A 55650-nucleotide genomic window follows, 5' to 3' on the forward strand; every position below is an offset into this window, starting at 1 on the left:
ATCGTTGTCCAGCACGTAGTCGCCGCCGACGCGGTACACCAGCACATGATGGGCGTCGGCCTGCAGCAAATCGGCGTCGCTCCGCTCCGCGCGCCGGTACCACTTGCTCTTCTCGGCCTTCGCGAGGTGCCGCCGGGCGGTAATCGGATACTGAACGACCGTTCGACCGACTCGAGTCGCGACAGCAAGATTTGCACCGGTATTAGCCGGCCCACCCATCGACAGGTCAAGCAGTCCGAGGTCGGATTGTTGATTGACGGTCGCGTAGTCTCGAGTCAGCTCTTTCAGCTCGTCTCCCGACAACGCCCGTGCCAACGCTGCGCGGACCAGCCGGGCGTCGCCGCCGCCGTGCCGATTGCTGAGCTCATTGAGGGAAAGTTGGCTGCTGTGCAGCGCACGGATAGCGTCCCGCCGGTGCGGGCGGTGACGAAGTAATCCGGCCCATAAGCGCATGACCAGATTCAACCGGTCTGGTTCGTCAAGCGAATAGCGGACCACGTAGTGGATGACCGCGGGGTGGTCGGTTCGGAAGCTCCGGACTTGGAACACCGCCAGCACTGCAGACATGACAATGTTCCGGACGCGGATTGACTCGCCGATCCCAGATGAACATTCTCGCATCTTTTCGTCAAGCAGGGAGAGTAGGAGGAGGGCCTCGCCGTCCTGGCCGTCGGTCAGTCGGGCGAACAATTGTGCGAGCTCGTCGCGCGTCGAGGCCTGCTGTTTCTCTGTCCCGGTGGTCAGTCGGCGCCACAAATCGTTGACGGCGTCCACCGTCACAGGTCGTGTCTCCGCGGGGCGAGGGTTCATAGACTCATTGGGCGATCGACCGGCCGGCGGGTCTCCGCCCGGGTCGCTCCCGACCGACTCCTCGGACGGGTCCGACACAGGACTTGCGTCGTCCATCTTCGGGTCCTAACCGGCGACCTTGAGCACGTACCTGGAGCTGGCAGATTCCTGCATGTGAACCCCAACTTCCGCCTTTGAGCCGCAAGAATCGAACGACCCTCACCGTTCCAGAGTTCACGACAAGAAGCATTACGGCAAGACCGGCGCACGTCAGGCCTCGGCCGGGTGAAGGTTTGTCAATCTCCTGGACCGTGACTACCGATGACGGCGAGAGTGGCCATCCACCCGGACACGTGCGTCCTCGCCAAGCGCACGCTCATGCGCTTGGCGAAGACGGCCAGCACGTCGTCGGGATACAAGTCGCGGCGCTCCGACAGCGTCAAATTGGACGCAGTGTGTGACTGGTTCCGCCACCGCCGATGAACACGCTTCAGCCTCATCGGCTGCTCTCCGAGGGCACGGGCACCTTCAGTCAGCCACCGCCCGGCATCGTGAGGAAAGCGTGGCTCATCAACGTCGGTGAACCGAGCCGAGCCGATGTCGGATTCTGGTCGCCGGAGTTGACCGCGGGGCCGCCGCTCCCGCCGGTGCCTCTATCAGTGGCCGCTGATGGCGGCTACCTCGGCCGGGGTCAAGGTCAGGTCGGCGGCGGCCACGTTTTCGTCGAGGTGGCCGGTTGAACCTGTGCCGGGGATGGGCAGGATGTTGGGGGAGCGGGCCAGCAGCCAGGCCAGGACGATCTGGTGGGGCGTGGCGCCGTACTTTGTGGCCGCCTGCTGGACGGCGGTGTTGCTGTCCAGGTTTTGGATGGGGGCCCACGGCAGGAAGACCAGCTGCTCCTGCTCGCACAGGTCGACCAGGGATTCCGACTTGCGGTCGTCGACGTTGTAGCGGTTCTGCAGCGAGACGATCGGGGTCAACCGTTGCGCTGTGCGTAGCTGGTCCTCGGTGAAGTTGGAGACGCCGATGTGCCGGATCTTGCCTTCGGCCTGCAGCTCGACCAGGGCGCCGATCGAGTCCTCTAGCGGCACCTTCGGGTCGGGGCGGTGGAACTGGTACAGCGGGATCTGATCGAGCCGCAGGCGGCGCAGGCTGCCCTCCAGGGCCTCGCGCAGGTGTTCCGGGCGGCCGTTGGGCTGCCAGTTGCCGGGGCCGGGGCGCACCAGGCCGCCCTTGGTGGCGATCACCAGGTCGTCGGCGTAGGGATACAGGGCCTCGGCGATCAGCGTCTCGCTGACGTCGGGGCCGTACGAGTCGGCGGTGTCGATGAAGTTGACGCCCAGCTCGACGGCCCGGCGCAGCACCGCCTTGGCCTCGTCGCGGCTCTTCGGCTCGCCCCAGATGCCGTCGCCGGTGATGCGCATGGCGCCGTAGCCGAGACGGTTGACCGTCAGGTCGCCGCCGACGTCGATGGTGCCCGCGGAACCGGCTTGTGGTGTGCTCACGGTGACTCCTCTGCCGTAGCTTCGAAGTCCGACGTTAGCCCCAGGTCACGGGAGGACGCGCTCGCTCCTCCCGTGACCTGGGGCACTGCCTAGCGGTACGTGATGTCGCTCTGGCTGACCTTGCAGTTGGCGTCGTTCCAGCCGGCGCCCAGGTACTTGGGCTCGCTGCCCTTGGCCACGCCCTGGTACTTGCCGCAGACGGTGGCGCTGGAGGCGTTGCTCAGGGTGACCCGGGTGATGGTGGCCGTGTCGCCCCAGTTGGAGTTGATGCCGGCGACCATGTCGATGTCGTTCAGCAGCACGTTGTCGATGCGGACGTGGCGGGTGTACGAGTTGGTGCAGTTGCCGCAGCCGCGGTACAGCTTGCCCGAACCGCTCAGGTAGAAGCCCGAGATGTTGACCGTGCCGTTGCCGTTGTGCTGGAACGTCTTGTCGCTGCCGTTCCGCGCGCCGCCGCCGATCACGTAGCTGGTGCCGCCGCCGGTGCCCTTGAAGGTCGCGGCGTCCTCGCCGATGTCGTTCCACCACACGTTGCGGATCGTGCAGGTGCCCTCGCAGTGCACGCCGTCGCCGGCCGGGGAGCCGAGGATGACGTTCTGCAGCGTGCCGCCGTTGGCGATCTTGAACATCGGGTCCTGGGACTCGCTCTGCGAGCCGTCACCGATGCAGCAGTACGTCTTCATGCCGCCGTCGAAGGTGCCGGAGACGTTGACCGTGCCGGAGATGCTGACCGTGCCCGCCGAGGACGGCCAGGCGCCGGTCGGCGTACCCCCGGAACCGCCGGTCGGCGGCGGGGAGGTCGGCGTCGTCGGGGGCGGGGTGGTCGGGGTCGTGCCGCCGCCACCGTTGTACGTCTCGAACTCGGCGATGCGCGGTGCGGCGGATGCGCTCGTGATGTCGAGGGTGAGCTTCTTCAGCGAGGTGGAGGCGAACGAGATGGTGCTCGGGCTGCCGCTTCCGCTGCTCAGCACGGCGCCGCTGTCGGCGTTGAGCAGGCGCCAGGCGCTGATCGTGCCGCCGCCCGAGGCCTGCCGGATGACCGCCGACGAGACGGTGGTGGCGCTGCTCCACTTGACCGAGACGTAGCCGGTCGAGCTGGCCGGCGACCAGTACGTGCTTGTGTTGCCGTCCTTGATGTTGCCGTAGCTGGTGCCGCTGGCCTTGCTGGAGCCGTCGGCCCCGCCGTTGAGGCTCAGGTTGTCGGCCGCGAGGGCCTGGGTGGCCGGCAGCGTCAACATGATCGCGGCGGTGGTGAGCGCGGTGGCGGCTCCGGCCGACCACCGCAGGGCGACTGATCGTTTCATCCTCGTCTCGCTTCCAATCGGGGGTGCGTCGCGCCGCCCTCCCCACGACAGGAAAGCGCTTACCTCGGGACGATAGGCACCCGTCGATATCAAGACAAGGAGTTGCAGGATTTGCAGTGGGCCGGTGCTTTCGCGAGCGTCCACACTGGCGCGGTGAACATCATCAAGCGGTGGGTGCGGATCGCGGCCGGGATCACCGGGCGCGGTCCCCGGGAGCGGCGGCTGCGAGCGGTCGTGGACGGCCGGATCGTGCTGGTCACCGGCGCGTCGGAGGGCATCGGCGCCGCCACGGCTCGCCGTCTGGCTGCGGCCGGCGCGACCGTGCTGCTTGTTGCGCGTACGAGGGAAAGGTTGAAACAAGTAAGCGGAGAAATCGCCGCCGCGGGCGGCCGGGCCTTCGTGCACCCGGCCGACCTTTCCTCGCCGGAGGCGGCCGCCGAGCTGGCCGCGGACCTGGTGGCGCGCTACCGCCGGATCGACGTCGTGGTGAACAACGCCGGGCGGTCCATCCGGCGCCCGGTGGCCGAGACCGCCGACCGGTTCCACGACATCCAGCGCACCGCGAGCCTGAACTACCTCGGGCCGGTCCAGTTGATGCTGGTGCTGCTGCCGGCGATGCGGGCGACCGGCGGCGGGCACGTCGTCAACGTGTCGACGGCCGGGCTGTCCCTGCACACTCCGAATTGGTCGGCCTACCACGCCTCCAAGGCGGCGTTCGACACGTGGCTGCGCAGCGCGGCCGTGGAGATGCGGCGCGACGGCATCACGGTCAGCACGGTCTACTGCAATCTGGTCCGCACCCGGATGAGCGCGCCGACGCCGCACTTCCGGCGGGCCCCGGCCATGTCGGCGGACGAGGCGGCCGGGATCGTGTGCCGGGCGGTGGCCCACCACCGGTCGTGGTGGCCGTGGTGGGCTCGGATCGGTTCGGTGGTGTCGGCGGCGATGCCGCGCACCGTCGAGCGGGCGCTGGCCGCGGGGGTGCGGGCGCTTGACGCCCTCGAGCCGCTACGGGTGCTGGCGGCGAGCGGTCTTTTGCGTCCCCAGCGGCTCGTACGGGTTCTGCGTGCCGGGCGGCGCGGGCGCAACTTGGACACGGCGCTGGCCGCCGGGCCGCCCAACGGGCTTGCTCTGGTCGACCCGGACGGGCCGGTCACCTACCCGGAGCTGGACGCGATGGCCGAGGCCTGCGTGGCGAACGCGGCGGCCACGCTCGGCCTGCGGACCGGCGACCGGGTCGGGCTGGCCTGCGACGGCCACCGGGGCTTCGTGGCGGTGGCGATCGGGCTGGCCCGGCTCGGCGTCGACGTCGTGCTGCTGCCACCCGATCTGCCCCGCGACCGCCTGACCGAGGTGCTGCGCCGGGAAAGGGCCACCGGGCTGGTCGGCGAGCCGGGCGGGGCAACCGGCGACGTGACCTGGATGGCCTGGCCGGACCTGCTGGCCGGGCCGGTTGGCGGGCCGAGGTCCCGTACGCGAAAGGGGCGCATGTCCGTGCTGACCTCCGGCACCACCGGCGTGCCGCGCAGCGTGTCCCGCCCGCTGCCGCTGGGCATGCTGCTCGGCCCGGTCACCACGCACCTGCGGCTGACGCCGGTGCGTCCGGGCGAGCCCATCGTCGTGGCCACCCCGCCGCATCACGGGTACGGCCTGACCTACCTCGCCGCCGGTCTCACCTTGGGCGCCCCGGTGGTTCTGGTGCCCGGCGGTGATCCGGAGCGGATTTTGAGCGCGGTCGCCGAGCACGGCGCCGGCCTGATGTTCGTACTGCCGATCCAGCTGCGCCGCATGGCTGAGCTGCCCGCCGCGCGATGGCCGGCCCTCGACTCGTTGCGCGGTGTGGTCAGCGGCGCTGCGGCGCTGCCGCCCGACCTGTGCGAGCTGTTCCCCGGCCGGTTGTTCAACATGTACGCCACCACGGAAGCCGGCTGGGCGTCGATGGCCACCCCGGCCGATCTGCGGGCCGCCCCCGGCACGGTCGGGCGGGCGCCGCGCGGGGTCCGGATCCGGGTCGTCGAACCCGGCGGCACGCCGTTGCCGCCGAACCGGATCGGCGAGATCCAGGTCCGGGGCTGGCACCCGGACGGGCAGTGGCTGGCGACCGGGGATCTCGGCCACCTCGATCCGGCCGGCCGCCTGTTCGTCGACGGCCGGCTCGACGACATGATCGTCTCCGGCGGCGAAAACGTCTACGCCGGCCCGGTGGCCGCGATCCTGACCAGCCACCCGGACGTGGCCGACGCGTTGCTCGAGCCGGTCGCCGACCCGGAGTTCGGTCAGCGGCTGCGCGCGACCGTCGAGGTCCTTCCGGGCCGTACGCTGACCGCCGCCGAGCTGCGGAAGTGGCTCGACCCGAGGCTGTCCCGGGCCGAGCGCCCCCGCGACATCACCGTCGTCGCGGCGCTGCCCCGCACGGCCACCGGCAAGCTGGTGCGCTCGGTCAACCAGCCGAAGGCCCCGACGCCTGGTCGGTGAAGTAGTGCACGGTGTGGCCGGCGAGCGGGCTGGTCCCGGCGGCCACCTCGGCGATGTGCACGCCCACGTCGGTGGCCGGGATCCAGTTGGGGTCGTCGACGCCGGCCAGTTGCCGGGGGCGGGTGCGGACGAAGCCGAGGATCAGCTCGTAGATGCGGGGTCCCTGCCCGTCCAGCTCGACCGCGAGGGTGCGGGTCAGCGACTTGGTGGCCGCGCTGCCGGCGGCGACCGCGGCCGCCATCGGGAAGGGCAGGTCCGCCGACAAGCCGTTGAGTTGCAGGATCATGCCGTCGGAGCCCAGCAGCGGGACGAAGGCCCGGTAGGCGCGGAACACGGTGGTCTGGTTCTGCCGCAGCTGGTCCTCCCATTCCGGGTCGCTGAGCTCGAGCAGCGGTTTGCGGCCCTGGCGGCCCCAGTCGGCGACGCTGATCACGACTCCGTGCAGGCCGCCGAACTCGGTGGCCAGGGTGGACGCCTCCTCGGTCAAGGCGGGGTCGAGCAGGTCGAGTTCGCGGACGTGCAGCTGCGGGTCGTCGATCCGGCGGGCAAACTCGTCGAGGCGCCCGGCCGAGCGCGAGGTGGCCACCACCGTGGCCCCGGCGGCGAGCAGGGCCCGGACGACGCCTTCGCCGACCCCGCCGGCCCCGCCGACGACGACAACGGTGGACCCGGTGAGGTCGGTGTGTGGTTGCGCCCATGCGGGCGAGGTGAGCGTGTCAGTCATGCCCTTACGTTCGCCCCTGCGAAGCGAGCGGACATACGTGTAACGACTGGCGCCGGCCCGGCTCGTCCTGACACAACTCGTACATCGCGCTGATCGTCGCCGATCAATGGGCGGGCAGGGTGCGGACGATGAGGACTTCACTGATTCGCGCCGGGTCTGCGCTGGCGGCGGCGCTGTTGCTGTTCGGGATGACGGCCGGGGCCTGCGCCGGGCCTCCGGCCGGTGATGAGCGGAGCCCGGTCAACGTCGTCTTCGTGCTCACCGACGACCTGTCCGCCAATCTGGTGCAGTACATGCCCAACGTGCGGGCCCTGGCTCAGGACGGCACCACGTTCTCGCAGTACACGGTGACCGACTCGCTGTGCTGCCCGTCGCGCTCGTCGATTCTCACCGGGCGCTACCCGCACAACACCGGCGTCTTCACCAACAGCGGCGACGACGGCGGCTTCCACGTCTTCCAGCGGGAACAGGAGCGGGACACCTTCGCCACCAGCCTGCGGTCGCGCGGATACCGGACCGCGATGATGGGCAAGTACCTGAACGGCTATCAGCCCGGCGAGCACGGGGTGCGGCCCGGTTGGACCGAGTGGGACGTGGCCGGCGGCGGCTACGGCGAATACAACTACAACCTCAACGAGAACGGCGCCGTCCGGCACTACGGCCAGGCGCCCGAGGACTACCTGACCACGGTCGTCGAGGGCAAGGCCGAGTCGTTCATCACCGCCTCGGCCGAGGCGGGGGAGCCGTTCCTGCTCGAGGTGGCCACGTTCACCCCGCACGGGCCGTACGTTCCGGCGCCGGAGGACAAGCAGGCGTTCCCGGGGCTGAAGGCGCCGCGGGGGCCGTCGTTCGACAAGCTCCCCTCGGACGCGCCGGACTGGCTGGCCGGGCGGGCGCCGCTCACCGCCGCCCAGACGGCCCAGCTCGACACGGCGTACCGCAAGCGGGCGCAGTCGGTGCTGTCGATCGACCGCATGATCGGCAACCTGCGGCAGACCCTGGAAAAGGCCGGGGTCGCCGACCGTACGGTCGTGGTCTTCAGTTCCGACAACGGCTTCCACCTGGGCGAGCACCGGCTGACCGCGGGCAAGCAGACCGCCTTCGACCACGACGTGCACGTGCCGCTGGTGGTGGCCGGTCCCGGCGTACGCGGGGGAGCCACCGTGGAGGCGCCGGTGCTGAACATCGACCTGCGCCCGACGTTCGAGCAGTTCGGGGGCGTGACACCCGGCCCGGCGGTGGACGGGCGGAGTCTGCTCCCGTGGTTGCGGGACGGCCAGGCGCCCGGCTGGCGGACGACCGGTCTGGTCGAGCACCACGGCCCCGGCCAGGCCGCCGATGACCCGGACCGGCAGGCGCCGGCCGGTGGGACTCCGCCGACCTATGCCGCGTTGCGCGGGCCGGACTTCACCTACGTCGAGTACGAGGGCGGCGCCCGGGAGTACTACGACCGCACCACCGACCCGGAAGAGCTGTTGAACACGGCCGCCAAGCTCCCCGCCGCCCGCGCCACCGAGTTGCACGAGAAGCTGGAGAGCCTGCGCGGGTGCCGGGGAGCCGAGGGGTGCGGCTGAGCACCGGCCGCGCAGCTCGACACTGGCCCCCCCCGAGCCGCTAGTCCATCTCGCAGAACGGGGGGTCGCCCTCGGTGATGCCCAGGTCCTGACACCGGTAGCTGCTGCCTTGGCTGTGGTAGCGCCAGCCCGGGCCGGGCTCGTAGCGGAACAGGTAGATGCCGTCGCCGGGGGTCGGGCCCTGCGGGGCGGCCGTCGCCCAGGTCTGCCAGCACTTCACGCTGGAGGGCACGAAAGACCAGTCCTCGGGCAGGTCGACCAGCTTCTCCAGGGTCTTCGCGGAGGGGCAATCCGGATATCGGGGCGGGTTGCTGGTCGTCGTGGACGACTGTGGCGGACTCGAAGTCGTAGTGGACGACCGCGGCGGTCTCGAGGTCGGGGTGTGGCTGGGCGCCGTCGACGTCGACGTGAGGCTGGGAGAAGGGGTGTGCGTCGGAGTCGGAGGCGGGGTCGGTGTCGGAGTTGGGCTGGAGGTCGGGGAGTAGGTCGCGATCGGCGGGGTGGGGGCGGACCGGTCGGCTGTGGCGTAGGCGACGGCGCCGGCGATGGTGAAGACCGCGGCCGCGGCTGTCGCGGTTGCGGCGATGCGGGTACGGCGTTGGGACTGACGCGACTTGCGCAGGGTCCGCGCGTACATGTCCGCGTTGCCGCCGTGTTCGGCCAGGTCGGCCATGGCCCGGCGCAGCCGCCCGTGGTCGTCGGTCATCAGCCTTCCTCCGTCACGGCCGAGAGCAGGTCGGGGGCCAGGTGGCGGACGCGGGCCAGGGCCTTGCTGGTCTGCGACTTGATCGTGCCGACCGAGCAGTTGAGCAGTTCCGCCGCCTCGGCCTCGCTGCGGTCCTCGAAGAACCGCAGCACCAGCACGGCCCGTTGCCGCCGGGTGAGCCGGGCCAGCACCTCGTGCAGGGCGAGCTTGAGATCCGTGCGGTGGGCGTGGTCGCTGCCGGGCGCGGCCACATCGGCCATCTCGCCCGGCATCGACTCGACTATCCGGCGGCGGCGCCACCGGCTCACGTGCAGGTGGTACATGGCCGTACGGGTGTAGGCCTCGAAATGCCCGGGGTCGGTCAGCCGGCGCCGGCCGCGGTGCGTGCGGGCCAGCGCGTCCTGCACCAGATCCTCGGCGAGATGCCTGTCCCCGGTCAGCAGGAAGCCCGTCCTCAGAAGGGCCGCCGACCGGGTGCGGACGAAATCGCAGAAGAGGTCGTCAGTGGACTCCGGCATGCTCCGCTCGTCTTCCCCGTGCGCCGAGCTGTGCGCTACACCGTACTTCGTACGGGCCATCACGCGGCCCCGTCGGCCGGGATCACGGGTATTGGCAGAACGGCGCGGGCTCGTGGATGCCGAGGTCCTTGCAGAAGTACCCGCTGCCCTGGCTGTGATAGCGCCAGCCCGCATCGGACGCGTACCGGAACAGGTAGATGCCGTCGCCCTTGTTCGGGCCCTCCGGCTCGGTCGTCGCCCAGCTCTTCCAGCACTTCACCCGCGCGAAGTGCCAGCCCTCCGGCAGGTCGACCAGCTTCTCGAACTCCTTGGCCGGAGGACAGACGCCGGAACCGTGCTCGGGTCCCAGCGAGTCCCGGGTCGCCGAGGGCGACGGCGCCTTCGTCGTTGGAGCAGGAGCGGGCGAAACGGGAGCGGATGAGATAGGAGTGGGTGACGGCGCAGAGGCGGAGGCGGGTGCGGATGACGCCGTGGAACCGCAGGCGGTGAGCCCGAGCAGGACGGCGACGGCGGGCAGGGCGAGCCGGTGAGGTGCGGACATTTCAAGATCCCCCGAATGATGGCAGTGGCGCTACACCCGGGTACATGCGATTCCGGCCGCCCAGGTTGCCGCCCGAGGCAAGAAAAACTTGGGCGTACGGGAAACTCATCAGTTCCTGACAACTCGTCACCACACTTCGAAACTCCGCGACCGCGCGGAGCCGGAGGTGACGAACCAGATGACAGGACAACAGTGGACCGGCCGCAGGCGGGTGCTTCTCGCCCTCGGTGGTCTGTCGCTGCTCAGCGGCTGCGCCCAGCAAAGGCCGCAGTCGCAGCCACAATCTGAGCCGGCGTCGCCCGATCTGCCCCGGCCCACGGTGGGCTCCCCGCCGCCACCACCGTCACCCTCCCCGACGGGCCTGCCCCGCATCCCCGTCCAGAAGGAGCCGCGCTACGTCGTGCCGCCCGGCCGGGGCCCGAAGGTCGTGGCGCTCACCTTCGACGACGGCCCGCATCCGGCGTACACCCCGCAGGTTCTCAAGCTCCTGCGGAAACACCACATCAAAGCCACCTTCTTCGTGATCGGGCAGCAAGCGGCCGCTCACCCCGACCTGGTGCGCGCGATCATCGATGATGGACACATGGTCGGCACCCACACCTGGTCCCACGCGGATCTGCACCGGCTGCCGGCCGGCCGTGTCCGGTCGGAGGTGGGTCGTACGGTGGAGAACGTCGCCAGGACGACCGGCCGCATTCCTAACCTTTTCCGGGCCCCGTACGGAAGTTGGTCGCGCACGGTTTTCGAGGTGTGCGCGGCGCTCGGGCAGACGTCGATCGCGTGGGACGTCGATCCCCGCGACTGGGACGACCCCGGTGCGAGCAGGATCCGGTCGAGGATCCTGGCTCAGGTCGGCCACCGGTCGATCGTGCTCACCCACGACGGCGGCGGCGACCGGTCACCGACCGTCCAGGCTCTGCGAAGTGTTCTTCCGGTCCTGCTCGATTCCGGCTACCGGTTCGTGGGGGTGTGAGCGATGAGACGACGCTGGCGGTTGGTGCTCACCATAGTTCTCGCGCTGCTCGTCACCGGGTCGCTGGCCGCCTTCGCCGGGATGCGGCTGCTCTCGCGCCGCTACGAGGGTGCGGTCGCGCGGGCCGACCTGCTGCCGGCCGCCCCGAGCCGGTCCGCGGGCGCCCCGGCCGAGCCGACCGAGCCGCCGAAGGTCAAGGGCCCGATGAACCTGCTGCTCGTCGGCTCGGACAGCCGCACGAAGGGCGAACCGGGCGACGGCCGCAGCGACGTCGTCATCCTGGTGCACATCCCCGAGTCGACCGGCCGGGCGTACGTGATCTCGATCCCGCGCGACACGTACCTGCCGATCGCCACGGCCGGCGGCGAGCGCGGCCCCCGGAACAAGGTCAACGCGGCCTACGCGTGGGGCGGCGTGCCCCGGCTCGTGCAGACCCTCAACCAGTTCGGCGGCATCACCGTCGACTGGCCGGTCCTCATCGACTTCGCCGGGATCCGCAAGCTCACCGATCTGGTCGGCGGCGTCGACGTGGTCATCGACAAGAGGAGCGTGGACTCCTACCGGTTCCTGCCGGAGAACAGCCCGTACCCGTCGGCGCCGTGCACCGACCCGCAGGGCCGGTCCCGCCGCTGCGTCGCCTTCCCGGCCGGGAAGGTGCACCTCGACGGGCAGCTGGCCGAGTACTACGTCCGTCAGCGCCGGGGCCTGCCCAACGACGACTTCGACCGGTCCAAGCGGCACCAGCAATACCTGCGGGCGCTGGCCGAGAAGATCGCCGAGCAGAACCTGCTGACCGACCCGCGGGGCCTGGACCGGCTGGTCCGGACCGCGGCCGGCATGCTCACGGTCGACCGGCGCATGCCGGTGCAGCGCCTGGCCTTCACGCTGCGCCACCTGCGGGCGAAGGACATGACGTTCCTGACCCTGCCCATCGCCGAGAACCGGGACGTGCCGGGGGTCGGTGCGGTGATGGTGCCCGACGCGGAGCAGTGCCGGGAGTTGTTCGCCGCCCTGCGCGCCGACCGGCTGGACGAGTACACGCGCGTGCACCCACCCAACGACGTACGGCACGGGCGTTGATGCCTTTGGTCGGGGTCGAGTGTTCACTTTCGGCAGTTACCGGGGCCGCCGCCCGTTCCTAGCGTGAGGCGCATGAGAATCCGCGCCTTGGCCGCCCTGTTCCTGCTGGTGGTGACGCTGCCGATCGGCGCCGCCGCGACCGCCGCTCCCGCCCTCAGCCTGCCCCGCCCGACCGGGCCGTACGCCGTCGGCACCACCTGGCTGCACCTGACCGACACCGCCCGGGCCGACCCGTGGCGGCCGGACGTGCGGCGCGAGCTGATGGTGTCGCTGTGGTACCCCGCCCGGCCCGGCCGCGGCGCCCCAGCTCCGTACACCACGGCCGCGGTCTCGTCGCGGATCGTCGCCGCCGAGGGCCTGCCCCTGCCGCCGGACGTGCTGACCACCGTGTCCACCAACGCCCGGCGCGACCTGCCGGTGCGCCCGCCGGCCGGTAAGGGCTGGCCGCTGGTGGTGCTGTCGCCCGGGTTCAGCCCGAGCCGCGAATCGCTGACCGGGCTGGCCGAGGACCTGGCCTCCCGGGGCTATGTGGTGGCCGGGGTGGACCACCCGTACGAGGCCCGCGGCGTCGAGTTCCCCGACGGCCGGGTCGCCGAGTGCCTGGCCTGCGAGCTGGACGACGTAATGCCGCAGGTGGTGCGGGGCCGGGCGGCCGACGTGTCGTTCCTGCTGGACCGGTTGACCGGCGCCCGGCCGGCGTGGCGCGGCGCCCGCTACCTCGACCGTCACCGGATCGCCGTGGTGGGCCACTCGATCGGCGGGGCGAGCGCCGCGCACCTGCTGACCACCGACCGGCGGGTGGACGCGGCCGCCGACCTGGACGGCACCCTGTTCGTCCCCGTTGTCACGAACCGGCCGCTGCTGCTGGTGGGCGCGGACCGGCCGGCCGACGCCAGCTGGGTGCGGGACTGGCCCGGCCTGAGCGAGTGGAAGCGGTGGCTGACCGTCGCCGGCACCGGGCACATGTCGTTCACCGACCGGCCCGTGCTCGGCGCCCAGCTCGGCCTGGACCCCGGCGCCGTCCCGGCCGAGCGGCAACTGCTGATCACCCGCACGTACGTGGCCGCCTTCCTCGACGTACACCTGGGAAAGCGCGACCAGCCGCAGCTGGACGGACCCTCGCCGGCCTTCCCCGAGGTCACCCGGACGAGATGAGCGGAGCGCCAGCATTAAGATGACCGGACCGATCGACGGACGTGGAGACGATGATGAGCATCGGCGAGGGCACGGACAGGCGCGGCGGGCCGGACCTCGATCCCACCCGGCCGCATCCGGCGCGGCGCTACAACTACTGGCTCGGCGGCAAGGACAACTTCCAGGCCGACCGCGATGCCGGTGACGCCATCGCCAAAGTGTTCCCGCACATCCGCACCGCGGCACGCGAGAACCGGGCGTTCATGCAGCGGGCGGTGCGGCACCTGACCCGCGAGGCCGGCGTGCGGCAGTTCCTCGACATCGGCACGGGGCTGCCGACCGCCGACAACGTGCACGACGTGGCGCAGGGCATCGCCCCGGAATCGCGGATCGTCTACGTGGACAACGACCCGCTGGTGCTCAGCCACGCCCGGGCCCTGCTGACCAGTTCGGACGAGGGCGCCACGGCCTACATCGACGCCGACGTGCGTGATCCCCAGAAGATCCTCGACGATCCCGCCGTACGCGAAACGTTGGACTGGACCCGGCCGATCGCGCTCCAGCTGGTGGCGATCATGCACTTCGTCGAGGACCACGAGGACCCATGGGGCATCGTGAATCGGCTGGTCGGCGCCCTGCCGACCGGCAGCTACCTGATGTTGTCGCACGCGACCTTCGACCCGCTCGACGCCGAGACGATCGCCAAGATGAACGCCATCAACGAGGGCATCAAGCCGCGGTTCTCGCCCCGGTCGCTGGCCGAGGTCTCCCGCTTCTTCACCGGGCTCGAGCTGCTGGAACCGGGCATCGTCTCGGTTCAGGACTGGCGTGGCGAGCCGGGGCCCCGGCCGACCGCGGCCGAGGCCACCGGCTACGCGGCGGTCGCCCGGGTCGGCTGAGAAAAGCCCGAGGCCGGCTGAGAAAAGCCCGAGGCCGGCTGAGAAAAGCCCGAGGCCGGCTGAGGAAAGCCAAAGGCCGGCTGAGGAAGCCCAAGGCCGGCTGAGAAACGGTCGGGGTCGGTCGGATTACGCCGTACGCCTGTCCCGCACCGCCATGATCGGCGAGGACGAGCGGAATCGGCAGCCGAACGGGGGAACGATGGCCCACGCTCACGGCGTCGTCGTTCGGTTGCCGTTTCGGTCGGCCAGCAGACGGCGTACGCCGTCCGCCTCGTACATGCCGTGTTCGACGTAGAGGTGCAGGGCCCGCTCGAAGAACGCCCGGGCCGACGCCGGATCGCCCTGCCGCTCGAAGGTGTGTCCGAGTCCCGTGTACGCCCGGCCCCGCTGCTCGGCCATCTCGGTGTCGCCCGCGATGGCCAGCGCCGCCTCGAACCAGGTGACCGAGGCCGCGAGCCGGCCCGCCGCGCGGGTCGCCTCGCCGAGCCCGTTGAGGATGTCGGCCTCCGAGACCCGGTCGCCGACCTCCCGTTTGATCGCCAGCGCCTGCTCGTGCAGCTCGATGGCCCGCTCGGGTTCGCCCCGGCGGGTGTGCACCAGGGCGAGGGCGTCCAGGGCCTCCGCCTCGATGCTGCGGTTGCCCAGCCGCCGGCACAGGGTCAGGGCTTCCTCGCAGTGCTGCTCGGCCTCGTCGAGCCGCCCGCTTCGCACCTCGATGGTCGCCAGGTTGCTCAGGCCCTTGGCGACGCCGTGCCGGTCGCCGGCCTCCACGTGGACGGCGAGCCCGCGGTTCAGGAACTCGAGCGCCTCGTCGAAGTTGCCGAGCGTCCCCTCGTTGTAGCCGAGGTTGTCCAGGGCCCGGGCCTCGCCGATCCGGTCGTCGGCCTCCCGGTACAGGGCCAGCGCCTTCTCGTAGTGGACCTTCGCCGCCGCCGGACCACGGTGGTAGAACTCGAGGTTGGCCCGGTTGATCACCGCGTGGGCCTGACCGCGGACGTCGTGGATGCTGCGGAACAGCTGGGCCGACCTCTGCAGACGATCGGCCGCCGGTTCGGTCCGGCCCAGATTGGTGTACGCGACACCCAGGGCCGACAGCGCGGTGGCTTCGGCCCGGGAGTCGCCGACCGCCTGGGCGGCTCGCGTCGCGTGCTCGTTCACGGTCAGCAGGTCGCGATAGCTGGTGTTCAACAGGTGGCGGAACAGCACCTCGGCCAGGCGGCTGGTGTGCGTCGGCCAGCCCCGGTCGGCGGCGTACGCGGCAATGGCCAGCAGCGTCGAATACTCGCTGTTCAGCCAGGCCGAAGCGTCCTCCGGGCCGGACAGGACCGGCGCCGCCGTGGTCGTTTCCGGGGCCTGGGGCCGGCGGTCGGCGCCCGTAGGATACAGGATCCGCATCGCCGTCGCGGCGGTGGCCAGGTAGTGGTCGAGCAGACGGGTCAGGGCCGCCCGGCGTTCGACCGGCCGCTCCTGCTCGTGCGCGCGCTCGGCCGCGTGGATGCGGATCAGGTCGTGCTGGGTGTAGCGGTCGTCGCCGGCCAGCTGGATCAGGTGGTCGTCGCACAACCGGCGCAGCCCGGCCCGCGCCGCGTCCAGGTCGCCGCCGGTCAGCGCGGCCGCCGCGTAGTCGTCGAAGTCCTCGGCCGGGTGCAGCGCCACCAGCCGGAGCAGCCGCTGCCGCTCGGCGTCCAGGTTCCGGTAGGACCGGTCCAGGGCAAGGGCCACCCCGTCGTCCAGCCGCCCGGCCCGGCGGCGCTCGTCGAGCCATTCCGCGTGGTCGGCCAGGGACCAGTCCGGCCTCGCCCGCACCTGCGCCGCGACCAGGCCGAGCGCGAGCGGCAGCCGTCCGCAGAGCTCCGTGATGCGGGCAGCGGCTTCCGGCTCTTCCCGTACGACGGCCGGGCCGACCTCGTCCGTCAGGAACCGCAGTGCCTCCGGGCGGCCGAACACCTCGAGCTTCAGCGAGACGGCCGGGCTCAGCTCGGCGAGGCTCCGGCGGCTGGTCACCAGCACCGAGCAGCCCGGCGTGGCCGGCAGCAGGGGCCGGACCTGGCCGGCGCCGGCCGCGTTGTCCAGCACGACCAGCGTGCGGGTGCCGGCCAGCCGCTCGTGGAAGAGCCGACGGCAGGCCTCCAGGTCGCGCGGGACGGTCGAACCGGGCACGCCGAGCAGCCGCAGGAAGCCGTCCAGCACCGCGACCGGGTCGGCCGGCGGGTGGCCGGGATCGGGGTCGAAGCCGCGCAGGCCGGCGAAGAGAACCCTGTCGTGGGGGAGCAGGTGCGCCGCCCGTACGGCCAACTGGGTCTTGCCGACCCCGGCCATCCCCTCGATCGTGGCGATTGCGACCGGGCCGCCGGCGGTGAGCGCGTCCCGCAGCCGGCGCAGCTCGTCCGCGCGGCCCGTGAACACCGGCAGATCCGGTGGCAGAGAGTCGTACACCCGGACCTGGGACGACGCCCGCCGCTGGCCGGCGACGGCCTGCAGCGCCTGCTGCCATTGCGCCAGGTAGTTGTGGTCGGGATGCAGCGCGTGGACGATCGCCGTCACCAGTTCCGCGCTGAGCCGGCGCCGCCCGGGCCGGAAACAGTCGACCACAGTGGTCCGGCCGACCAGCTCGCTGTCCGGCCGCCCGGCCCGGCGCCACGCCGCGTTGACCAGCGTGGTGATCCGCGCGTAGGACGGATCGCCGGCCCAGACCTTGAGCGTGCCCAGCCGTTCGGCCAGCTCGTCCACTGTCATCGCCACACCCGGATCGGGCGGTTCCAAGGTTTCGTCGCGGGGCGCCGGCGCGTTCGCGGCCAGAGCCTTGGTCACTGCCCGGTGCAGGGTGGCCAGGCTGGGCACGCGGCCGCCGCCGGCCTCGGCCACCAGCTCGCGGTGCAGCGCGGACACGTTGCCACCACAAAGGGCCAACCGATCGAGCAGCGCGGCCTCGGCGACGAACTCAACGCGATCCACCAGCAGCATTCCCATGATCGACCGGTCCCGGCGGCTCGGACCACCTCGACCTACCACTATGCGGCAGAACGGGTCCACATGGCATCTCGTGAATGGGTAAAGTGCCGGAAATCGGTTCTCGGACGTCGACGGGGGACAATGTGACCGGGTCTGATCCGGCCGCGCCGGTGATCGACACGTCGGTGCCGCACCCGGCCCGGCGCTACGATTACTGGCTGGGCGGCAAGGACAATTTCGCGGCCGATCGGGAATCGGCCGACGCCATCGAGGCCAAGTTCCCCGGCATGCGCGCCGGCATCCGCGCCAACCGCGCCGTGCTGCGCCGGATGACCGAGTTCCTGGCCGGCGAGGCCGGTGTCCGGCAGTTCCTGGACATCGGCACCGGCCTGCCGACGGCCGACAACACGCACGAGGTGGCGCAGCGGTCGGCGCCCGCGGCGCGGGTGCTCTACGTCGACAACGATCCGCTGGTCATGTCGCACGCGCGGGCCCTGCTGGCCGGCAGTCCCGAGGGGGCCACCGACTACATCGAGGCCGACCTGCGCGATCCGGAAAGCATTCTGGACGCCGCCCGGGACAGGCAGGCGCTGGACTTCACCCGGCCGGTGGCGCTGATGCTGATCGCCGTGCTGCATTTCCTGCGGCCGGGTCGAGGGCAGGCCCACAGCGTCGTACGCACATTGGTCGACGCCTTGCCGTCGGGCAGCTACCTGGCGGCGACCCACTTCACCGTGGACTTCATGCCCGCCGAGGAAAAGGCCCGCTATCAGCACCTGCTCGACGCGGGGATCAGCGACATCTGGCCGCGCGACCGGGCCGCGTTCGCCGCCCTGTTCGACGGCCTGGAGCTGGTCGACCCCGGCATCGAGCTGATCAGCCGGTGGCGGCCCGGCCCGCAGCCCGACAGCACCGACCCCAGCCGGATCAGCATCTGGGGCGCCGTCGCCCGCAAGCCCTGATCCGGCCGCGCGTCCTGATCCGGCCGCGCGGTTCAGGAATCGCGGTGCCGGGCCAGCTCGAGCTCGGTGAACGCGGTGATCATCGAACGCCAGACCGACTCGGCCACGTCGGCGTCCAGCCCGGCCGCCGTGGCCTTGGCGCGGACGGCGGCGACGACTCGTTCGACCCGGTCCGGCGCGCGTACGGCCTGCTCGTCGGTCTTGAAGCCGGCTGCGGCCTCGACCAGGGTCTGCCGGCGGGCCAGCAGGGCGACGATCTGGGTGTCGAGGTCGTCGATCCGGGCGCGGACGTCGCCCAGGGACTCGACATCTTGCTTCCCCGCGTCTTTCCCGGTGGGATGGGCGTCCTTCCTGGCGAAGATGACGTCGCCGGCGCGGGCCAGCACCTCGGCCCGGGTGCGGCCGCCGTGGTCGGCGGCCAAGAAGTGCTCGCCGATGAGCAGGCAGAAGGCCAGGACGCTGCGGGCCTCGACCTCGTCCGGGTCGGAGCAGAAGGTGCCGATCGACTCGCGTAGCAGGGTCATGCGCCGGTTGTCGACGCGGCGCAGGCGCTCGGCCACCGCCTCGTCGCGGCGGGCCCAGTCACGGACAGCGAGGTCGATCGGAAGCAGCCGATCGGTGGAGAAGGTGAGCACTCCCGCTCGCTTGGTCCGGGTGACCAGGTCGCCGCCTTTCTCGGCCACCCGGGCGGCCACGTCGTCGGTGCTTTCCCGTTCCCACGTCTCCAGCATCGCGGTCAGCAGAGCGTCGCGGTCGGCGAAGGAACCGTAGAAGCCGCCCTTGGTCACCCCGAGCTGTTTGGCCAGCGCTTCCACGCGTACGGCATCGGGGCCTCCCGTGGCGAGAGCCTTCAGCCCCTGCTCAATCCAGCTTTCCCGCGGTGTGCGGGTGACGAATCCACTATGCCGCACGTCACTCTCCTCGTGTACGCACCCGTATATACGCCGCCGTATGTGGTCGCTAGGCTGAGCGTATACGGTACCGTACACGTCGAAGGGGTTCCGTCATGGCCGTCGCCAGTCCACTCTTCACCATCCACTACACCGACCGTTTCGTCGTGGGCACCGACCGGCGACGGACACCGGAGGAGTGGGCCCGGGCCATCTTCGGTGACGTCCCGAACGCCGGCGAAGTGTTCATCTGGCGGGTCATCCTGGGCCTGCGACTGAGCCGCAGCCGATCCGCCGGCACCGTCGCCGGGTGGCGCATCGCCGGCCGCAGCCCCCAGGCAATCCGGCTCGAGGCGGCCTCCTCGTTCATGACGGCCAACCTGGTCGTCCGGGCCGCCGACGGTGAGGTTTCGCTGTCGACCTACGTGCGCTACGACCGGGCGAGGGCCCGGCTGATCTGGGGGCCGCTGTCCGTCGTACACAAATGGCTGGCGCCGAGGGCCCTGGTTTCCGCGGCGTCAGGCCGGGCAGTGCAGAGTGGGAGCCAGTAGGCGCCGATCATTTTGAAGCAGGAGAGAAGACCATGGCCGCAGGAGAGCTGACCCAGGACGGGCGGGCGCGTGTGCTCGCCGACGGCAACGAAATTCCGCTGCTCGCGCTCGGTGTGTGGCAGGTGCCGGACGGGCCCGAGTGCGAGGACTCGGTGCGCTGGGCGCTCGAGGCCGGCTACCGCCACATCGACACGGCCCAGGCGTACGGCAACGAGGCCAGCGTCGGGCGGGCCCTGCGCGACAGCGGCGTCGCCCGGGAGGACGTCTTCATCACGACGAAGTTCTACCCCGGTTCGAAAGACCCGGAAGCCGAGGCGCAGCGCAGCCTCGAACGCCTCGGCGTGGACGCCGTCGACCTCTACATCGTGCACTGGCCGCAGGGCGGCCCGACCTGGGCCTGGGAGGGCATGCAGCGCGCCCAGCGGAGCGGCTACGCCCGCTCCATCGGCATCTCGAACTTCAGCGCGTCCGAGGTCGACGAACTGCTCAAGGTGGCCGAGGTCGCGCCGGTCGTCAACCAGGTGCAGTTCAGCCCGTTCGAGTTCCGCCGCGACCTGCTGACGGCCTGCGAGGCCCGCGGCCTGGCCCTGGAGGCCTACAGCCCGCTGGGCACCGGCCGCCACCTGCGCGACCCCCAGGTGGCCGAGATCGCCGACCGCCTGAACCGCACCCCCGCCCAGGTCCTGATCCGCTGGGCCCTGCAACGCGGCCTGATCGTGCTCCCCAAGTCCACCCACCGCGAGCGCATCGAACAGAACGCCCAGGTCTTCGACTTCGAGCTGACATCGGCCGACGTGGAAGCCTTGGACGGCCTCGACGCCACCGGCGGCACGGACCGCGCCCTGGAACAGCCCTGGTGGTGAGCCCCGCCTGACCTGGCCCGGCGCGTTACCGCCTCCTTCAGGCTTACGCCCGGGCCATGTCGCGGACTCCGTGGGCCGCTTGGTCGGCTCACGGGGCGGGTTGCCTGCTAGAAGCCCATGTCTTCGAGGCTGAAACCGGCGAACTTCGTCGGCTTGGCGTAGGCGTTGGCCGAGGCTCCGCCGTCTTTGATGTTGCGGGCCGCTTCGATCAGTCCGGGGACGTCGGTCTCGTCGTTGATGGCCACGTTCTGGCCGTCTTTCGGGGCCTTGGTGGTCCGAATGTGGTTGTCGTAGTAGTGGGAGACGTTCTTACCGCGATCGCGGGCGTTCTGGTCACTCCAGCCGCATTCCTTGGTCAAGACGTCATAGACGTGTACTCGCACCATGCTCCTCACGTCGAAGTCGAGAGCTCCTGGCCGGCGACACGAGCCTCTCCTGTTCCGCCGATCTTCGGTGACCAGCACCGCCATTTTGTGGGATATGGCCGTTCTGCACCCTGGGCCGTGAAGCTGGGCCGGAGGGGGCTCAGCGGAACCGATGTTGCTCATTCACCGGGCCGGACGGACGGATCGGCTGGCCGGCGTGCTGGCCGATCTGGTGGCTGAACCGCTCGGCGATCCCTTTGCGGCCGAGGTTGTCAGCGTGCTGTCCAAGGGTGTGGAGCGGTGGCTGGCGGAGCAGCTCTCGTTGCGGCTCGGGGTGTGCGCCAACGTGCGGTTTCCGTCCATGGCCGATCTGCTCGAGCAGGTCGGGATGCCGGGCGCGGTCGAGGACCCGTGGCGGCCGGATCGGCGTGTCTGGCCGTTGCTCGACGCCATCGACTCGTCTCTCGGGGAACCGTGGTGTGCGACCCTCGCCGCCTACCTCGAGACTCCGGGGCGCCGGTATGCCACGGCTCGGCGGCTGGCTGAGCTTTTCGACTCGTACGGGCAGCACCGGCCCGCGATGCTGCGGGCGTGGGCGGCCGGCGACGACTCGGACGGCGTCAGGGGCGGGCTCACCGACGACTTGTGCTGGCAGGCCGAGCTGTGGCGGCGGGTGCGCGCGCGGATGGTTGTTCCGAGCGCAGCCGAGCGGCTGCCCGGGATCTGCGAGGGCCCTGCGTCAGGAGCCCGGCCGGGTGCCTTTGCCGGCTAGGCTGTCCCTGTTCGGCCCGCGTCATGACCGTCACCGCGGAACAGGCCGTGCGCGCCACGGGCCTGCTCGCCACCTTCAACGACGCCGGGGTGCTCGCGCTGGCCGACGTGCACATCGCCCGTCGCCTGGCCATGCTGGGGGGCACAGAGTCCGATGAGGACGTCGAGCTGGCGATCGCTTTGACCGTACGGGCGTTGCGTCTCGGATCGGTCTGTGTCGACCTGGCCACCGCCCGCAGCACCACCTCGGCCGACGAGGACGTCGACGTGAGCACGCTGCCGTGGCCGGATCCGGCCGGCTGGACGCGGGCCTGCACCCGCAGCCCGGTCGTATCCACTGACGGCTCGGCCGGGCGGCCCCTGCGACTCGTGCGCGGCCTGCTCTACCTCGACCGCTACTGGCGCGAGGAGGAATCGGTGCGCCGGCAGCGGGGGGAGAACGGCCGGCCGCGCCCCCGCCGCCGGTCGACCTCACCCGACTGCGTACGGATATCGACCGGCTCTTCGACGCCGACGCCTCAAAGCAACGGCTCGCCGCTGCGGTCAGCGCCCTGCGCTGGGTCTCGGTGCTGGCCGGGGGCCGGGAACGGGCAAGACCACCACCATCGCCCGGCTGCTGGCGGTGTTGTGCGCCCAGCCCGGCGAGCCGTCCCGGATCGCGCTGGCCGCGCCCACCGGCAAGGCGGCCGCCCGCCTGTCCGAGGCCGTCCGGCCGGCCGCCGCCTCGCTGTCGCTTCCGCCGCTGGAGACGTCCACAGTGCACCGTCTGCTGGGCCGCCGCCCCGGCTCACGGACCCGGTTCCGGCACAACCGCAGCCACCGCCTGCCGTACGACGTGGTGGTGGTCGACGAGACGTCGATGGTGTCGCTGACGTTGATGGCCCGGCTGATCGAGGCCGTACGACCGGACGCCCGCCTGATCCTCGTCGGTGATCCCGATCAGCTGGCCTCGGTGGAGGCGGGCGCTGTTCTCGGCGACATCGTGGCCGCGGCCGGCCGGCCGGCCCGAGCCCGGACTTGACGCAAGCCTGCAGGCCCTCGGGTTCGGATCGCCCGGGGTGACCAACGGGGTCGTCACCCAAAACCGGATCTGGCGCTTCGGCGGCGACCTGGCCCGGCTGGCCGCGGCCGTCCGCGCCGGTGACGACGACGCCGTGGTCGCCCTGCTCCGGTCGGGCGGCGAGCAACTGCAGTTCGTCGAGACGCCCGCCCTGTCCTGCGCCGATCTGCGGCACGAAGTGACGGCCACCCTGTCCGAGGCCGAGGCGGCCGCGCGGGGTGACGCCGGTACGGCCCTGGAACGGCTGGAGTCGCATCGGCTGCTCTGCGCCCATCGCCGGGGACCGTACGGCGTAGCCCGCTGGGCGAGCGAGATCGAGAGCTGGCTGCCGTCGGCGGCCGGCGCCGAATGGGCGCCCGGCCGTCCGCTGCTGATCACGGCCAACGACTACGACGCCGGGCTCTACAACGGCGACACTGGCGTGGTAATCCAGACCCCGGACGGCCCGCGGGCCGCCTTCGCCCGCGGCGACCAGACCGTTCTGATTCCGCCGTCGCGCCTGTCCGAGGCCCAGCCGCTGTACGCGATGACCGTGCACCGCAGCCAGGGCAGCCAGTTCGACCGGGTCTCGCTGGTCCTGCCCCCGGAAACCTCACCGCTGCTGACCCGGGAGCTGTTCTACATAGCCGTGACCCGGCCAAGAGCGGGCTGCGCATCCTGGGTAGCGAGGAAGCCGTCCGGGCGGCGGTGACCCGGCCGATCGCCCGGGCCAGCGGTCTGCGCGCCGGGCTCAGCCCGTAGATTCGGAGGATGGACATGAGCACGCGACCGCGGTTGAGCGCCGTGCAAAGTGATCGGGCCGCCGGCGTCCTGCTGAGCGCCACCTGCGGAGACGCGCTCGGAGTCCCGTACGAGTTCGCCTCGCCGCCGGCGGGTCAGGCGCCGGTGATGAGCGGTGGCGGGCTGGGCGACTACGCGCCGGGGGAGTACAGCGACGACACCCAGATGGCGGTCTGCATCGCCGAGGTCGCGGCCACCGGGGCGGATCTGCGGACGCCCGAAGCGCTCGACCGGATCGCCGCCAACTTCCTGCGGTGGCGCACCGAGGGCGCGACCGACATCGGCATCCAGACCCGGCGCGTGCTCGACGGCCTCAAGGGGCACGGCCAGGCCGGGCTGGGCGATGCGATGACGCAGGCTGCGCGCGCCCTGCACGAAGAAACGGGGAAGAGCGCCGGGAACGGTTCTCTCATGCGTACGGGAATAGTGGCCCTGGCCTATCTCGGTGATCCGGAGGCGATGGCCGAGGCGGCGCGGGCCGTCAGCGAGCTGACCCATCACGATCCGCTGGCCGGGGACGGCTGCGTGCTGTGGTGTGCCGCGGTGCGCCGGGCGGTGCTGGACGGCACGTTCGACGGGCTGCGGGAGGGCCTGGAGCTGATCCCGCACGAACGCCGGGCGCAATGGACGACGTGGATCGACGAGGCCGAACAGCATCCGCCCGCTCAGTTCCCGAACAACGGCTTCGTCGCGACGGCCCTGCAGGCGGCGTGGTCGGCCATTTCCCGTACGCCCGTCCCGCGCAACGACCTGCCGGCCGGCGTCTTCGCCTGCGACCACCTTCGCGACGCCCTGTACGCGGCGGTCGGCGCCGGCAACGACACGGACACGGTGGCCGCCATCGCCGGTGCGCTGCTGGGCGCGCGGTGGGGCACCTCCGGCGTGCCGCTGGACTGGCAACGCGCCGTGCGCGGCTGGCCCGACCAGCGGACCCCCGACCTGATCGCGCTGTGCCTGCTGACCGCCGGGGCCGGCCGCCCCGACCGGGTCGGCTGGCCCGGCCTCGACCGGATGGAAGCCCCCATCCCGCACGCGCTGCTGGTCACCCACCCCGAGGACGACGGCGTCATCCTCGGCAACCTGGTCACCGACGCGGTCGAGGCCGGAGCGACCGCCGTGGTCTCGCTGTGCCGAGTCGGCCGGGCCCAGTTCGCCGGCGTACCCGCCGAGAACCAGGTGCAGGTGTGGCTGGTCGACCAGCCCGGCGCCAACGCCAACACGGCCTACGCCCTCGACCAGGCGGCCCGCATGGTCGCCACCCTGCGCGACGAGGGCCACCGAGTCCTCCTGCACTGCGCCGCAGGCCAGAGCCGAACCCCCGCCGCCGGCGCCCGCTACGCCATGCTTCGCAGCGGCCGGGGCGGCCAGGAGGCCCTGGACGAGATGCGAACCCTGCTCGACAACCACGGCTTCTACGTCAACTCCGAACTACGCCGCATCGTCACCGACTTTGGCTGACGACGCATGCCGGCCGAGCGGCTTCTATCGGTTCTGGGGCGTCCTGCGGGACGAGGAACCGGTCGCCGTCCTCGACACCGACGGTTTCGTGTACGTCGGCCGTCAGGTGCTGCATCTGCCGACCTTGTACCAGGCCCACGACCGCCGGATCGGACCGGCCGCGGCGGCGGCACTGGGCACAGTTCTGCCGTGACTTCGCCCTTCAGCCCGCTTTCTCCGGTGGCTTGACCCTGTGGCAGGGACAGGGTTTTAGCTGACCGGATGAAGGAGCTCGCACTGCGCGAAGAAGCCGGCACAGCATGACCGGGACTGCGCCCTTGGCCGTTCGTGTCCGGGCGTCGGAGAGTGTCGCCGCTGATGTGGTTGACGGGCGGCGGGCGCGAAAGCGGGCGCCGCGTCGGGGTGCGGCGGTCTGGGATTCCGGGGTGCGGCAGGTGATGGCCCTGGATCGGCTGCGGGGGCAGGAAGCCGTACGCGATTCGGTGCTGTTGCCGCTGCGGTATGCGCGCATGGCGTCGTCGCCGTGGGCCTATCTGCGGGGTGCGGCTGCGGTGATGGCGGCTGACCTCGCTGCGGCGCCGCACTCGGGGTTGACGGTGCAGATGTGCGGGGACGCGCACATCCTCAACTTCGGGCTGTGGGCGTCGCCCGAGCGGCAGTTGCTGTTCGACGCCCGGGACTTCGACGAGACGTTGCCGGGGCCGTTCGAATGGGATCTCAAGCGGCTGGCGACGAGCATCTACGTGCTCGCGGGGTCTGAGCGGCTGGGGGAGTCGTGTGCCGGCGAGGCCGCCGTGGCCGCGGTGAGAACGTATGGCAAGGCGATGCGCGCGTACGCCGGAATGGGCGAGCTGGACGTCTGGTACGACCGGATCCCGGCCGACGTGCCGTGGCGCGGCTTGACCTCCGAGTTCACTCAGGCCGCGACCGACAACATCAGGAAGCAGTCGCGGAAGCGGACTCATCACGGAACAGCCCGCCAACTCGTCACCGAAGAGGGCGGGCAGCGGCGGATCTCGCTGGATCCGATGAAGCGCCTTGACGACGGCTTGACCCACGAGCAGCGGGTCCGGGCGTCCGAGCAGGTCTACGACACGTACCTGGCCTCGATCTCGCCGCATCTGCGCCGGCTCGTCGACCGGTTCCGGCGGGTCGACGCCGTCCGGCAGATCGTGGGTGTGGGCAGCGTCGGCGTGCGGGTCTGGCTGCACCTGCTCGAGGGGGACAGCGGCCGGCAGCCGGTGTTCGCCCAGGCCAAGCAGGCGACGGCGTCGGTCTACGAGGAGTTCCTGGGCCCCAGCGACTTCGCCAACCACGGCGAACGGGTCGTCGTCGGCCAGCGCCTGATGCAGTCGGCCAGCGACATCTTCCTGGGGCACATGCGCGTCGACGGCTTCGACTACTACGTACGGCAGTTCCGCGACATGAAGATCATTCCCAGCGGCCCGGAGATCGCGGGGTATCTGCCGCAGTTCGCGGCGGCCTGCGGCCATGCGCTGGCCAAGTCGCACGCCCGCAGCGGCGATCCGGCGGCCATCGCCGGTTACATCGGCAAGGGGAACGCTTTCCGGGACGGCATTGTCCGCTTCGCCCGCGACTACGCCGGGCAGACCCACGCGGACCACGCCGATCTGCGTACGGCGATCGCGACCGGTGAGACCAGGGCGGCAGAACGAGGGTGGTAGCAAAATGACCGAGGCGTTGCGCACTCGCGAGTGGACTCCGGCCGAACTGGCGGCGTTGGACCGTACGCCGCTGATTCGCCTCGCCGGGGCAAGACCCGACGGAACCCTGCGGCCCTTCGTGATGATCGGCCACGTCCGGGTCGGCGCCGACGAGATCATCCGCTCGCTGAACGGGACCGGCGGCAGCTGGTATCAAGGCGTTTCCCGTACGGGCCAAGGCGTGATCGACGTCGACGGTCTGCAGGTACGAGTCGCTTTCGTCGCCGATTCCGGCCGCGAGGACGAGGTCGACGACGCGCTGCGCGCCCGCTACGGCAACGACTCCGGCGTCCGCCGGATGACGAGCGCGCTGGCCCAGGCGGCCACCCTCCGGATGATCCCCCTCGCTTGAGGGAAAGTGCCCGAACACGCCTCTTCTGTAGGGCTGGGCTCCGGGGTCATGGCGGCGGGCGTGAATGCGTACCGTCAATTCGTTGGTCTTTGAATTGCGCTCCGGGTGCCTGATGGCGTCGACGCGAGCACGGCGGCCGGCGCGGTCGCCGCCCAGTTCCCCTGCGACGGCGGGACGAACCAGGGCTGGCAGAAGATCTTCATCGTGTGATGCGGGTCCCGGCGGAGGCGAAGGACCGGCGGCGGCGCTGAACGAGCGTGTGCGTGATGCCCACGACCATGCCGAGCGCCATGCCGAACGCGGCGCCCAGCAGCGGCGAGTCGACGAAAGTCTCCCCGCCGAGGCGGCCCAGACCGATGGCGTACGCCGCCCAGGCCACACTGGCGAGGCCGGTGTGCAGGGTGAAACGCGCGACCGGCTGGGCCGCCGAGCCCGACGTCATGGCGGTGGCGGTGCGCCCGTACGGCAGAAATCGCCCGACGATGATCGCGCCGCCGCCGTACCGTCGCAGCGCCTGCCCGGCCTTGTATTTGGCCTGCACGAGTTTGGCGTTGCGCACCCGGTGACCGGCGCCCCGGCCCAGCAGGTAGGCGACCCGGTCACCGGCCATCCCGCCCGCGATCACGACGGCCGCCAGCACCGCCACGTCGGGCGGCCCGCCGGCCGACAGAGCGGCCAGCCCGATCACCACCGGGTCGGACGGCATGGCCGGGATGAAGCCGTCGACCGCGACGATCGCGAACACCACGACGTACAGCCACGGCGAGGAGATCAGCGGCGTCAGGCGGTCCAGCATCGTGGTGTCCTCCCTCGGTCGCCTGCCTTCGACCGTACGGATCGTGGAGGCTCCGTTCGATGGTGCGAGCCAGCCGATCGTGAGGGGTGCCAGCACCACCCCCTAGCCCCAGGCTGCTGCCGCACGGTGAGGATCCGGCGGCGCTCGGTACACGGCAGGCCGAACACGCGGCTAATCCGAGAGGGCTCAGTCCACCGGCTTGAACCAGGTCCGCGACGAGGGCAGGGCCAGCAGGACGACGATCCCTCCGCCAATCAGCACCCGGGCGACCCGCTGGACACGCCGGGCTGGCGGCCGGGTACGTAAACCGACCGCAACCCGGCCCGGTCCGCTACATCCCCATCGCCTCGCTGTTCGAGTTCAACGAGTACGAGGAGCTGGCCCCCCGACCACCGCGACGTCGTTCGTCGTGCCGCCGCGCCGGACCCCGGTCGACGTCGGCCTGCGCACCGCGCCCAACGGCTGGTACGGCTACACGGGGGTCAGCGCGCCGGTCGCGGGCACCCGGCTGACCGTGACGATCCCGCGGCAGGCCACCATCGGCGGCACGGTGACCGCGACCGGCCGGGTGGTCAGGACGGGCCGGCTGTGCGACCGGGGCCCGTGCCCGACCGTGGAGGAGGACGACGCCGGCCGCGAGGTGCGGCTGCAGGAGCGCGCCGGGGCGACGGCCGGGTGGCGCACGGTCGCCACGGCGAAGGCCGGCCGGGACGGCACGTACACGCTCGGCGCCCCGTTCGCCGGCACCCGCGACTACCGCGTGGTCGCACCGGTCGTCGCGCTGGCCCCCGGTCAGGTCGTCCCGGGCCGGGCCGCCCGGACGTACGCCGAGACGGCAGCAACCACCACGACCGGCGTGACCGGCGCGGCCGACGGCGACAGCGGACCGGGCGGCGGCCTTAGCGGACCGGGCGGCGGCGGTTCCGGCGGGGGACTGCCGATCACCGGCGTCCCGGCGCTGCCGTTCTCGCTGGCCGGCGGCCTGCTGGTGGCGCTCGGCGCGGCGCTGCTGCTGACCGGCCGGCGCCGGCGGCGCCCCGCACCGGCCGTGAAGTAGGCCCCGCCCACGCGGGGGACCGTGCCGTTCGAAGCGAAGTTCGGACGGCCGGTCCGCTTCGCGGGTATCGTGCACCGTTGTGGCCTCCCGTGACTGACTGTCGCAGCTGCTGAGACATTCGAGGTGAGCGCCATCCCTACGCTGCGGCCGACCGACGTGAGCCTCGACGACTTGTTGCGTGACGGTAGCCTGCACTGCGTCTACCAGCCCTTCGTCGACGTGGACACCGGCGCGGTGCTGGCCTTCGAGGCGTTGCTGCGCGGACCGGCGGATTCTGGCTGGGAGTCCCCGATGACGCTGCTGGACGCCGCCCGAGCGGCCGGCCGGCTGGCCGACCTGGAACGGGCGTCGTTGCAGGCGTCGTTGTCCGATGCCGCTCTGTTCTCGCAGGGCCGGCCGGTGACGTTGTTCGTCAACGTCGAGCCGAGCACGGCGACGCAGCGGTTGGACGTCGTCCTCGACGCCTTGTCAGCCCGAGCGCCCCATGTTCAGGTCGTCGTCGAGATCACCGAGCGGGCCTTGGCGGCCGACCTGGCCGGGGTGCTGGCGGCTGCGGAACGGCTGCGCGCTGCCGGGTGTGCCATCGCGCTGGACGACGTGGGCGTCGAACCGGCTTCGCTGGCTTTCATACCGTTGCTGCGGCCCGAGGTGGTCAAACTCGATCTGAGGCTGCTCCGTACGGTCAAGGACCCCGCCACTGTCACCGTGGCCGGAGCTGTCCGGGCCTACGCCGAGCAGGCCGGTGCGGAAGTTGTCGCCGAAGGTATCGAGACCCAGGGCGACCTGACGCGCGCCCTCGTGCTCGGCGCGACCCTGGGGCAGGGGTGGCTGTGGGCCCGTGGGGAAAGGCAGTTCACGCCGTCGGCGTTCCGTCCCGAGCGGTTCGCCGCGCGCCCGATCGGCATGGCTCTGCGGGCGACGCCCTACGAGCTGGTCGGCGCGGGCCGGCGGATCCGGCACGCGCCCAAAGACCTGCTCGTTCCTGTGTCGAAGACCCTGGAACTGATGGCGTTGGAGGCCACGGTTCCGCCGGTGCTGCTCGCCGCCTTCGAGCACGCCCGGTTCTTCCGGCCGTCGACCGCCCGCCGGTTCACCGAGCTCGGCGCCCGGCTACCGTTCGTCGCCGTGCTCGGCGTCGACATGCCCGCCACGCCGGTCCCCGGCGTACAAGGCGCCACCCTGTCCGTCCAGGACCCACTGGCCAGCGAGTGGACCGTCGTGGTGCTCGGCGCTCACCTCTCGGCCGCCCTGATGGCTCGCGACCTCGGTGACACCGGCCCCGACGGCGACCGGCAGTTCGAGTTCGTCGTCAGCTACGACCGCACCCTGGTCACCGCCGCCGCGCATTCTATGGTCGGCCGACTCACCCTCGGGTGATTCCTCTCCGTGGCCGCCGGCTGCTGTCCGGCACTGCCGTCGGCCTTCAGCAAACGGGATGAAACTTCTCAGCGGGAACGTGAATCGGCCGAACGGCAGAAGGAAGGCGCCGGCCTCGGGCTGACGTGACGTTCAGGAGTTCCAGATGGCGAACACGTCCCGGATCGGTGACCGCCTCAACGACATGGGAGTCGGCACCAAGGTCATCGTGGCGGTGGCGGTCGTGGCCCTGGGCACGACCGGGGTGGCCTGGGCCCGGCTCGGCTCGCTCGACGACCGGATCCAGGAACTGAGGCACGACAACATCACGCGGCTGGACGCTCTGGTCGGCGTCCAGAACGGCATGGCCGACATGTACCGGGGGGCTCTTCCTCTTCCAAGGGGCTCAGACTGCCGCGCAGCGGACTCAGTACGAGAACGAGACCAAGGCCGGCCAGGCTGCCGTGGACGCGGCCGGCGACCGGTACATGTCGGCCCCGGACGACTCGGACGCTTGGAAGACGCAAGCCGCGGCCTTCGGCGGCGCCTGGGGGCAGTACAAGGCGTTGGTCAACCTGTTGCTGTTCAAGGACGCCCCACCGGCCGGGAACGACCTGCCGGCCACGCTGGCCGACCAGTACACGCTGTGGGGCAACGCCGAGAAGATCATGAACACGGCCGTCGACCAGCTCATAGCCCTCGAGCGCTCGCAGGCCCGGCAGAACAGCACCGAGGCCCACGACGACGCCACCGGCACCCGGCGCACCATTGTCGTGCTGGTCCTAGCCGGCGTGCCGCTGTCGGTCGCGCTGGCCGTCCTGGTCGGTCGCAGCATCGCCCGCCGCCTGTCCGAGGTCCGCGATGTGCTCGCTGCGGTCGCCGACGGCGACCTGACCCGTCAGGCTGGCGCCACCGGCGGCGACGAGGTCGGCATGATGTCCAGCGCCGTCAACCGTGCCACCGCGGCGATCCGGCAGACTGTCGCCGCGCTGGGCGACTCCTCCCGCCTGCTCGCCGAGTCCTCGAGCCGGCTGTCGGCATCGGCGGAGGCCATCGCCGGCAACGCCCGGGAAACCTCGACGCAGACCGGTCTGCTGGCCGCTGCCTCGGAGGAGGTCTCGCGCAGCGTGCAAACGGTGGCGGCCGGCACCGAGGAGATGGGTTCGGCGATCCGGGAGATCCCCCAGTCGGCCAACGACGCGGCCAGAGTGGCGTCGGAGGCGGTCACCGAGGCGGCTGCCACCAACGCGACGGTCGCCAAGCTGGGCGCGTCGTCGGCCGAGATCGGCAACGTGGTCCGGGTCATTACCGCGATCGCCGAGCAGACCAACCTGCTGGCGCTGAACGCCACCATCGAGTCGGCCCGGGCGGGGGAGGCCGGCAAGGGCTTCGCCGTGGTCGCCAACGAGGTCAAGGAGCTCGCGCAGGAGACGGCCAAGGCCACCGGGGACATCTCCCGGCGGGTGGAGACGATTCAAGCCGACACCGACGGCGCCGTGGACGCGATCGGGCGGATCTCGTCGATCATAGGCCAGATCAACGACTACCAGACGACCATCGCTTCGGCGGTCGAGGAACAGACCGCCGCCACCAATGAGATGAGCCGGTCGATCGGTGAGGCGTCGAGCGGCTCGGACGGCATCGCCGGCAACATCGCCGGGGTGGCCGAGGCGGCCCGGACCACGACCGCCACGGTGGCCGACACGCAGCGTTCAGCGCAGGAGCTGGCCCGCATGTCGTCGGAGCTCGAGTCGGTGGTCGCCCGCTTCCAGGTGTGAGGCCGACCGGTGATCGAGGCCTAGCCCCGGTCTCCTTGGGCGGACGCACGCTGGAGCGTGTTGCAGATCATCCCGGCGAGAAGGTCGGGGTTGGCGGGCTTCTGCACGTACGGCGCATCCGGCCGCACCAGGCCTGAGCCAACGGCGATGTACCGCGGCACGCCGGTCACGAAGATGGTCTTGACCTGCGGAGACTCGGCTGCGACGCGATGCGCGAGACCGCCGCTCAGATCATCGGGCAGCGACAGGCCGGCCAGCAGCACGTCGATGTCGCCCGGCTGCTGCCGGCACACCTGCAGGGCGTCGTCGGCGTTCGCGGCCGTCCACGTCCGGAAGCCGCGCAGCTCGAGGGTGCGGGACAGCAGATCCAGGATGTCGGCGTCGTCGTCGACGATCAGGACGCCCGGCTTCGACGGCCCGGCCGATGCCTGCATGAGATCTCCGTTCGCCGCCCCCAGAATAGCGGACAAATCCGGCGCGGAGGCGCGTTCGCGATTCACCTGTCGCCGATCGTGGTGACCTTCGCCCCGTCGGCTTGCACGGCGAGCATCAGACAGGAACGGATCTCGTCGCCGTCCAGCGTCACGGCACAGGCGCCGCAGGTCCCGTCGGGGCAGGCGACGCGGTAACCGGCTATGCCGCACTCCGTCCCGAGCACGTCGGCGAGGGTGCGGCCGGTGTCGGCGTCCAGGTTATGACGTTCCCCGTCCACGATCAGCATCACCCGCACCGGCCGGTTCCCTCCCGGGCGCCACCGAGGGCGCGCCTGGCCAGCACGCGGAAGGCCTGTCGCGGCCGGGGCCGCCCGGCGTCCTCGTCGAGCCGGTCGGTGTCCTTCTCCGCCGCGATCTGCGCGGCCGTGGCGATGGCAGTGTCCGAGAACGTGGTGCCGAGCAGAGCCTCCTCGGCCGCGCCGGCCCGGACCGGGTACGGGCCGGAGTTGACCAGGCAGATCCGGGCCGAGGTGACCACGCCGTCGGTCACGGTGACCGCCGCCATCGCCGCCGCATGCGGAAAGATCGAGGTGCGCCGGTCCTCCGCGTAACCGACGCCGGTTCCGTCCGGCAGCGTGGGCAGCTGGGCCTCGACCAGCAGTTCCTCGGGCTTGCGGGTGGTGGTGAACGGCGCCTGGAAGAAGTCCTCGGCCGGCACCGTCCGGCGCCCCTCGGGCCCGTCCAGCACGAGCCGCGCCTGCAGGGCCACCGCCACCGCCGGCCACTCGGCCGCGGGGTGGGCGTAGGCGAGGCTGCCGAGCATGGTCCCGCGGGCCCGGATGGGCGGATGTCCGATGTGGCGGACCACGACGCGGAGCAGGTCGCCGAGCGGCCCGGTGACCTGGTCGGATTCGAAGGCCCGGTGCCGGACGAGTGCTCCGACGCGGAGGTAGCCGTTCGTCTCGGCCAGCGTGTCAAGTCCCTCGATCCGGTTGATGTCCACCAGCCGGCACGGCGTCGCGCCGCGGTTGATCACCATCGGGATCAGGCTCTGGCCGCCGGCCAGAACCGAGGTCTGCCCGTCGGACAGCGCGCTGATCACCTCGTCGACAGACTTCGCGGCGATGTACTCGACGGACCCGTTCTTCATCGAATCGTTCCCTCCCCGGACGAGAGGCCTGTATCGACCAGTTCCGGCGACTTAAACGTCGAAACTCCAACGAGGTCGGGTCTCGCCGGCAAGGTCACTCCACGATGGGCGGCGATTCGCTTTGCGTCACTCGGTGCCGCGGAGCTCGGCGTAGGCGACGATGTTGTCGACATAGTGGCCGGATCGGCGGTCGAAATAGCCGCCGCACGTGATCAGGCGCAGGCCGGCGTGGTCGATGGCGCCGTAGACCGCGCCGGCCGGGAACTGGTTCTTGGCGTAGCGGTCGACGCGGGTGACGGCGAAGACGGCGGTGATGCCGTCCTGCCGCGTGATTTCCACCCGGTCGCCGTTGTGCAGTGCGGACAGACGGGCGAACGTGCCGTCGGCGCCGTGGAAGTTGACATGGCCGGCGAGCACGGCCGGTCCGAGCGAGCCCGGGGTGGGCGCTTTGGTGTACCAGCCGACGGTGCGCGCATCGGTGGGCACCTGCATGGAGCCGTCCGGCTCCTGGCCGAGGCCGGTGATCGCCTCGTCGACGTCCAGGGCCGGAATCCGTACCCGGGTGGGGACGGACGCGGGCAGCAGCTTGCCGCGGGTGAGGACGTCGTGGCCGACCTTCGTGGCCGGAGCCGAGGACGGCGCGGCGGGTGGCGCGGTCAGCGGTGGCTCGGCGGCCGGCTCGTCGTGGTGGCCGATGGCGATCGCGGCCGCACCGGCGATCGCCAGAACGGCCGCGATGATCAAGGCGTGGGTTCGGTGCCGGGTCATCGCTGGGCGCGGCTCAGCACGTACGAGCGGCGGCGGGTGACCACGACGATGCCCAGCGCTGCCAGCAGAGCCAGCCCACCGGCGCCGTACCAGGCGGCGGCCCGGTCGCGGGTGCTGCCGTCGCCGGTGGCCACGCCGCCGACCGGTACCGAACCCACGGCGGCGCCGGAGACCATGCCGCATGTGGCCGGGTCGGTGGCCTCCTCCGGGATGCCGCTGAGTCCGGCCGACTTGGCGAGGGTGGATTCGCCGAGACCGTCGAGGTCGTATTTGTCGTTGCTGTTGGCGTCGACGCCGTGCTCGACGATGTGCAGGTCCTTGAGGTGTTCGACCGTGCCCTTCGGCAGGTCGGCGGAGGCGATGGTCCGGTCGTACGACAGATTGCCTTTGGCGTCGGCGATGGGCATGCGGTCGACGGCGAGGCCGCTGGCCTTGGAAGTGTCGCCCTTGGTGGTCAGCGAGACGAAGATGTCGCCGTAGACGGGCATACCCTCCTCGGTGCTGACGTAGCCGTTGCCGTTGGTGTCGGCCGACATGTCGGGGCAGTGGAAGTCCATTCCGGTGGCCGAGCCGTGCAGGTGCTGGGCGTGCGAGGAGTTCGGCACGAGGCCGGTGGAACGAATGCTGATCTTGAGATCGCCGTTGTCCAGGGCGGTGAGCGTGGCGTTGCCGCTCGCGCCGGAGTTGTTGAGCTCGAGCAGCTTGACGTGCACGCTTTCGTCGGCCAGGGCCGCGGTCGGCGTGGCGAGCAGCAGAGCGGCTGCGACCGGGACGGTCAGCAGGGTCCGGGGGAATCTCATGCGGTGTGCCTTTCAGCGAGCGGAGGCGAACAAATTCACAAGCTGCTTCTGTACGGGCAGGGCCCGTACCCAGTCCGGGGCGGCGGTCGTCCAGCGCAGCAAATAGGACCTCTCGTCCGAGGTCGCGATCAGGACGCGGCGTTCGTGCAGGGTGGTGCCGGAGTCGGGCTGCCAGGTGTACTCCCAGTCGGCGCCGCCGCGTTTAAGCATCAGGACGCCCATGCTGATGCGCCGGTAACCGGGCAGGTCACCGTCCTTCTCGCGGGCCTGCCAGTAGGCGAGCGGCTGCTGCGTCCGCACCGGCGACTGATTCACCTTGAAGGCACGGCGCCCGGCGGGGTCGCCGAAGCAGACTTCGTTGCCGCTGGTGGAACGCAGCCACCCGGCGGGCAGGGCGAGAGCGAACCCGGCCGGGTCACGCGACCAGATCCATCCCGCCGGCAGCCCGGCCGGCACGTGGCCGGTCGTCACGACGACGGGCTGACGGTCGGCGCCGAGGCCGCACAGGTCACCCGCCGGGCCAGCCGGCGCGACCGGGGGAGCGGCTGATTCGACAGCGGCCGGGCGGACCGGCCCGGTCTGGTGGGACCGGGCGGCATAGGCGGCGCCTCCGGTGGCCAGCAGCGCCAGCGAGATGCCGGCGATCACTGCTGTCCGCGGCCGGCGTCGCGGCGCGGTGACCTTGGCGATCCCCCGGGCGACCGGAGCGAAGGCCGTGCCGCCGGCCGGGACGGCGACCGTTTCCAGCCACGCGGCTGTCCGCTCGCCGTCCGGCCGGCTCTGCGGGTTCTTGTCGAGCAGAGCCAGCAGCAGGGCGGCCAGCGGCCCGGCCCGGCGCGGCGGGTCGGGGTCGTCGTTCAGCAGGGCCTGGACGGACGCCTCGACGTCGTCCCGGGCGAACGGCGGTCGTCCTTCGACCGCGGTGTAGAGGGTTGCTCCCAGCGACCACAAGTCGGCCGGAGTGCCGGTCTGCTGTGTGCGCAGCTGCTCGGGCGCCACATAGTGCGGCGAGCCCAGAAGCGGGTCGGGCCCGCCCGGCTCCCGGTCGCCGATCACGGCCAGGCCGAAATCGGTCAGCACGACTCGGCCGTCCGCGGCGAGCAGGACGTTGCCGGGTTTGACGTCGCGGTGCAGTACCCCGCCGGAGTGCGCGCTGCGCAGGGCGGACAGCACGCGCAGGCCGAGCCGGGCGACCTCCCGGGGCGGCAGCGGCCCGTCGGCCTGGACCGCCTCCTGCAGCGAGCGTCCCTTGACGTATTCCATGACCAGCCAGGACCGACCCTGTTGCCAGACGACGTCGTAGACGTTGATCACGCCGGGATGGTCGAGCCGGGCGGCCGCCCGCGCTTCGCGCATGGTCTGGGTGGCCAGCAGGGCGGTGGAGGCGACGGTGATCTCCTTGACCGCCACCACCCGTTGGAGCAGCTCGTCCTGCGCTCGCCAGACCCGGCCCATTCCGCCCGAGCCGATCAGTTCGAGCAGCCGGTACCGGCCGCCTACCAGCTCGTCCATGCCCCACTCCGATCCCGTCGTATGGCCGGGATTCGGAGCCGGTGGTGATGCGGATGGGTCGGGATTCAACCGGCGTTCACGGTGTTGGTTCCCGGCTCGTGGTGCTCACCGGGCATGCACCGAGATCGAAGGCAGCTCCGGGAACAGGGTCGATACCAGAACAACTACTATGCTTGCGCCGTGTCCGGCGACCCCGCGCAGCTCCACGGCCGGAGGAACGAGCTCGGCGAGCTGGACCGCCTCGGCGAGAGCGTGCGTTCCGGCCGCAGTGCCGCGCTGGTTATCCGGGGTGAGGCCGGGGTGGAGAAGACCGCGCTCCTGCGGTACGCGGCTCAGCGGGCGCAGCCGCATTTCCGGGTGGCCCAGATCGCCGGTGTCGAGTCGAAGGCGGAGCTGGCGTACGCCGGTCTGCACCAGCTCTGTGCGCCGATGCTCGATCATCTCGAGGCCCTTCCGGCGCCTCAGCGGTCCGCGTTGCGCGTCGCGTTCGGGCTCACCGGGGGGAGACGCGCCGGATCGCTTCCTGGTCGGGCTGGCCACCTTGACCTTGCTGGCCGAGGTGGCCGCGAGCCGGCCGCTGATGTGCCTGATCGACGACGTGCAGTGGCTGGACCGTTGCTCCGCGAGTCGCTCGGCGCCCCTGCTCGTGACCGAGCTTCCGGCCGACAATTGGCTTCACCACGGGGCTCTGGGGGCGACGGCGGCCGGGGCGATGTGGGACGTCGAGACCTGGCACGCGGTGAGCAGCCGCCAGGCCGCTCTGGCCCGGGAGCTCGGCGCGCTCGGCGTCCTGCCCACGCCGCTGAGCGGGTCGGCCATGGTCGCCATCTGGCGGGGTGACTTCGAGGCGGCGGCCCTTCCGGCCGACCCCGAGGCCACGGAGCTCCTCGTCCCCACCTGGATGCTGCCGGAACGCGTCGAGGCGGCGGTCCGCTGCGGGGAACGGGGGGTTGCCCTCGCCGCCCTGGCCGAGTTCGAGTCCACCGCCAACCCCGGCCCGCACGGGTGGGGCCGGGTCCTCGCGGCGCACTCGTGGGCCCTGCTCAGCGACGGGGGAGTGGCCGACGGTCTCTACCGGGAGGCGATCGACCAATTGACCCGGGCCGGAGTCCGAGCCGAGCAGGCTCGGGCCCATCTCATGTACCGGAAATAACTCCGGGGCGAGACCCGGCTGGGCGAGGCCCGCGAACAATTGCGGACAGCTCACGACATGTTCGCGGCGATGTCGGCCGGCGGCTTCGCCGAGCGTGCGCGCCGAGGGCGAGCAGGGCTCGACCGGATACGCCGCGGCCGAGCTGGAAGGCTTCTACGCTCAGCAGGGGCTGACGTTCAGGCCGACATGGGCGACGTCCGGGACGGTGCTCCTGCAGGGGCTGGTGAGCGGGGACTTCGACGTGGCCAACCACGGCCCGGCGCAGCTCTACGACGCCATCGGCAACGGCGCCTGCGCGCGGGCGCTCCGGCCGACCCAGGGCGCGGCGTGCGGGGTGATCGTGCGCACCGGCCTGCATCTCGACACCACCCTGCCGTACCCGCGGGTTCTCACCCAGCTGCGCGGACGGACGATAGGCGTCGCCGCGCGAGGGGCCGCGCAAGAACTCGTGCTGCGGTCGCTGCTCAAGGACGCCGGCCTGAACCCGGACACCGATGTTAGCTGGGTGGCCATCGGCGTCGGAGCGGCTGCCGCGTCCGCGCTCGCCTCGGGTCAGGTGGACGCGGCGATGTCGTACTCGCAGCTCGAGACGAACCTCGCAGCCGAAGGCTCCAGATATGACAAACTGGTGGATCTCGCCGGGTCGCACACCCTGCTGGGCGCGTTTTGGCAGTCGGTCGCCGTTGCCAACTGCGGCTGGGCCGACGATCATCACGACACGGTGATGAAGTTCTGCTTTGCCCTCAACCAGGGTTTCGAGGCACTAGAGAAGGATCCGGCGGCGGGGCCGCGGGCGTTCGCCTGGCTCGGCCTCGGGCCGGATCCGGGCCGGGCGAGGATCCTGTGGAAGACCTACAACATGCCCGTCGTGGACATCCCGCCCCTCAACCGGACGAACTGGAACCATCAGGCGAAGTTCGCTTCCGGCGGTACGGCGCCCGACATCTCCGCGTACGTGGTCGACGGCTGCGCGACGGCCTGAGCGGGGCCCCGCCGGCCGGGTGTGGCTGTGGCGCGCCGCCGTGCTGCCGATCCTGATCGGGTTGTGGCAGCTCGCGTACCAGCTCGACATCGCCGGCCGGGTCCTGCTGCCGAGCCCGCACGCGGTCTGGGCGGCCGGTCTTTGGCTGCACAGTTCCGGTGTCCTCTGGCCGAATTTGTGGTCGACGCTCGGCGCGGCCCTGGGAGCGCTCGCCTTGTCGGCGGTTGTCGGCATTCCGGCTGGGATCCTGCTCGGCAGGCTGCCGCGCACGTGGGCCGTGCTGGCGGCGATCGAGAGTTCTGTGCTCGCCAATCGCTTTCAGAGGCGACCCCGCCGCGGCCGGCCCACCGTCCTCGGCACTGTTTCCCGACCGCGTACGGTCAGGATGCCGTGCGCTTGCGGTCGGTCTCCGTGCGGTTCGGATCGTCGCCGGGTCGTGTGCTCGACGACCTGTCGCTGACCGTGGCCGAAGGACAGTTCGTCGCGGTCGTCGGAGCCAGCGGCGTGGGCAAGTCGACGCTGCTCAACGTCGTCTCGGGCCTCGTGCCGGCGTCGTCGGGAGAGGTCACCGTGTTCGGCCGCCCGCCGCGGGCCGGACGGGCAGACGTCGGCTACATGTTCGCCCGCGACGCGCTGCTGCCGTGGCGCACCGCGCTGCGGAATGTGGAACTGGGCCCGGAACTGCGAGGAAGCCCGGCGCCCGCCCGGCACATGCTCGAACTTGTGGCCCAGGGGCCGGCCGCCGACCAGTACCCGTCCCAGCTGTCGTCGGGCATGCGCCAGCGGGTGGCACTGGCCCGGACCCTGGCCGCCGGCCCCGACCTGCTGCTGATGGACGAGCCGTTCGCCGCGCTGGACGCCCTGACCCGCTCCTCCGTCCGCGACCTGCTGCTCGACATCTGGGGCAACGAGGAGCACCGCCGGACCGTCGTCTTCGTGACCCACGACCTCGCCGAGGCGCTCCTCCTCGCCGATCGGGTCGTCACCCTCGCCGGCGGTGGTATCCGGTCCGACGTGGGAGTTCCCTACGGACGCCCACGCGACCAGCGAACCCTCATGGCGCGGGCGGACTACCGCGCCCTCTACGATCGGTTGCAGGCAGACCTCAAGCCACTACGGAACAGTGCTGTTCGATGAAGATCCTTCCGTACGACTCCCGGTGGCCGCCCGAGTGGACGGGGCAGCGCCGCTCCGGGATCCTGCTGTTCGGCGGGGTGTTTCTGGGGCTGATCGCCCTCGGCGCTGTGTCACAACTGAGCCGGGGCCCCTTCATCTTCGCCGTGGTTGCGGTCTACTTCGGACACCTGGCGGCGATGAGTCTTCACTCGTACGGCGGTGGCCGGCGCCGCACGGACACGACCGGCGTACAGGAGACGGCCGAAGGCCTGGTTTTCCGGTACGCCGCAGCGCCGACCTATCTGGTCGGCGCGTTCTCCGTACTGACCATCGTCGCGCTGGCCGGCCTGTCGATCGCTGCCGCCGCTCAGGCAACGGTGGAGGGCTACGTCATCTGCGTCGCGGTCGCCGTCCTGGCCGTCCTCATGCTCGTGTTCCTCGTCGTGTTCCTGAGGCTGGCGCCGGGCCGCGTCGTCATCGGCCCCGACGGCTTCCACCACCGGGGCCTCACGTTCACCCACTTCGTGCCCTGGGAAGCGGTGAGCGACGTGGCCGCGCTGTGGGCCGGCTCCCCGGTGGTGTTCGTCCACACGATCGGCTCGCCGCGGACACTCACCCACAACTATCTCGGCCGCGACACTGCCGGCCCGCGGACGCTCTCACCGTTCGACACCGTCAGCGGGCGCTGGCTCGCCGCCGATCCCGGCCTGCTGTTGCGGGCGCTGGCCTACTACATCGGGCATCCCGCCGACCGCTCCGAGCTGGCCGCCGGGACCGCGCTCCGCCGCGTGACCGCCCTCTGATCGCTGTCCGTGGGGCGTCCTCCGCTTGACGGTGGTTTCTACCGACGCGAAGGGGCGGCCGCCGGCACAAGACTGATCACACGGCACTTCATCGAGGCCGGCTCGCCAGAAGGGACCCTGACCGATGATCGAGCAGTCCTCCGCGACCCAATCCGGCACGACCGTGGAAACGGTCCGGCGCAAGGCGGCCCTGAGCCGGCCCGTGCGCGGAGCGGGCGAGAGCAGCGTTCCGCCCGCGGCCCGCATCAGTCTTGTTGCGGCGCTGGGCGGCACCCTGCTGAGCGTGGCCGCCATCGACTCCGCCCGCCTTCGCGGCTAGGGAGCGACGTCATGGCCTGGAGCACGCGCGAGCTGGCCGACATGGCCGGCGCCACGGTGAACACGATTCGGCACTATCACCGGCTCGGGCTGCTGGGCGAGCCCGAGCGCAGGTACAACGGCTACAAGCAGTACGGGGTGCCGCATCTGGTGCGCCTGCTGTGCATCCGGCGGCTCGTCGAGCTGGGCGTGCCGCTGTCACAGATCGACGAGGTGGGTGCGGGTAACGAGCGCCTGCCGGACGTGTTGCGGGAGCTGGACGGCAAGCACGCGGCCAGCATCGAGCGTTTGCAGCAGGCCCAGGCCGGCATCGCGGAGATCCTGAACACGGGTGCTCCGGTCGACGCGCCGGCCGGGTTCGAGTCCGTCGCCTCGCACCTGTCCGAGGCCGAGCGGTCGATGCTGCACATCTGGTCCCAGCTCTACGACGACCAGGCGATCGCGGACCTGCGCCGGATGGCGGAGGTTGACGCCGAGGCCGGCGCGGCGGGGGACGAGATCAACGCGCTGCCCGCGGATGCCGACGAGGCGACCCGGCAGCGGCTGGCCGAACGGCTCGCGCCGACACTCGTACGAAATCTCATCGACTATCCGTGGCTGAGTGACGCGCGGGCCCGGCTGACGAAGGGTGAGCACGTCACGCGGGGGACGTTCATCGAAGCGATGGCGGAGCTCTACAACCCCGCCCAGCTCGACGTGTTCACCCGCGCCGGCGCCCTCGCGCGGCAACAGCTCCGGTCGCGCCGGCCGGTCACTGCAGGCGCACATCCTTGAGCTGCCGGCGGGACGTGATGCCCAGCTTGCGGAAGATCTTGCGCAGGTGGGATTCGATGGTGCGCGGGCTCAGGAACAGCTGCGCGGCCACCTCCTGGGAGGTGGCCCCGGTGGCCACCAGCCGTGCGATGTGCAGCTCGTGAGCCGTGAGGTCGTCGGCCGGCTGGGCGGTCCGCTTGCGGGGATGCTCGCCGGTGGCGCGCAGCTCGCGGGCCGCGCGTTCGGCGAACGCCTCCGCGCCCATGCCGGACAAGAGCCCGTACGCGGTGCGAAGTTGCTCCCGGGCGTCCTGGCGGCGGCCCTCGCGGCGCAGCCACTCGCCGTACACCAGACGGGCGCGGGCCAGGTGGGTGGCCACCGTGCAGCGTTCGAGGTGCTCGATGGCTTCGCGGTAGTGCTTCTCGGCGGCCGGGCCGCTGCTGAGCAGGGCCCGGGAACGCGCCTCCAGCCCCAGCGCCCAGGCGGTGCCGCTCGCGCGCGCCCGCACGCTGAGCCGTTCCAGCGCCGTGGCCGCGCATTCCGGCCGGCCGGCCCGGACGGCCGCCTCGATCAGCTCGGGCAGGGCGATGCTGCTGTACGCCAGCTCGTCGTGCTCGCACGGCGGCGCCGCGGCGGCGAGTGCTTCGTCGTAGTTGCCCAGACCGTTCTGCAGGGCCGCCAGCGCGACCTGGGCCAGGCCGACCGTCGCGCCCTCACCGCGGCCCGCCGCCTCGTCGACCATGGCCGCGTACAGCTCGTGCGTCTCGGTTTCCTGCCCGCGCCAGGCGGCCAGGACGAGCCGGGCGTTGGGCAGCGGCGGAGCCCCCGTCGCCCGGGTGATCGCCTGCTCCTCGGCGACCAGCTCGGCCGCCCGGGCGAGTTCGCCGGTGAGCACCAGCACCGAGGCCAGGGCGTTGAGCGCGGCGGGGAGCGTGGCCAGCGTGCCCGCCTCCCGGGCGAGCCGGACGGCCCGCTCGGCCAGCACGGAGATCGCGTCGTCGTCCCACAGCATGGCCGCCACGTGACAGGCCAGCCACAGCCACCGGCGGTCGTCGTCGCCGGCCCCGGGATCCCGGTCGCGCAGCGTCCTCAGGGCCCGTTGCAGGGTGTGGACGCTCGCCTCGTATCCGTCGAGGAAGGTCGTGGCGAGCCCGTCCAGCAGCAGATCGGCCGGCCGCGGCGGCGCCGGTGCCGCGGGTGCCGACCGGGCCGCCTCGGCCGCCTCGGCCAGTCCCCGGCCGTGTCCGAGGCGGCCGGCGTGGAAGGACGCCTCGAGCGCGTGCAGGTGGGTGTCGCGGGCCAGCCGGGCGTCCAACGGGCCCAGCGTCCGGGCCGCGTCGAGCAGCATGCCCGGCACCTCGCTGCCGCGGGTCAGGTGGAACTCGACCCGGGCGCGCAGCAGCTCGAGCCGGGCGCGCTGCAGGGCGTCGAGCGGTCCGGCCGCCGCGACCACCAGCAGCTCCTGCGCGGCCTCGAACGCGCCGGCCTCGTGCTTGGCGTGCGCCGCCGCCAGCGCCCGGCCCGCACGGCGGGCCGGCTCGGGAGTCAGCTCGGCCGCCTGTTGCAGGAACGCCGCCGCAGCGGCCGATCCGCCGCGGGCGCGGGCCCGGCCGGCCGAGCGCTCCAGCTCGGCGGCGACTTCCTCGTCGGTGCCCAGTACCGCCTGCGCGCGGTGCCAGGCCTGCCGGTCAGGGTCGGCGTGCGGATCGGTGGCAGCGGCCAGCGCGCCGTGCGCGGCGCGGCGATCCGGCGGCGAGGCGGCCTGGTAGACCGCCGAGCGCACCAGCGGATGACGGAACAGTACCCGCCGGCCGATCTCCAGCAGACCGGAAATCTCCGCGGGTGCCGCCGCCTGGGGGGTGAGGCTCAGCTCCGCAGCCGCGCGCCACAGCAGGGCCACGTCACCGGTCGGCTCCGCCGCCGCGACCAGCAACAGCAGTTGCGTCGCGGCCGGCAGGCAGCCCGAACGACGCTGGAAGATGTTCTCGACGCGCCGGGGAACGCTCAGCACGTCGGGTCGCTCGAAGCCGCCGGCCCGCCGGGCCGGCGGGGCGCTGCGAGGCAATTCGAGCAGTGCCAACGGGTTTCCCCGGGCCTCGTCGACGATCCGGTCGCGCACCCGATCGTCGAGCGGCGCGTTCACCGCCGAGTTCAGCAGCACCCGCGCGTCGGCGTCGCCGAGCCCGTCCAGGCGCAGCTCCGGCCGCCCGGCGAAACAGGAGACGGGATCCCGCAGGGCGAACACCAGCGCCAGCCGCTCGGCGGCCACCCGCCGGGCCACGAAGGCCAGCACCTGCGCCGACGCCTGGTCCAGCCAGTGCGCGTCGTCGACGACGCACAGCAGCGGCTTCTCCTCGGCCACCGCGGCCAGCAGGTTGAGCGTGGCCAGCCCGACCAGGAACCGGTCCGGTGCGGCGCCGCTGCGCCGTCCGAACGCCACTCCCAGTGCGGCCCGCTGCGGCTCGGGCAGCGAACTCGTACGGTCGAGAAGCGGCTCGCACAGCTGATGCAGACCGGCGAACGCGAACTGCGTCTCCGACTCCGCACCGGTCGAGGACTCCACCCGGAACCCGGATCCGGCCGCGATTTCCCGGGCCAGTTCGAGCAGCGCGGTCTTGCCGATACCGGCTTCCCCGCGCACCACGAGAACACCGCTGCGTCCGCCGTGCGTACCGGTCAGCAGCCGCTCCACCGCCTCGCGCTCCGCGCGGCGGCCGACCAGGCCGGCCGCCGCGCCCCCGTCGAGCGAGAAAGCAGGTGGGCGCCACCGCACCGATCTCTCCGGTGCGGTGGCATACAGCGTCATCGGCACTCCACCAGGATCTTGACCGATTCGCGGACGACGTCGTACCAGCCGCTGCGGTCGGTGACCGGCGTGGCCGCCGCCCCGGACCGGGTGAACGCCGCGATGCCGAACAGCGCCGCCGCGCTCAGGACGGCCAGGGCGACCAGGGCGCGCGGACGTGGATTGTTCGGGGTGCGTTCGGCCATGGTGGCCTCCTCGACCGGATCGTGTGGAGCTCACCAGTACGCTGCCCTTTCCGCCCCCGCCGGCACATCTGGCGCGGGCGTGAACTTGGCCTTGCGACCTCCGTCGGAGACGGCCTCCGTCGCAGGTAGGAACCTCATTTCCGGGCGCCTCGGGAACCGCCGCGGGCCGCCTCCGCTGGGTAGCATCGGTCCCGGCCACACGTCGGAAGCGCGAATGGGTGAGCGGTCATGGATGAACCCCGCGGACTCGCCGGGCCGGCCGACCGGCAGCGACGCGACTGGGACAGCCGGCTCGACGCGCTGGGTCTGACGACGCCGTTCCGGCGGGACAGCGCGTTCGCCGCTCTCGTCGCCGCGGCCATGGCCGGACCGCTGATCGTGCCCGGCCTCCCGGGCCCGGTGGTGGGTCTGCTCATGGCCCAGGCGGCGGCGTTGTGCCTGCGCCGGGTCCGGCCGTTGTGGTGCCTCGCCGCCGTCCTGGCCCTGCAGATCGCCCTGGCCGTGGCGGCGGAACCGGGGGAGGGCCTGCGCGGGGCGGCGCTGGCCATCGCCGTCTACACCTGCGGCACGTTGATGTCGAAACGCCGGGCCCTGCTGGTGGCCGGGCTGGCCGCGTTCACCGAGACGGCCAGCTTCGTGGTGCTGAGCGCGATCCCGGCCGCCCTCGCCTCGCACGTCGCCCCGTCGACTCCCATGATCTCGCGCATCCTGGTGCAGATCGTGCTGTCGGCGATCCTCTACGGCGGGGCGGCGTTGCTGGGCCGCAACACCATGATCCGCCGCCGGTACACCGAGATGGTCGAGCTGCGCGCCGCCGAGGCCGCGGAGAACTTGCGCGTACGCACGGATGCCGCACTCACCGCCGAACGCACCCGGATGGCCCGCGAACTGCATGATGTCGCCGCCCACCACCTGACGACGCTCATCGTTCAGGCGACAGTTGTGGAACGCATGCTCGACCGCGACCCGGAAGCGGCCCGACGGAGCGCCGCCACCATTCGTACCGAGGGAAAAAGCGCCTTGCAGAATTTGCGGTTGATCGTCGGCGCGCTGCGGGAGTCCGGCCCGGCCGAACCGGGACTGCCCGACGGCGGGGCGCCCGTACCCGGTCTGGTCATGATCGAACACCTGGTCGCCGGGCACGCGGACACGCAGGTGCGGCCCAAGCTGATCGTCTCCGGCCGGCCCGGCGAGCTGTCGGCGGCGGCCGACCTGACCTTCTACCGCGTGACGCAGGAGGCTCTGTCCAACGCCCGCGATCACGCGCCGGGCGCCGAGGTCACCATCAAGATCGACCACCGTACGGAGGACAGTGTGCTCGAGGTTCGCAACGGCCCGCCTTTCGCGCGGCAAACCCGGGCCGACCGTCGCCACCGCGGTTTCGGCCTCATCGGCATGCGCGAGCGCGCCGGCCTGATCGGGGCCTCGCTGGCCGCGGGCCCGACCCCGGACGGCGGCTGGTCGGTCAAGCTGACGATTCCCCGTACGGCGGGCCGGCCCTCATGATCACGGTGCTCCTGGTCGACGACCAGCCGCTGCTGCTGGCCGGGTTCCGCTCGCTGATCGAGCTGGCCGAGGACATCGAGATCGTCGGCGAGGCCTCCAACGGCCCGGACGCGGTGACGCTGGCCCGCCGCCTGCGCCCCGACGTCGTCTGCATGGACGTGCGCATGCCCGGCGGCAACGGCCTCGACGCGACCCGGGTCATCGTCAACGAGATCGATCCGCCGCCGGCCGTCCTGGTGCTGACCACCTTCGAGCTCGACGAGTACGTGTTCGGGGCGCTCGAGGCCGGAGCGAGCGGCTTCCTGCTCAAGGACACCGACATGGACGAGCTCATCGAGGCGATCCGCCGCCTGGCCGCGGGCGAGGGAATGGTCGATCAGACGGTGACCCGCCGGGTGATCGCCGAGTTCGCCCGCCGGCGCCCGTCCGCGCCGGCCCCGGCCCCGGACGCCGCCGCCGGTCAGCTGCTGACCTCCCGCGAGGCCGAGATCGTGCGGCTGCTCGCCGACGGCCTCTCCAACGCCGAGATCGCCGCCGAACTCGTCGTCGAGGTCAGCACGGTCAAGAGCCACCTGGGCCGGGCCATGGCCAAGATCGGCGCCCGCGACCGCGTGCAGACCGTCATCTGGGCCTACCGCCACGGCGTCGCCTCACTGAGCTGAACCGCACGTCTCCCTATGAGTTTTATTATTTTGCCTAAAGCCTTTAGGAAGACGTAGCGTGGAGGCATGAAGCCACTGACCGAGCAAGAGATCCGAGCCGCCTTCGTGAACTGCAGCAAGGGCGAGGCCAAGCGCCTGTACGTGCCCCGTGAGCTGCCGAAAGAGCCCTGGGAAGACCTCGACTACCTGGGCTGGCGAGATCCCCGGGCGCCGAACCGGGCGTACCTGGTCGTCGACGACACGGCCCTGACCCTCCGGGTGCCGAGCGCCGGCGCCGAACGGATGCGGCGCAGCATGTGCTCGATGTGCTCGACCAGCCCGCTCGGCGGCGTCTCGCTGATGGTCGCGCCGCGGGCGGGCCAGGCCGGCAAGCGCGGCGACTCGGTCGGAAGCTACTTCTGCAACGACTTCGGCTGCTCCCTCTACCTCCGCGGCCTGCGTGACCCGGGCCCCGGCGGTCGCCTGCCCGAGACCATCTCGACCGACTCCAAGGTCGAGCGCCTGGTCGCCAATCTCACCGCGTTCGTCGGCCGGGTCACCGCCTGATCGCGGCGCCCGTCAGGCCGGCGGCGGCCCGGACGGCTCCGGGAGGACGGACGCGGCGACGACGACGTTGCTGACGATGGCCGCCGTGACGGTGCGGGCGATCGCCTCGGCGGCGGCCGTGGCGCCCCAGCTCTCGTGTTCGAGCGTCTTGGCGCGGGCGACGACGGCGGCGTCCCACGGAATCCCGGGGCCGAACTGCGCGAGCGTCCCGCTCCCCGACAACAGGGCGGCCAGGGCGGCGACGCGGGGTTGCGGCTCCGCCCCGTCGACCAGCACGGCCCGTACGGCGGAGAGCAGGGCCGCCCGGCGCCCGGTTCCACCGTCCACCAGCACCTCGACGTCGATGACGCCGAGCGCCGTGCGCACCGACCGGTGAATGTCGCCGCGCCGGACGAGCCGGTCGAGCAGGGGGCTGCGCAGATCCGGCCCGATCGCGGCTATCGCGGCGTGCACCTCCCGGGGCCGCACCGCCAGAAAGTCCCAGGCGAACAACAGGATGTCGTCCGCCGGCGGCCGTTGCACGACGGCCTCCACCCGTTTCGCGCCACCCCGGCCCGGAATGATCCGCACGTGCGCGCCCAGGCCGAGGTCGGCCAGCACGGCTCCCGCGAGGGCATGGGGAAGAGTGCTCTGGCCGGCCATGACATCCGTGTTCCGCTCTTCCGCGTCCGGCTGGAACAGGAGCAGCAGTAGGTCCTCGGCCAGGATCGGCGGCTCGGGCATCATGCGCGGTGAGCGTCGTCGAGCGGTGCGGGCTCCACGTCGGCGACTGCCTTGCCGTGCAGGGTGCCGCCGGCCAGGGCGGCGGTCGCCTCGTGGATGCGCCGCCAGGAACCGCGCCAGCTGATGGAGGGGCGGAGCAAACCCTGCGTGAGCTGCTCGCTGAGCCAGGTGAAGTCGGGCGGCAGCGGAGTGCCGTCGAACTGGTGGAAGCTGACGATCGTGCGGTTGTTGCGCCGCGGGTCGGCCATGAGCGCCCCCGGCGGGAACGACTCCGCCTCGGTGGCCAGGTGTCCCAGCGAGATCAGGACGCCGCAGTTCTCCAGCCGGTCGAAGGCGCGCACGAGAAGCGGGCCGCCGACGGTGTCGATGACGGTGTGCACAGTGTCGGGATAGTCCTCCGGCTCGGCGACCACGGCGGCGGCGCCGAGGTCGAGCAGTTCGTCGGCGTACTTCCCGGGCGATCGGGTCACCGCGACCGGCAGCGCACCGCCGAGGCGGGCCAACTGGATCGCGTACCGTCCGACGCCACCCGTGGCGCCGGTGATCATGATGCGCCGGCCCAGGACGGGGCCGGACCGGCGCAGGGCCCGCAGGGCGCTGCCGGCCGCGATCGGGACGGTGCTGATCGCGGCGAGATCGGCGCCGGCGGGGGCGGCGCCCAGCATGTCGAGCGGAACCGCCCGGTACTCGGCCCAGCCTCCGTCGTAGCCGAACGTGGTGACCGGCGTGCCCGCCGCCGGCCCGGATCCGCCGGCCGCCGCCCGTACGACGTGACCGGCCGCCTCCCAGCCGGGGACGCTGCCTTCGCTCAGACCGCGCGCCGCGGCCAGGTCGCCGGCGTTCAGCCCGAAGGCGGCCACCCGGACAAGCACTTCCCCGGGGCCGGGGGTGGGATCCGGCGCGACTCCCAGCCGCAGGCCCGAGGGCTCGGAATGATCGACGATCAGCGCACGCATGAGCCCATGCCACACCCTGTGGTCGCCACACGGTCAAGGCGGCCCGGCGGTGGCCAGTGACGTCACGTCATCGATTGCGGTGACACGACGGACCTGAACGACAGCGGCGTCCGGCGGTTGCCTGGAAGCATGTCTGTGCTGACTACAGGAAAGCTGTCCCGCATAATCGCTGGGCTCACCGCGGCGGCGCTACTCGTGCCGCTGGCCGCCTGCACCTCGGAACCGCCGGCCCCGGCCACCTCCAGCGGGCCGGCCGGGCTCGACCGGTTCCACCAGCAGACGCTGCAGTGGACGAACTGCGACGACTACGCCACGACCGAGACCGAAAGCACCGTCATAGCGCTGGTCGACGGGCTGCAGTGCGCCCGCATGAAGGCGCCGCTGAGCTACGACGACCCCGGTGGGCGCACGATCGAGGTCGCGGTCGCCCGTCACGCCGCCGGCGGTGCGAAGGTCGGCTCGCTGGTCACCAACCCGGGCGGACCGGGCGGGTCCGGGGTGTTCGGCGCGGCCACCACAGTTCTCGGGCTGGAGAAGGCGAAGAGCCCGCTCGTCGAACGGTTCGACCTGGTCGGGTTCGACCCCCGAGGGGTAGGCTCCACCCGGCCCGCGGTCGACTGCTACACCGACGCGGAGGCCGACCGGGGTGAGGTCGCGCTGACCACGCAGGGCACGACCGTACAGTGGACCGAAGCCGACACCAGGGCCGTGGTCGAACGCTGCGCGAAGGATTCGGGCGGCCCCGACGCCCTGGCCCACCTCGGCACCCGCGACGTGGCGCGCGACATGGACGTCCTGCGCGTGGTCCTCGGCGACGAGAAGCTGACGTTCCTGGGGCAGAGCTACGGCACCCGGCTCGGCGCGGTCTACGCCGAGCAGTTCCCGCGCAACGTGCGCGCGATGCTGCTCGACGGGGCCATCGACTCCCGGCAGGGCACCGTCGAGCGGCGCGTCTTCGCGTACACCGGATTCCAAGCCGCCTTCGACCGCATGGCCACCTTCTGCGCGAGCCAGGACGGCTGTCCGATCGGCCGCGACCCGAAGAAGGCCACCGCCGAATTCCAGAAGATCGTGCGTCCCCTGTACGCCGAGCCGGTGCCGGCCCTGGGCGGCGAACTCGACTTCGACGGCGCCGTGGGCGGCGTGATTTCCGGGCTGTACACCCAGGCGGCGTGGCCGCGCATCATCAAGGGCCTCGGCCAGCTGCGGCAGGGCAAGGGCGACGAACTGGCCCAGCTCGGGTTCGACTTCTCGGGCCGGGACGCGAAGGGCGCCTGGACCAACTTCGCCGAGGCCAACTACGCCATCAACTGCATGGACGAGCAGCGGCTGAGCGAGCAGCAGGGCAACGAACTGCGAGCCGCCATCTTCACGTCGGCGCCGTTCATGGACCCGGGCGTCGACCTGACCACCGGCGCGCGCGACGGATGTGAGCACTGGCCGGCCCCGCCCACGCTCGGTTTCCCGTACGCCCAGAACGTCCAAGGCCTTCCGCGTACGCTCGTCGTCTCGATCACCGGCGACCCGACCACACCGCACGCCGGCGCCGTCCGCCTGGCCGAGTCCCTGGGCAGCGCGCTGCTCACGGTCCGCGGCGAGGGACACACCATCGTCACGGCCGGCACGAACCCGTGCGTCGACAAGGCCGCCTCCGACTACCTCATCGACCTCGAGGTGCCCGCGGCCGGCGCGACCTGCACCCTGTGACGCGCCGCGGTTGTGGTGATCGCCTCACGTGTCCTCGGATCCCCGAGGCACCATGGACGCGTGGAGCGAATCACGCCGGCGCCCGGGCGTCGTAAGCCGATCGGTGTCGGCATCGTCGGGCTGAGCGCCCGGGGCGGATGGGCGGCCGGGGCGCATCTGCCCGCCCTGGCCGCCGTCGAGGGCCTGGAGCTTCGTGCGCTGGCCTCCGGCTCCGAAGCCTCGGCCCGGGCCGCCGAAGCCGCCTACCACGTTCCCGCGTACACCTCGGTCGAGGAACTGGCCGCCGACGCGAACGTCGACCTCGTCGTGGTCGCGGTCAAGACGCCGCGGCACCGCGAACTCGTGCTGCCGGTGCTGCGGGCGGAGGTGCCGGTGCTCACCGAGTGGCCGCTGGCCGTCAGCCTGGCCGAGGCGGAAGAGATGCAGCGGGCCGCCGGCGGGACGCGAACCTTCGCCGGCCTGCAGGGGCGCTCGTCACCCACGTTCCGGTGGCTGACCGACCTGGTGGCCCAGGGGTACGTGGGCGAGGTGCTGTCGGCAACGGTGGTGGCGTCCTCGACCGAGTGGGGCACACCGGTGACGCCGCCGCAGCTGTACACATTGGATCGCAGGCTGGGCGCCACCATGCTGACCATCGCCTTCGGGCACGCCATCGACGCGGTGTCCATGGTCGTGGGCGAGCTGCAGGAGGTGGTCGCCACGACGGCGACGCGGCGTCGCAAGGTGCCGCTGGGCGACACCGGCGAGTTCGTCGACATGACCGCGGAGGACCAGATCGCCGTCTCGGGCACGGTCCCCGGCGGAGCGGTCGTGTCCGTGCATCACCGCGGCGGTGCGGTGTCCGGCGCCGGTTTCTCCCTCATCATCGACGGCACGGAGGGCAGGCTAGAGGTCAGCGGCGCCGAGTTCCCGCACATCGGGCCGGTGTCGGTGCGCGGCGTACGAGGTCGCGGGCCCCTCGCCGACCTCGAACTGCCACCGTCGTACGACCAGCACCCCCGCCTCGCCGGCACCGTCATCCACACGCTCGCCCACGCCTACACCGCAATCCGCGACGACCTGCTCGACGGCACCACCCTGGCCCCGGACTTCACCCACGCCGTCCGCCGCCACCGCCTCCTGGACGCAATCGTGCGCAGCGCCGAATCCGGCCGGCGCACAGCCACCCACAACTGAGCCCACCGCCATGCTCACCAGCCCCAAGGCCGGCGACGCCCGGTGGAACTGTGTGCCGAGGACAGGGCCGGACCGCTTGACTCGGTGGTAGGAACACCCTTTCCACTCGGTGCATGGATGTCGACGTGGGGGGTCTGGTCGGGCGGGCCGCCGAGCTGGGGTGTCTGGCCGCGCTGCTCGACGAGGCAGCCCGGGACGGCGGCGCCCTGTTGCTGACCGGTGAGCCCGGTGTCGGCAAGACGGCGCTGCTGGACGCTGCGGCCGGGATGGCGGCGGGGCGGGGGATCCGGGTGGTCCGCGGCGGCGGCGTCGAGTACGAGTCGCAGATCAGCTTCTCGGGGCTGCATCAGCTCGTCGGCCCGCTCGGCGCCGAGCTGGCTCTGTTGCCGGACTCGGCGCGCGGGGTTCTCGAGGTTGCGCTGGGCAACGGATCCGGGCCCACGCCGGCCGAGATGGCGGTCCTGCACGCCGCCCTCTCGCTGTTCGTCGAGGCCGCCCGTGAACAGCCTTTGCTGCTGGTGGTCGACGACCTGCATGTGCTCGACCGAGCCAGCCGGTCCGTGACCAGCTTCGTGGCCCGGCGGGCCGGCGGTCGCCGCATCGGGGTGCTGGCCTCCGTGCGTACCGGGATCGGCGAGCCGCCGGATCGGCTGCGTCTGCCCGAGATGTCGCTGGCGCCGCTGGCCGGTGCGGATGCGATCCGGCTGCTGGCGCACCGGTTCTCCGGCCTCCCGCGCCGGGTGCTCGCGAAAGTGGCGGATCAGGCCCAGGGCAATCCGCTGGCCCTGCTCGAGTTCGGCGCCCTCGCCTCCGCGTCGGGCGCCCTCGGCATCGGGCCGACGCCGCCCGGGTCAGGGCCGGCCCGCGAGGTGCGGGCGCTCTACGCCGCCCGCGTCGCGCGGCTGCCGGTCGCCACCCGCGAGCTGTTGCTGCTGGCAGCGTTGGAGGGCTCCGGGGACGTCGGTGTGCTGGAGGCGGCCGGCGGGGCCGGGTGGCTGGACGCGCTCGGCGCCGCCGAGCGGGACCACCTGGTGCACGCCGGGGCGAACGGGCAACAGGTGTTCTTCCGGCATCCGCTGGTCCGGTCGGCCGTGGTCGAGGAGGCGACGCTCGACCAGCGGCGGGCCGCCCACCGGCGGCTGGCCGAGGCGCTGGCCGACCGGCCCGAGCGCCGCGCGGATCACCTGTCCATGGCCACCACGACCCTCGACGAGGAGGTGGCCCGGATCGTGGAGGCAGGCGCCCGGGAAAGCCTGCGCCGGGGCGACATCCTCGGGGCCGTGGCCCGGCTGCGGCGGGCCGCCGCTCTCAGCGCCGACCGCGCGATCGGCTCCCGCCGCCTGGCCCACGCCGCCTACATCGGCGCCTCGGTCGCCGGTCACCTCGAGCTGTCCCATCAACTCATGCTGGAGCTGGACGAACCCGCGCGGAGCCGGTCGTTGCCGGCGGCCGCCGCGGCCGGCTACCTGAGCCTGATGACCGAGGGCGACGTCGTCACCGCGCACAAGGCGCTGGTCGAGGCGATCGGCCCCGGCCGGCTCGAGACCGCCGCCGAACGCGACGACCTCTCGCCGGCCGTCTTCACGCTCCTGCTCGTCTGCCACTATTCCGGGCGAGCGGAGGACTGGGCGCCGCTGCGGCGCCTGGTCGCGACCCTTCCGCCCGCGCCGGCCAGCTCGCCGGTCTCGCTGGTGCGCATCCTGGAGGATGTCGGTTCCGTTCCCTGCGAACTGCTGCGTGACCTCGACGACCAGATCGCGCGGCTCGGCGAGGTGACCGAGGCCGACGTCGTGATCCGTACGGCGCTGGCCGCCTCCTACCTGGACCGTCTGTCCGGCTGTCGCCCGTGGCTGACCCGGGCGGTCGAGGACGGGCGGGACAGCGGCACGGTCGGCGGTGCGCTTCCCCCGCTGGTCATGAGTGCCCTGGAGGACCTGTACGCCGGTCGGTGGGACACGGCCCGTACCGCGGCGGCCGAGATCGTCGATCTCAGCCGGGATACCGGATATCGCCTCCTCGGGCGGGTCGGTCACTACGTGGCCGCGCTTGTCGCCGCGCACCGCGGTGAGACCGAGGCCTGTGCCGCCCACTGCCGGGAACTTTTCGAGTGGGCCGAGAGCCGCGGGCTCGGCCGCCTCGGGAACTGGGCTCACCAGGCGCTGGCCCGGGCCGCGCTGGGTTGCTCGGACTTCGAGACGGCCTTCGCCCACGCCTCGGCGATCGCGGCGCCGGGTGAGCTTCCGCCGTACAACCTCGAGGCGCTGTGGACGGCGATGGACCTGGTGGAGGCGGCGCACCACTCCGGTCGTACGCCGGAAGCCCTGAAACACGCGGCGGCGGTGCGGAACGCCGGCCTCGACCGCATCTCACCCCGCTTCGCCCTGGCCACGGTCACGGTGACCGCGATGACGTCGCCGCCCTCGGAGGCCGCGCGTCTGTTCGGCCAGGCCCTGGCGTTGCCGGGCATCGAGCTGTGGCCGTTCGAGGTCGCGCGAACTCATTTGGCGTACGGCGAACATCTGCGCCGCCAGGGCCGGCGAGCAGAGGCGCGGGCGCAGCTGTCGACCGCGAAGGAGCGCTTCGAACGGCTCGGCGCCGTGCCGTGGGCGGGCCGGGCGTCCGCCGAGCTGCGGGCCACCGGAAAGAGCCGCACCGGCGACCTCACCCCGCAGGAGTGGGAGGTGGCCGAACTCGCAGCGGCCGGCCTGCCCACCAAAGAGATCGCCGCCCGGCTGGTGGTCTCACCCCGCACCGTGTCGGCCCATCTGTACCGGGTCTTTCCCAAGCTGGGCATCAGCTCGCGGGCCGCCCTGCGCGACGCCCTCACCGAACGCCGGCGGTCGGCCCGCGCCACCCGCTGACCGCCGCGCGGCCCCGCGAGTCGCAGCAGAAGGGAACAGTAGTTGTGCTTCACGAGCTACGACGGTGGCTCCCGCTGGCGCCGATTGCCCTCGCCGCCGGCGTTCTGGCCTGGCTCAATCAGAATCCGTGGTGGGGCTGGGTGTTGCCGGCGGCGCTGCTGGCGGGCCTCGGACTGACTGCCCGCTGGTGGCTGCGGGGGCGGAGGCTGCTTCGAGTGGGAGCGTGGCTGCTGGCCGGGATTCTGGTCGCCACGGTGGCGATCGCCGCGCATCCGCCGCCGCGGAACCGCCTCGCGGGCGGGGAAGACAGCCGGCCGACGCCCGCGGTGCCGACCCGCCAAGGACCGGTCACCGGCGTCCACGACGCCGATCGGTCGGTCGAGGTCTTCGCCGGCGGAACGCGTCGGGCAACTACGGGATCCTGGACCAGATCGCCGCGCTGACCTGGGTGCAGGACAACATCGCGGCGTTCGGCGGCGACCCGGGCCGGGTGACGATCGCGGGGGAGTCCGCCGGCGGGCAGAGCGTGTGCACGCTGGGCGCCTCGCCGTTGGCCCGGGGGCTGGTGCACGGCATGATCGCCGGAAGCGGGGCGTGCATGGGCACCACCGGGGACACCGGCGACGGCGACCAGGCCGACACCCGTACCGCCGCAATGAAGGCCGGCGAACGGCTGAGCGAAGAGCTCGGCGGCGCGACGGTGGCGGAACTGCGAGCCATGCCGGCCGAGCGGATCCAGAAGGTCGCCGAATCGCTCGCGGCGCATTGGCGGCCCTCGGTCGACGGGCACGTGCTG

The 55650-nt window shown here is 71.8% G+C and carries 54 protein-coding genes and 3 pseudogenes (1 of these 57 only partly in view); 36 read left to right on the top strand and 21 right to left on the bottom strand.

The features are described from left to right. The 3 genes from OWR29_RS00005 to OWR29_RS00015 form a co-directional block, all read right to left on the bottom strand. Window positions 1–780: hypothetical protein (locus tag OWR29_RS00005; RefSeq protein ID WP_267560070.1), on the bottom strand; the 780-nt coding region annotated here is incomplete at its 3' end. Window positions 781–1445: 665 nt separating this feature from the next. After that, window positions 1446–2294 carry an aldo/keto reductase gene (locus tag OWR29_RS00010; RefSeq protein WP_267560072.1) on the bottom strand — a complete coding sequence of 283 codons (849 nt, stop codon included), beginning with the start codon at window positions 2292–2294 and terminating at the stop codon, window positions 1446–1448. Between the two features lie 89 nt (window positions 2295–2383). Then, the gene (locus tag OWR29_RS00015; protein ID WP_267560073.1) at window positions 2384–3598 is read right to left on the bottom strand and encodes a pectate lyase; all 1215 of its coding nucleotides are present in this window, start codon (window positions 3596–3598) and stop codon (window positions 2384–2386) included. Window positions 3599–3751: 153 nt separating this feature from the next. On the opposite strand from OWR29_RS00015, the gene OWR29_RS00020 reads away from it, so the two are divergent. Then, window positions 3752–6073 carry an SDR family NAD(P)-dependent oxidoreductase gene (locus OWR29_RS00020; RefSeq protein WP_267560076.1) on the top strand — a complete coding sequence of 774 codons (2322 nt, stop codon included), beginning with the start codon at window positions 3752–3754 and terminating at the stop codon, window positions 6071–6073. On the opposite strand, the gene OWR29_RS00025 is transcribed toward OWR29_RS00020, so the two are convergent. After that, entirely contained in the window at window positions 6039–6797 is a 759-nt protein-coding gene (locus OWR29_RS00025; protein WP_267560078.1) for an SDR family oxidoreductase, read from the bottom strand. The genes OWR29_RS00020 and OWR29_RS00025 overlap by 35 nt on opposite strands. Before the next feature lie 128 nt (window positions 6798–6925). On the opposite strand from OWR29_RS00025, the gene OWR29_RS00030 reads away from it, so the two are divergent. Further along, window positions 6926–8371 carry a sulfatase family protein gene (locus OWR29_RS00030; protein ID WP_267560079.1) on the top strand — a complete coding sequence of 482 codons (1446 nt, stop codon included), beginning with the start codon at window positions 6926–6928 and terminating at the stop codon, window positions 8369–8371. 40 nt (window positions 8372–8411) lie between these two features. Here the strand turns inward: OWR29_RS00030 and OWR29_RS00035 are convergent, their stop codons facing one another. The 3 genes from OWR29_RS00035 to OWR29_RS00045 form a co-directional block, all read right to left on the bottom strand. Next, complete coding sequence (locus tag OWR29_RS00035; RefSeq protein ID WP_267560080.1) at window positions 8412–9077, bottom strand: hypothetical protein; 666 nt, start codon at window positions 9075–9077, stop codon at window positions 8412–8414. Beyond that, entirely contained in the window at window positions 9077–9595 is a 519-nt protein-coding gene (locus OWR29_RS00040; RefSeq protein ID WP_267560082.1) for a SigE family RNA polymerase sigma factor, read from the bottom strand. The genes OWR29_RS00035 and OWR29_RS00040 overlap by 1 nt, the downstream gene beginning before the upstream one ends. A gap of 82 nt (window positions 9596–9677) precedes the next feature. Then, the gene (locus OWR29_RS00045; RefSeq protein WP_267560083.1) at window positions 9678–10136 is read right to left on the bottom strand and encodes a hypothetical protein; all 459 of its coding nucleotides are present in this window, start codon (window positions 10134–10136) and stop codon (window positions 9678–9680) included. A gap of 178 nt (window positions 10137–10314) precedes the next feature. Here OWR29_RS00045 and OWR29_RS00050 point away from each other — a divergent pair, with 178 nt between their 5' ends. The 4 genes from OWR29_RS00050 (at window position 10315) to OWR29_RS00065 (ending at window position 14222) form a co-directional block, all read left to right on the top strand. Next, entirely contained in the window at window positions 10315–11109 is a 795-nt protein-coding gene (locus OWR29_RS00050; RefSeq protein WP_267560084.1) for a polysaccharide deacetylase family protein, read from the top strand. Window positions 11110–11112: 3 nt separating this feature from the next. Further along, window positions 11113–12189: an LCP family protein gene (locus OWR29_RS00055; RefSeq protein WP_267560085.1), complete on the top strand. Its 1077-nt coding sequence runs from the start codon at window positions 11113–11115 to the stop codon at window positions 12187–12189. A 72-nt stretch (window positions 12190–12261) separates the two neighbouring features. After that, window positions 12262–13344 carry an alpha/beta hydrolase family protein gene (locus tag OWR29_RS00060; protein ID WP_267560086.1) on the top strand — a complete coding sequence of 361 codons (1083 nt, stop codon included), beginning with the start codon at window positions 12262–12264 and terminating at the stop codon, window positions 13342–13344. Between the two features lie 50 nt (window positions 13345–13394). After that, window positions 13395–14222 carry an SAM-dependent methyltransferase gene (locus tag OWR29_RS00065; RefSeq protein WP_438872542.1) on the top strand — a complete coding sequence of 276 codons (828 nt, stop codon included), beginning with the start codon at window positions 13395–13397 and terminating at the stop codon, window positions 14220–14222. Window positions 14223–14432: 210 nt separating this feature from the next. Here the strand turns inward: OWR29_RS00065 and OWR29_RS00070 are convergent, their stop codons facing one another. Next, window positions 14433–17033, bottom strand: a complete 2601-nt coding sequence (locus OWR29_RS00070; protein WP_267561156.1) for an ATP-binding protein — start codon at window positions 17031–17033, stop codon at window positions 14433–14435. Window positions 17034–17317: 284 nt separating this feature from the next. On the opposite strand from OWR29_RS00070, the gene OWR29_RS00075 reads away from it, so the two are divergent. Further along, window positions 17318–18136 carry an SAM-dependent methyltransferase gene (locus tag OWR29_RS00075; protein ID WP_267560088.1) on the top strand — a complete coding sequence of 273 codons (819 nt, stop codon included), beginning with the start codon at window positions 17318–17320 and terminating at the stop codon, window positions 18134–18136. A 32-nt stretch (window positions 18137–18168) separates the two neighbouring features. Here OWR29_RS00075 and OWR29_RS00080 read toward each other — a convergent pair whose 3' ends face one another. Further along, window positions 18169–19047: a chorismate mutase gene (locus tag OWR29_RS00080; RefSeq protein WP_267560089.1), complete on the bottom strand. Its 879-nt coding sequence runs from the start codon at window positions 19045–19047 to the stop codon at window positions 18169–18171. Window positions 19048–19142: 95 nt separating this feature from the next. Here OWR29_RS00080 and OWR29_RS00085 point away from each other — a divergent pair, with 95 nt between their 5' ends. Continuing rightward, window positions 19143–19577, top strand: coding sequence for a hypothetical protein (locus OWR29_RS00085; protein WP_267560090.1), 435 nt, complete (start codon window positions 19143–19145; stop codon window positions 19575–19577). Window positions 19578–19609: 32 nt separating this feature from the next. Continuing rightward, window positions 19610–20440, top strand: a complete 831-nt coding sequence (locus OWR29_RS00090; RefSeq protein WP_267560091.1) for an aldo/keto reductase — start codon at window positions 19610–19612, stop codon at window positions 20438–20440. Between the two features lie 107 nt (window positions 20441–20547). Here the strand turns inward: OWR29_RS00090 and OWR29_RS00095 are convergent, their stop codons facing one another. Then, window positions 20548–20826 carry a hypothetical protein gene (locus tag OWR29_RS00095; RefSeq protein ID WP_267560093.1) on the bottom strand — a complete coding sequence of 93 codons (279 nt, stop codon included), beginning with the start codon at window positions 20824–20826 and terminating at the stop codon, window positions 20548–20550. Window positions 20827–20977: 151 nt separating this feature from the next. On the opposite strand from OWR29_RS00095, the gene OWR29_RS00100 reads away from it, so the two are divergent. From OWR29_RS00100 to OWR29_RS00130, 8 genes and pseudogenes are all read left to right on the top strand, one after another. Then, window positions 20978–21577, top strand: coding sequence for an exodeoxyribonuclease V subunit gamma (locus OWR29_RS00100; protein WP_267560095.1), 600 nt, complete (start codon window positions 20978–20980; stop codon window positions 21575–21577). A 23-nt stretch (window positions 21578–21600) separates the two neighbouring features. Continuing rightward, a pseudogene (locus OWR29_RS48255) lies at window positions 21601–21951 on the top strand (hypothetical protein); the annotation flags it as partial. A 181-nt stretch (window positions 21952–22132) separates the two neighbouring features. Then, entirely contained in the window at window positions 22133–22597 is a 465-nt protein-coding gene (locus tag OWR29_RS00105) for an AAA family ATPase (protein ID WP_267561158.1), read from the top strand. Between the two features lie 37 nt (window positions 22598–22634). Further along, window positions 22635–23327 (top strand): ATP-binding domain-containing protein, encoded by a 693-nt coding sequence (locus tag OWR29_RS00110; protein WP_267560096.1) that lies wholly within the window; start codon window positions 22635–22637, stop codon window positions 23325–23327. A gap of 65 nt (window positions 23328–23392) precedes the next feature. Further along, the gene (locus tag OWR29_RS00115; protein WP_267560097.1) at window positions 23393–24874 is read left to right on the top strand and encodes an ADP-ribosylglycohydrolase family protein; all 1482 of its coding nucleotides are present in this window, start codon (window positions 23393–23395) and stop codon (window positions 24872–24874) included. Continuing rightward, window positions 24843–25067, top strand: a pseudogene (locus OWR29_RS00120) (TY-Chap2 family putative peptide chaperone); the annotation flags it as partial. The gene OWR29_RS00115 and the pseudogene OWR29_RS00120, both read left to right, overlap by 32 nt. Window positions 25068–25311: 244 nt before the next feature. Beyond that, complete coding sequence (locus OWR29_RS00125) at window positions 25312–26559, top strand: DUF2252 domain-containing protein (RefSeq protein WP_267561159.1); 1248 nt, start codon at window positions 25312–25314, stop codon at window positions 26557–26559. Window positions 26560–26563: 4 nt separating this feature from the next. Next, window positions 26564–26950: a DUF2255 family protein gene (locus OWR29_RS00130; protein WP_267560100.1), complete on the top strand. Its 387-nt coding sequence runs from the start codon at window positions 26564–26566 to the stop codon at window positions 26948–26950. Window positions 26951–27149: 199 nt separating this feature from the next. Here the strand turns inward: OWR29_RS00130 and OWR29_RS00135 are convergent, their stop codons facing one another. Beyond that, window positions 27150–27746, bottom strand: coding sequence for a DedA family protein (locus tag OWR29_RS00135; RefSeq protein ID WP_267560102.1), 597 nt, complete (start codon window positions 27744–27746; stop codon window positions 27150–27152). A 409-nt stretch (window positions 27747–28155) separates the two neighbouring features. Here OWR29_RS00135 and OWR29_RS00140 point away from each other — a divergent pair, with 409 nt between their 5' ends. From OWR29_RS00140 to OWR29_RS00150, 3 genes are all read left to right on the top strand, one after another. After that, entirely contained in the window at window positions 28156–28803 is a 648-nt protein-coding gene (locus OWR29_RS00140; protein ID WP_267560105.1) for a hypothetical protein, read from the top strand. Window positions 28804–28926: 123 nt separating this feature from the next. Continuing rightward, window positions 28927–30180, top strand: a complete 1254-nt coding sequence (locus tag OWR29_RS00145; RefSeq protein ID WP_267560106.1) for a sensor domain-containing phosphodiesterase — start codon at window positions 28927–28929, stop codon at window positions 30178–30180. A 443-nt stretch (window positions 30181–30623) separates the two neighbouring features. Then, window positions 30624–31937 (top strand): methyl-accepting chemotaxis protein, encoded by a 1314-nt coding sequence (locus OWR29_RS00150; RefSeq protein ID WP_267560107.1) that lies wholly within the window; start codon window positions 30624–30626, stop codon window positions 31935–31937. Between the two features lie 20 nt (window positions 31938–31957). On the opposite strand, the gene OWR29_RS00155 is transcribed toward OWR29_RS00150, so the two are convergent. The 6 genes from OWR29_RS00155 to OWR29_RS00185 all read right to left on the bottom strand — a co-directional run bounded on the left by OWR29_RS00155 (window position 31958) and on the right by OWR29_RS00185 (window position 36601). After that, window positions 31958–32371 carry a response regulator gene (locus OWR29_RS00155; RefSeq protein WP_267560109.1) on the bottom strand — a complete coding sequence of 138 codons (414 nt, stop codon included), beginning with the start codon at window positions 32369–32371 and terminating at the stop codon, window positions 31958–31960. 62 nt (window positions 32372–32433) lie between these two features. Continuing rightward, window positions 32434–32658, bottom strand: coding sequence for a 2Fe-2S iron-sulfur cluster-binding protein (locus OWR29_RS47990; protein ID WP_324291208.1), 225 nt, complete (start codon window positions 32656–32658; stop codon window positions 32434–32436). After that, on the bottom strand, window positions 32658–33521 hold the full coding sequence (locus tag OWR29_RS00170) for an FAD binding domain-containing protein (RefSeq protein WP_267560112.1): 864 nt from the start codon (window positions 33519–33521) through the stop codon (window positions 32658–32660). The genes OWR29_RS47990 and OWR29_RS00170 overlap by 1 nt, the downstream gene beginning before the upstream one ends. Window positions 33522–33647: 126 nt before the next feature. Beyond that, entirely contained in the window at window positions 33648–34289 is a 642-nt protein-coding gene (locus tag OWR29_RS00175; RefSeq protein ID WP_267560114.1) for a class F sortase, read from the bottom strand. Further along, on the bottom strand, window positions 34286–35089 hold the full coding sequence (locus tag OWR29_RS00180) for a GVDTG sorting domain-containing protein (protein ID WP_267560116.1): 804 nt from the start codon (window positions 35087–35089) through the stop codon (window positions 34286–34288). The genes OWR29_RS00175 and OWR29_RS00180 overlap by 4 nt, the downstream gene beginning before the upstream one ends. A gap of 12 nt (window positions 35090–35101) precedes the next feature. Beyond that, a complete protein-coding gene (locus tag OWR29_RS00185) occupies window positions 35102–36601 on the bottom strand; it encodes a protein kinase domain-containing protein (protein ID WP_267560118.1) in 1500 nt (499 codons plus the stop codon). A 114-nt stretch (window positions 36602–36715) separates the two neighbouring features. On the opposite strand from OWR29_RS00185, the pseudogene OWR29_RS47995 reads away from it, so the two are divergent. From OWR29_RS47995 to OWR29_RS00225, 8 genes and pseudogenes are all read left to right on the top strand, one after another. Further along, window positions 36716–37066 (top strand): annotated as a pseudogene (locus tag OWR29_RS47995) (ATP-binding protein); the annotation flags it as partial. A 76-nt stretch (window positions 37067–37142) separates the two neighbouring features. Continuing rightward, window positions 37143–37754, top strand: coding sequence for a hypothetical protein (locus OWR29_RS00195; RefSeq protein WP_267560120.1), 612 nt, complete (start codon window positions 37143–37145; stop codon window positions 37752–37754). Window positions 37755–37848: 94 nt separating this feature from the next. Then, window positions 37849–38736: an ABC transporter substrate-binding protein gene (locus OWR29_RS00200; RefSeq protein ID WP_267560121.1), complete on the top strand. Its 888-nt coding sequence runs from the start codon at window positions 37849–37851 to the stop codon at window positions 38734–38736. A 40-nt stretch (window positions 38737–38776) separates the two neighbouring features. Then, entirely contained in the window at window positions 38777–39196 is a 420-nt protein-coding gene (locus OWR29_RS00205) for an ABC transporter permease family protein (RefSeq protein WP_267560123.1), read from the top strand. After that, window positions 39148–39873, top strand: a complete 726-nt coding sequence (locus OWR29_RS00210) for an ABC transporter ATP-binding protein (RefSeq protein ID WP_267560124.1) — start codon at window positions 39148–39150, stop codon at window positions 39871–39873. The genes OWR29_RS00205 and OWR29_RS00210 overlap by 49 nt, the downstream gene beginning before the upstream one ends. After that, a complete protein-coding gene (locus OWR29_RS00215) occupies window positions 39870–40655 on the top strand; it encodes a hypothetical protein (protein ID WP_267560125.1) in 786 nt (261 codons plus the stop codon). Before OWR29_RS00210 ends, OWR29_RS00215 begins: the two co-directional genes overlap by 4 nt. Window positions 40656–40779: 124 nt before the next feature. Continuing rightward, window positions 40780–40974 (top strand): hypothetical protein, encoded by a 195-nt coding sequence (locus OWR29_RS00220; protein WP_267560126.1) that lies wholly within the window; start codon window positions 40780–40782, stop codon window positions 40972–40974. Window positions 40975–40985: 11 nt separating this feature from the next. Beyond that, the gene (locus tag OWR29_RS00225; RefSeq protein WP_267560127.1) at window positions 40986–41747 is read left to right on the top strand and encodes a MerR family transcriptional regulator; all 762 of its coding nucleotides are present in this window, start codon (window positions 40986–40988) and stop codon (window positions 41745–41747) included. On the opposite strand, the gene OWR29_RS00230 is transcribed toward OWR29_RS00225, so the two are convergent. Together OWR29_RS00230 and OWR29_RS00235 are read right to left on the bottom strand one after the other, a co-directional pair. Continuing rightward, a complete protein-coding gene (locus tag OWR29_RS00230) occupies window positions 41725–44532 on the bottom strand; it encodes an ATP-binding protein (RefSeq protein ID WP_267560128.1) in 2808 nt (935 codons plus the stop codon). The genes OWR29_RS00225 and OWR29_RS00230 overlap by 23 nt on opposite strands. Continuing rightward, window positions 44529–44717: a hypothetical protein gene (locus tag OWR29_RS00235; protein ID WP_267560129.1), complete on the bottom strand. Its 189-nt coding sequence runs from the start codon at window positions 44715–44717 to the stop codon at window positions 44529–44531. Before OWR29_RS00235 ends, OWR29_RS00230 begins: the two co-directional genes overlap by 4 nt. A gap of 228 nt (window positions 44718–44945) precedes the next feature. Here OWR29_RS00235 and OWR29_RS00240 point away from each other — a divergent pair, with 228 nt between their 5' ends. The 3 genes from OWR29_RS00240 to OWR29_RS00250 all read left to right on the top strand — a co-directional run bounded on the left by OWR29_RS00240 (window position 44946) and on the right by OWR29_RS00250 (window position 47431). Further along, a complete protein-coding gene (locus OWR29_RS00240; protein ID WP_267560130.1) occupies window positions 44946–46223 on the top strand; it encodes a sensor histidine kinase in 1278 nt (425 codons plus the stop codon). Next, window positions 46220–46885, top strand: coding sequence for a response regulator (locus OWR29_RS00245; protein WP_267560131.1), 666 nt, complete (start codon window positions 46220–46222; stop codon window positions 46883–46885). Before OWR29_RS00240 ends, OWR29_RS00245 begins: the two co-directional genes overlap by 4 nt. A gap of 66 nt (window positions 46886–46951) precedes the next feature. Then, window positions 46952–47431, top strand: a complete 480-nt coding sequence (locus tag OWR29_RS00250) for an FBP domain-containing protein (protein ID WP_267560132.1) — start codon at window positions 46952–46954, stop codon at window positions 47429–47431. Between the two features lie 12 nt (window positions 47432–47443). Here OWR29_RS00250 and OWR29_RS00255 read toward each other — a convergent pair whose 3' ends face one another. Then, complete coding sequence (locus OWR29_RS00255; protein ID WP_267560133.1) at window positions 47444–48157, bottom strand: GOLPH3/VPS74 family protein; 714 nt, start codon at window positions 48155–48157, stop codon at window positions 47444–47446. Further along, on the bottom strand, window positions 48154–49110 hold the full coding sequence (locus OWR29_RS00260) for an alcohol dehydrogenase catalytic domain-containing protein (protein ID WP_267560134.1): 957 nt from the start codon (window positions 49108–49110) through the stop codon (window positions 48154–48156). Before OWR29_RS00260 ends, OWR29_RS00255 begins: the two co-directional genes overlap by 4 nt. Window positions 49111–49239: 129 nt before the next feature. Between OWR29_RS00260 and OWR29_RS00265 the strand changes: the two genes are divergently transcribed. From OWR29_RS00265 to OWR29_RS00285, 5 genes are all read left to right on the top strand, one after another. Then, a complete protein-coding gene (locus OWR29_RS00265; RefSeq protein ID WP_267560135.1) occupies window positions 49240–50817 on the top strand; it encodes an alpha/beta hydrolase in 1578 nt (525 codons plus the stop codon). Window positions 50818–50877: 60 nt separating this feature from the next. Next, window positions 50878–51993 carry a Gfo/Idh/MocA family protein gene (locus OWR29_RS00270; protein WP_267560136.1) on the top strand — a complete coding sequence of 372 codons (1116 nt, stop codon included), beginning with the start codon at window positions 50878–50880 and terminating at the stop codon, window positions 51991–51993. 113 nt (window positions 51994–52106) lie between these two features. Then, window positions 52107–54854 (top strand): AAA family ATPase, encoded by a 2748-nt coding sequence (locus OWR29_RS00275; RefSeq protein WP_267560137.1) that lies wholly within the window; start codon window positions 52107–52109, stop codon window positions 54852–54854. 44 nt (window positions 54855–54898) lie between these two features. After that, on the top strand, window positions 54899–55297 hold the full coding sequence (locus OWR29_RS00280; protein ID WP_267560138.1) for a hypothetical protein: 399 nt from the start codon (window positions 54899–54901) through the stop codon (window positions 55295–55297). A gap of 5 nt (window positions 55298–55302) precedes the next feature. Then, window positions 55303–55650, top strand: the 5' end (the start) of a protein-coding gene (locus tag OWR29_RS00285) for a carboxylesterase family protein (RefSeq protein ID WP_267560139.1). 639 nt of this gene lie beyond the right edge of the window; the window shows 348 of its 987 coding nt (coding positions 1–348); the start codon lies at window positions 55303–55305; its stop codon lies off the right edge, out of view.

Source organism: Paractinoplanes pyxinae (assembly GCF_026626335.1).
Taxonomy (GTDB): Bacteria; Actinomycetota; Actinomycetes; order Mycobacteriales; family Micromonosporaceae; genus Actinoplanes; species Actinoplanes pyxinae.

What these genes read in the sequence shown, in the direction of transcription:
- OWR29_RS00050 (WP_267560084.1), top strand. Translation starts at nt 10,315, where the DNA reads ATGACAGGACAACAGTGGACCGGCCGCAGGCGGGTGCTTCTCGCCCTC.
- OWR29_RS00260 (WP_267560134.1), bottom strand. Translation starts at nt 49,110, where the DNA reads ATGCGTGCGCTGATCGTCGATCATTCCGAGCCCTCGGGCCTGCGGCTG.
- OWR29_RS00045 (WP_267560083.1), bottom strand. Translation starts at nt 10,136, where the DNA reads ATGTCCGCACCTCACCGGCTCGCCCTGCCCGCCGTCGCCGTCCTGCTC.
- OWR29_RS00135 (WP_267560102.1), bottom strand. Translation starts at nt 27,746, where the DNA reads ATGCTGGACCGCCTGACGCCGCTGATCTCCTCGCCGTGGCTGTACGTC.
- OWR29_RS00130 (WP_267560100.1), top strand. Translation starts at nt 26,564, where the DNA reads ATGACCGAGGCGTTGCGCACTCGCGAGTGGACTCCGGCCGAACTGGCG.
- OWR29_RS00245 (WP_267560131.1), top strand. Translation starts at nt 46,220, where the DNA reads ATGATCACGGTGCTCCTGGTCGACGACCAGCCGCTGCTGCTGGCCGGG.
- OWR29_RS00055 (WP_267560085.1), top strand. Translation starts at nt 11,113, where the DNA reads ATGAGACGACGCTGGCGGTTGGTGCTCACCATAGTTCTCGCGCTGCTC.
- OWR29_RS00125 (WP_267561159.1), top strand. Translation starts at nt 25,312, where the DNA reads ATGGCCCTGGATCGGCTGCGGGGGCAGGAAGCCGTACGCGATTCGGTG.
- OWR29_RS00175 (WP_267560114.1), bottom strand. Translation starts at nt 34,289, where the DNA reads ATGACCCGGCACCGAACCCACGCCTTGATCATCGCGGCCGTTCTGGCG.
- OWR29_RS00255 (WP_267560133.1), bottom strand. Translation starts at nt 48,157, where the DNA reads ATGATGCCCGAGCCGCCGATCCTGGCCGAGGACCTACTGCTGCTCCTG.
- OWR29_RS00275 (WP_267560137.1), top strand. Translation starts at nt 52,107, where the DNA reads ATGGATGTCGACGTGGGGGGTCTGGTCGGGCGGGCCGCCGAGCTGGGG.
- OWR29_RS00095 (WP_267560093.1), bottom strand. Translation starts at nt 20,826, where the DNA reads ATGGTGCGAGTACACGTCTATGACGTCTTGACCAAGGAATGCGGCTGG.
- OWR29_RS00015 (WP_267560073.1), bottom strand. Translation starts at nt 3,598, where the DNA reads ATGAAACGATCAGTCGCCCTGCGGTGGTCGGCCGGAGCCGCCACCGCG.
- OWR29_RS00155 (WP_267560109.1), bottom strand. Translation starts at nt 32,371, where the DNA reads ATGCAGGCATCGGCCGGGCCGTCGAAGCCGGGCGTCCTGATCGTCGAC.
- OWR29_RS00065 (WP_438872542.1), top strand. Translation starts at nt 13,395, where the DNA reads ATGATGAGCATCGGCGAGGGCACGGACAGGCGCGGCGGGCCGGACCTC.
- OWR29_RS00030 (WP_267560079.1), top strand. Translation starts at nt 6,926, where the DNA reads ATGAGGACTTCACTGATTCGCGCCGGGTCTGCGCTGGCGGCGGCGCTG.
- OWR29_RS00185 (WP_267560118.1), bottom strand. Translation starts at nt 36,601, where the DNA reads ATGGACGAGCTGGTAGGCGGCCGGTACCGGCTGCTCGAACTGATCGGC.
- OWR29_RS00170 (WP_267560112.1), bottom strand. Translation starts at nt 33,521, where the DNA reads ATGAAGAACGGGTCCGTCGAGTACATCGCCGCGAAGTCTGTCGACGAG.
- OWR29_RS00230 (WP_267560128.1), bottom strand. Translation starts at nt 44,532, where the DNA reads ATGACGCTGTATGCCACCGCACCGGAGAGATCGGTGCGGTGGCGCCCA.
- OWR29_RS00060 (WP_267560086.1), top strand. Translation starts at nt 12,262, where the DNA reads ATGAGAATCCGCGCCTTGGCCGCCCTGTTCCTGCTGGTGGTGACGCTG.
- OWR29_RS00220 (WP_267560126.1), top strand. Translation starts at nt 40,780, where the DNA reads ATGATCGAGCAGTCCTCCGCGACCCAATCCGGCACGACCGTGGAAACG.
- OWR29_RS00025 (WP_267560078.1), bottom strand. Translation starts at nt 6,797, where the DNA reads ATGACTGACACGCTCACCTCGCCCGCATGGGCGCAACCACACACCGAC.
- OWR29_RS00180 (WP_267560116.1), bottom strand. Translation starts at nt 35,089, where the DNA reads ATGAGATTCCCCCGGACCCTGCTGACCGTCCCGGTCGCAGCCGCTCTG.
- OWR29_RS00090 (WP_267560091.1), top strand. Translation starts at nt 19,610, where the DNA reads ATGGCCGCAGGAGAGCTGACCCAGGACGGGCGGGCGCGTGTGCTCGCC.
- OWR29_RS00115 (WP_267560097.1), top strand. Translation starts at nt 23,393, where the DNA reads ATGAGCACGCGACCGCGGTTGAGCGCCGTGCAAAGTGATCGGGCCGCC.
- OWR29_RS00265 (WP_267560135.1), top strand. Translation starts at nt 49,240, where the DNA reads ATGTCTGTGCTGACTACAGGAAAGCTGTCCCGCATAATCGCTGGGCTC.
- OWR29_RS00235 (WP_267560129.1), bottom strand. Translation starts at nt 44,717, where the DNA reads ATGGCCGAACGCACCCCGAACAATCCACGTCCGCGCGCCCTGGTCGCC.
- OWR29_RS00215 (WP_267560125.1), top strand. Translation starts at nt 39,870, where the DNA reads ATGAAGATCCTTCCGTACGACTCCCGGTGGCCGCCCGAGTGGACGGGG.
- OWR29_RS00035 (WP_267560080.1), bottom strand. Translation starts at nt 9,077, where the DNA reads ATGACCGACGACCACGGGCGGCTGCGCCGGGCCATGGCCGACCTGGCC.
- OWR29_RS00240 (WP_267560130.1), top strand. Translation starts at nt 44,946, where the DNA reads ATGGATGAACCCCGCGGACTCGCCGGGCCGGCCGACCGGCAGCGACGC.
- OWR29_RS47990 (WP_324291208.1), bottom strand. Translation starts at nt 32,658, where the DNA reads ATGCTGATCGTGGACGGGGAACGTCATAACCTGGACGCCGACACCGGC.
- OWR29_RS00040 (WP_267560082.1), bottom strand. Translation starts at nt 9,595, where the DNA reads ATGCCGGAGTCCACTGACGACCTCTTCTGCGATTTCGTCCGCACCCGG.
- OWR29_RS00100 (WP_267560095.1), top strand. Translation starts at nt 20,978, where the DNA reads ATGTTGCTCATTCACCGGGCCGGACGGACGGATCGGCTGGCCGGCGTG.
- OWR29_RS00085 (WP_267560090.1), top strand. Translation starts at nt 19,143, where the DNA reads ATGGCCGTCGCCAGTCCACTCTTCACCATCCACTACACCGACCGTTTC.
- OWR29_RS00225 (WP_267560127.1), top strand. Translation starts at nt 40,986, where the DNA reads ATGGCCTGGAGCACGCGCGAGCTGGCCGACATGGCCGGCGCCACGGTG.
- OWR29_RS00250 (WP_267560132.1), top strand. Translation starts at nt 46,952, where the DNA reads ATGAAGCCACTGACCGAGCAAGAGATCCGAGCCGCCTTCGTGAACTGC.